Below are 57,671 nucleotides of genomic sequence, written 5' to 3'. Positions count from 1 at the left end.
AGAAGGTCTCTGTCCCGGAAGCGAATGCTGCCGCCGATGATGCGGCCTGGCGGATCGGCGACCAGCCGCAGGATCGAGAGCGCGCTGACGGACTTGCCGCATCCGGACTCGCCCACAATGGCGATCGTCTCGCCCTGATTGATATCAAGGCTGATGCCGTCGACGGCCTTGACCACACCGGCCGCCGAGAAGAAGTAGGTTTGCAAGCTGTCTATCTTGAGAAGCCTGGACACCTCGCGCCTCTCGTCATCGGTACTGTACGGACGGCCTTTCAGCCGCTTGACCTGACCCGCCTCCATTTACGCCTTGATCTTTCGAGTCTCTCGGTCGCAAGTCAAACCCAATCCTGTGGTACTGCGACAATTTAGACTAAGGTCTTGAATGCATCGGCGCGGCTGGCGGACCAGCCGCCATGCATCCTGGCCATCACTGACGCGACGCCGGAAGGCCGTCGATTGCCTGATCAAGGATGCTCTCTTGGCGTCATCCCGGTTGAGAATTGTTGCATTTGCGAACGATCAACCAGGGGGCGACGGCGTCGGATCGCCGGAGTGGTGGTTGTGCACCATTTACCCTGAGACGGCAGGCGGCGCCGATGGCTCAGAACGATCCCGCCACCGAGCCGAGCGCGATGACGGCAACGAGCGCGATGAGTGCGCCGACGATGCCGACCATGACGATGTCGCGATAGCTGTCCCGGTGCGTCGATCCGCAGACGGCGAGCAGCGTGACTACCGCGCCGTTATGCGGCAGGCTGTCGAGCGTACCCGAACTGATCACCGCCACGCGATGCAGCAGCGCGGGATCGAGTCCGATCTCCGCCGCGCGCGTCATATACGTCGCCCCGAGTGCGTCGAGCGCAATGGTCAGCCCGCCCGATGCCGACCCCGTGAGCGCGGCGAGCACGTTGGTCGCCACCGCGAGCGAAACCAGCGGTCCGCCGCCGATCCCGAGCACGGTGTCGCGTACGACATCAAAGGCGGGCATCGCCGCCACCACGGCGCCGAAGCCGACCAGGCTCGCAACGCTCAGGGCCGGCAGTACGGCGGCGTTGGCGCCGGCGTCCATGGTTGCACGCAGGGCCGGCAATCGCCGATGGCTGACGGCGAGAACCGTCACGATCGCACAGGCGAGGGCTGTGATGACAGCCCATACGCCGCCGACGGCTGCGAGCGACGTTTCGCCCCAGCGAGCTTCGGCCAGAAAGCGGGTGTCCAGTGCCGGCAAGATGAGCAGCGACATCGCGAGATTGATGATAATCACCACAGTGAGCGGCAGTGCGGCGAGTACAACTGACGGCGGAACGTCGGTCACCGCACCGTGTACGATCTCCGCCGGATCGAACTCCCGCGCGGTGGTGGCGCGTTCGCGCAGCTTTTCGTCGATGGCAAGACGGGCAGAAGGCATCGGCACGCCGTCGCCGAAGCCTTCGCCGTTTCTTTTTGAGTTGGCCACTTCGCGGTTGAGCCACCACAGGCCGAAGCCGAGCATGATCAACGATGCCAGAATGCCAAGGCCGGGCGCGGCGAATGGGGTGGTGCCGAAGAATGGCATCGGGATCGCGTTCTGGATCGATGGCGTGCCGGGCAACGCCGACATGGTGAAGGTGGAGGTGCCGAGCACGATTGCCGCCGGCATCAGCCGCCGCGGGATGCCGGCATTGCGAAACAGCTCGTGCGCCATCGGTGCGAGCACGAAGAAGGCGACAAACAGGCTGACGCCGCCATATGTGACGAGCGCTCCAGCGAGCACCACTGCGAGCACAGCCCGCCGCGTGCCCAGCCGCTGCGTCATGAAGGTCGCGATCGCGGCGACCGAGCCGCTGTCTTCCATCAGTTTGCCGAACAGGGCGCCGAGCAGGAACAGCGGAAAGAACTGGGCCAGAAAGCCTGCCGCGCTGACCATGAAGGTCTGGGTCCAGTGGGCCAGCAGCGGCTCGCGGGAAAACAGTGCGGCAACCAGCGCGGCAAGCGGCGCGAGCACCAACACGCTCCAGCCCCGATAGGCGAACAAGATCAAGAGGCCAAGGCCGATCAGGATGCCGAGAAGTCCCAACAGGGTCATCGCCCTCAGCACTCCGCAAGCAGTGCATCGAGATCGGCAGTGGAGCGCCGGCCGAGGTCGTCACCATGCGCCTTGAGGAATGCGTCGGCGCTCTTGCGTCCTTCTTCCTTGAGCAGTGAAACAAACTCCCATTCAGCGTTGAGCTTAGATGATGCGCCGAACTCCGTGAGCGCGTCGGTCATGATCCGGTGCGTACGCATTCCGGCCCAGCGCGCGCCCTCGCCGTGTCCGGGGTCCGCCACCTGGCGCAGCAGCGCGATCATGCGCAATTCCTTCATTAGCGGCGAGTTGAAGGAGATTTCGTTGAGGCGGTTGAGAATTTCGTTCGCCGTACGCGGCGGTTTCGGTCGTTCGCGCGGATTGATCTGCACCAGGATGGTGTCGTGAGCGTCGCTTTCGCGCACCAGCGGCGTAAGCGTCGGATTGCCGGCATAGCCGCCATCCCAATAGGGTTCGCCGTCGACCTCGATCGCCTGGAACATGGTCGGCAGACAAGCCGAGGCAAGCAGGACGTCGGCCGTGATCTCCGCATTGCGGAAGATGCGGCCGCGGCCGGTGCGCACGTTGGTCGCGGTGACGAACAGCCTGATTGATGCCCGGGCCAGTCGCTCGAAATCGATGCTTGCGGCGAGGATGGCACGCAGCGGGTTGAGGCCGAGCGGATTGAGATCATAAGGCGAAAGTACACGGGCCATCAGGTCCATGGCGACATAGGCGGGTGAGGTGTCGAGCGTCCAGCGGCCCATCAGCCGGTCGAGCGGCGAGCGCTGCAGCGGGCTGAACGTGGCAGCGCGCGACACGCCTCGCCAGAAGGCCGCGAGCGCCGCCCGCGCTCCATCGGCACCGCCTTGCGTCCACCCGTCGGCCACCAGGGCTGCATTCATTGCGCCCGCCGACGTGCCGGAGATTGCCTCGATCCGCAGCCACGGCTCCTCGATCAGCCGGTCCAGCACGCCCCAGGTGAAAGCGCCGTGGGAGCCTCCGCCTTGCAAAGCAAGATCCACCAGAACGGGTTCGCGCGCTGTTTCGTCCATCGTCACCCTCGTTGATCGGAGATGAAACGACACTCAATTCAGGACGCTCCGATACTTCCTCTCGACCTTTCGTAAGATCGGCGCAGTAGTGCGAACAGACTGCCACCCGTCGCCGCGCCCAGCAGGTAGGCGACGGCGACCAGCACAGCGAGCGGCACTTGGGCATTCAGGCCGAGGAAGGACATGGTGACGATCTCGAAGTTCTGCAGCGCGAAGATGATCGTTGCCGCGACGAACAGGATGATGACGGCAAGGTAGATCCAGCGCATGGGCGCCTCCTTTTCGTCGATCAAGGGACTGTGCTACAGCCCGCTAACCACACCTCAGCGAGCGCGGCGCAGGCCGAAGCCGAGCCCGATCCAACCAGCGCCGGCCATGATGAGATCGATGGCGAGGAACAGGCCGAGGATATAGAGACTCGAAACCGGCCAGCGCACCAGGATCAGCACGCCGAGCAGAAGCGTGATCACGCCGGATAGCGCGACCCAGATCCAGGGCATTTCTCGTTTCATGCTGAAAGCCAGCACGATCCGCGTGATGCCCGAGACCACCAGCGCTGCGCCGAGAACGAGGGTCAGTAGCACTGCCGCGAGCAACGGATTCTGGAACGTGACGAAGCCGGCGATGATGTAGAGCACGCCAAGCAGAGCCCAGAGCAGAAATTTGCCCCAGCTCTTGATCTGGAAGGCGCTAACCACCTCTGCGACGCCGGCGATGATCATCATCACGCCGACCACGAGGACGCTCACGACGGTGGCCATTGCGACGCTGCCGAGCGCGATAAACCCGGCGAGCAGATAGACGACGCCGAGTGCGACGATCCACCCCCACTTGGCGCGTAGCGGTGCCGTATCCGAACCGGCCTGAGGGCTCTTTACGGTGTCTGAAGTGCTGGTCATGACGGTCCTCCGATGCGAAAACCTATCCGACGTTAGTTTGTCGGCCCCTCGACGCTAGAGCGCACGGCGAGGGACGCTCGACAGGTGGATACTAGCGCAACTGCGCGTTGCGATCATCTGATTTCGATATCATCGGTCGTGATTTCGCCGTGCGAGGTCCTGCCGCGGCACGATGCTGGTCGCCTCGTTGGCGATTAGCAATACGCTAGATCAGCCGCATCCCCTTCAGGCTCGCGTGCCCATTCTTGCCGACGATGATGTGGTCGTGCACGGAAATGCCGAGCGGCTTTGCGATCTCGACGATCGCTTTGGTCATGTGGATATCGGCCTGCGACGGCGTCGGATCGCCGGACGGATGGTTGTGCACGAGGATCAGCGCGGTCGCCGATAGTTCGAGCGCCCGCTTGATCACCTCGCGGGGATAGACCGGGGTGTGGTCGACGGTGCCGGTCTGCTGCACCTCGTCGGCGATCAGTTGATTGCGCTTGTCAAGGAACAGCAGGCGAAACTGCTCCTTGTCGGCAAACGCCATGCCGCTCCGGCAATAATCGATCACGTCGTTCCAGGACGAGAGCGCAATCTTGCGCTTGATCTCGCCCTTCGCGACCCGGCTTGCCGCCGCGGCGAGCAGCTTGATCTGGTTCACCGAAGCCTCGCCGATGCCGTCGACCTCGCGCAGGCGCGCCACCGGCGCATGGATGACTTCGGCGAACGAGCCGAATTTTTTCAACAACGCTTTTGCCAGCGGCTTGGTGTCGCGCCGGGGCAGGGCCGGAAACAGCGCCATCTCCAGTAGCTCGTAGTCGCTCAGCGCCTCCGGCCCGGCCGCATAAAAGCGCTCGCGCAGGCGTTCGCGATGGCCGTGATAGTGCGGCGTCTCTGTGGATTGATCCGGGGGATTGCTGGTCCTGGCAGGCATCGGCCGTAACCATGCCGTGCCTGCGAGCTTTTGCAACTCTAAAGTGCGACAGCATCTGAAGAAAAGGCGCCGCACACATAGCGCGGCGCCTTCGTTTCGCTCCTTACCTGCGATCAGGCCTTCACGGCCGCGAATGCGTAGCCATTGCCGTCCTTTGTCAGCGTGCCGACATTCGGGAAGCCGAAGTGATAGCCGGCGATCATGCCCTTTTCCGCGATGACGCGGTCGAAGAACGCGCGCCGCGTGGCTTCCGCCTTCGGCCCGTCGGCGTCGAAGGACGAGAACCAGCCGGGATTGCGCACGAACAACTGGTGCATGCCGGTGACGTCGCTCTGGATGAACAACTGCTGCCCGCCCGAAGCGACCAGGAACGACATGTGGCCGACGGTGTGGCCGGGCGTGGCAATCGCCTTGACGCCGGGCGCGAGGTCGGCACCGTCGTTGTACTGCTTGATGTTCTTCCAGGTCGGGAAAGTTGCCTGGATTCGCTTGACGAGCGGCCGCATGTTCTCGGGCATCTTCTCGACCAGCGCCGGATCGGTCCAGAACTTGTACTCCACCTCGGGCATCAGGATTTCCGCATTCGGGAAAACCTGCGCGTTGGTTTCTTTCACCCACAGCCCGGAGATGTGATCGGGATGGAAATGCGAGATCACGACCGTTGAAACCGTCGCCGGATCAAGGCCAGCCGCCTTCATGTTGTCGGCGAGCTTGCCCACTGTCGCCGGGCCATTGCCGCCAAAACCGGTGTCGAACAGCACGACCTTGCCGCCAGTCCGGATCGCGGTGACAGTGAAGGGATTGTCGAACTTGTCCGGGTTGATGCCGGCAGCCGTCAGCGCCTTCTTGATGTCGTCAAGCGAGGCATTCTTGATCATTCCCTCAGTGGCGGCGCGCTCGACACTGCCCTCATGCAGGCTGAAGGCCTCGATGTCGCCGACCTTGAATTTGAGGCTGTCGGCGGCGCGCTGCGCATGTGCCGCCCCGATGAAAGAAACCGGCCCCCTCAGACCGAAAACCAGGGCCGCCGCTGTGCTCCCGAGAACCAGATCGCGCCGTGAAATCTCGAACATTGCTCTTGCTCCCATTGGTTGATCCCTTGCCTGCCAGAGGCTCTCGCTGCCGGAAGGCGCCCCGTGCCGAGTCCTACACCGGCGCGCCCGGCCTATTCCGCAAAGGTTAGGATTAGTTGACTGGCGGCAGGAAGGCGATGTCGTATTGAGAACGACTTGCAACAGGCCGCTTGGCAGCCTCGTTCAAGCAGTCGCGTCGTGCATCGCAACCAAAAAGTTGAGCCGACTGCGTTCGATGTAGCCGGGTTGGGCCGAAGCGGAATTTAGGCCGCCGCCAGCGGCTTCTCGCCGTTGCGCTCTGACAGCGTAAAAATTTCGACGCCGGTTGCGGTGACGCCGACCGAATGCTCGAATTGCGCCGAGAGCGAGCGATCGCGGGTCACGGCGGTCCAGCCGTCGGACAGGATTTTTACATGCGGCTTGCCGAGATTGATCATCGGCTCGATCGTGAAAAACATGCCGGGCTTGAGCATCACGCCTTCGCCGGGCCGGCCGATATGGATGATGTTGGGCTCGTCGTGGAACATGCGCCCGAGGCCATGGCCGCAGAAATCGCGCACCACGCTCATGCCCTGCGGCTCGACAAAACTCTGGATGGCATGGCCGATGTCGCCGGTGGTCGCGCCGGGTTTCACGGCGGCGATGCCGCGCATCATCGCCTCATAGGTGACTTCGATCAGTCGCTCGGCCTTGCGGGCGATCGGAGCAATCACATACATCCGGCTGGAATCGCCGTACCAGCCGTCGACGATGAAAGTGACATCGATATTGACGATGTCGCCTTCCTTCAGCGCGCGGTCGCCTGGCATGCCGTGGCAGACCACGTGATTGATCGAGGTGCAGGTCGAGTAGCGGTAACCGCGATACATCAGCGTCGCCGGATAGGCGCCCTGGCTGAAGGCGAAGTCGCGGACGAATTCGTCGATCCGCGAGGTCGGAACGCCCGCCTTGACGACGTCGGTGAGCTCGTCGAGGCATTTGGCCACCAGCGCGCCCGCCTTGCGCATGCCGGCGAAGCCGCTGGCGCCGTGCAGCTTGATCTGGCCGGTTTTTCGCAAGGAGGTGTCGGTGGCTTCGATATAGCTCATGGGCGGGTCATACTTCTGGAACGGAAAAAGGGCTGATTTTGAATGCCTAATTTAATGATCCAACCGGTCAGTGCAAGCCGAGGTTGGGCCACGGCGCGGCTTTAAAGGGCTTGCATCTAGCCGGAAACTTCCACCACGGGCTCGACCGGCAGCGCGCCGCCGCGGACGCGGATTTCGCGGACCGGATAGGGAACACGGATCCCCTCTCGCTTGAACGCGTCCCACAGCTCCAGCATCACGTCGCTCTTCACGTTGTCGAGGCCGTCAGGATCGGGCAGCCAGAAGGTCAGGGAGAACTTCATGCCGGCCTCGGCGAATTCGGTCAGGATGCAGTTCGGGGGCTTGTTCTTGATGGCCCGCGGCACGGCGCCGGCAATGTCGATGGCCAGCTTGCACACCGCCCGCGGGTCGGCGTCGTAATTGGTGCTGAACAGCACCTTCACCAGCGTGTTCTTGTCGGTATAGGTCCAGTTCACGACCTTCTGCGTCACCAGGTCCTCGTTCGGGATCAGGAACTCGCGGCCGTCGCCGGCGGCAACCGAGATGTAGCGCGTCTTCATCGTGCTGATGCGCCCGGTGTTGTCGCCAATGGTGACGAGATCGCCCGGCTTCACCGACTTGTCGACCAGGAGGATGATGCCGCTGATGAAGTTGGCGACGATCTTCTGCAGGCCGAGACCGATACCGACGCCAGCCGCGCCGGTAAACACCGCGAGCGCCGCGAGGTTGATACCGACCGCGCTCAGGGCCACCGCAATGGCAAATACCATCAGCGTGAACCGGACGATCTTGACGAGGAGAACCTGGATCGACGGCGTCAGATCGCCGGACCGGGTGATGCGGCCTTCCACGAAGTTGCTGGCGATGTTGGTCAGCCACAGCGCCACGATGAGGAGCGCGCCGAGCTTGATCAGGAGCAGCGGCGTCAACCTGAGATCGCCGAGCACGATCGAGACCGAGTCGAGCGCCTCGACCACCGGCTCGAGCTGGCCCAGAATGCTTAGGGCCACGACCAGCCAGGCCGAGATGGACACCAGCCGGACCACGAAGGTATTGCGGATCACCGAGGTGATGAGGTTGATGACCAGCCACGCGAAGGCGAGCTTGGCGGCAACCGCGAGCAGATAGCTGCGGCTCGGCCAGGTCGACGCGATCATGACCCAGCGCGTCAGCGTCATCAGAAGCGCGAACACCGCCGTCGATGTGCTGCCGACCAGCACGCGGACGAACAGCCGGAACGGCGCCGGCCAGCCCATTGCAACCGACGAAACGTCTATCCTGGAGCGCACGGCGGTGGCGCCGGCCCAGGCGATGCCTGCGGCCGTCAGGATCAGTCCCAGTTGCAGATAGAACCAGGGCGAGGTGACCTCCGCGCCGACCGAACGCGCCGTGTTGTGCAGGATCTCGATGATCTCTTTCAGGTCCATCGGAAAATTCTCGTTCGAGGCTCTGGCCCCATCAGACAAAGGTGATTCGCGAATAGCAGGCAGATTCTCACAGGCGACGTGCGGATGCCATCGACACGCTGCTACGGGGCATGGTCAGACCCGTAAATCGGGCACATTGCCGCGATCGCAGAAATGGGTTGGCGATCAAGTGTGGCAACGATAAGGATGCAATTGCAAGTATTTGCGACGATATCGGAGGTTCATGGCTTCTCTCGACTCGGTCAGCATCGCCATCTTTCTGGGCGCCATTTTGGTGATGGCAGGCATCCTGTCGAGCCTGCTTGCATTGCGCTTCGGGGCGCCGCTGCTGCTGGTGTTCCTCCTGATCGGCATGCTGGCGGGCGATGCCGGGCCGGGCCAGCTCAGCTTCGATGATGTCCGCACCACCTATCTGGTCGGCTCGGTGGCGCTGGCGCTGATCCTGTTCGACGGCGGCCTGCGAACCAAATTTCAGAGCATTCGCACGGTGCTGGCGCCCTCGATGGTGCTGGCGACGATCGGCGTATTGCTCACCGCGCTGATCACAGCGCCCGTCGCCAAATACGCGCTCGACCTGAACTGGACCGAGTCGCTGCTGGTCGGCGCGGTGGTGGCGTCGACCGATGCTGCCGCGGTGTTTCTGCTCGTCCACACCCAGGGCCTGCGCCTGCGTCCGCGTGTCGGGGCGACGCTGGAAGCGGAATCCGGCACCAACGATCCGTTTGCGATCTTCCTCACCTTGATGCTGGTCGAGTTCATCTCCATCGGTCAAAGCTCACCTGGGCATGTCGCATTCGAACTCGCGCGTGAAGGTCTGCTCGGTGCCATCTTCGGTGTGGTCGGCGGTCGCCTGGTGGTGCTGGCGCTCAATCACATGGCGCTGCCGCAGGGCTTGCATGCGCCCTTCGTCACGACCGCTGCATTGGTGGTGTTCGGTGTCGCGCAGACTGCACACGCGTCGGGCTTTCTCGCGGTCTATCTCGCGGGAATCATCGTCGGCAACCGGCCGACGCGCGCCCATAATTCGGTGGTGACGTTTCTCGATGCCGCGACCTGGCTGGCGCAGATCGTGATGTTCGTCCTGCTTGGGCTGCTGGCGTCGCCGCAGCGCCTGCTGGATAGCGTCGGTCCGGCCGTGATCGTGGCGCTGGTGCTGATGTTGGTGGCGCGGCCGCTCGCGGTATTGCTGTGCCTGGTGCCGTTCCGGTTCAACTGGCGGGAAAAGATTTTCATCGCCTGGACCGGGCTGCGTGGCGCGGTCGCGATCTTCCTCGCCTCGATCCCGATGCTGGTCGGATTGCCAAAAGCCTATCTCTATTTCGACGTCGCCTTTGTCGTGGTCATCATCTCGCTATTGCTGCAGGGCTGGACACTGGCGCCGGCGGCGCGGTGGCTGCACGTGGCGCTGCCGCGCGTCGAACGCGGTCCACGGCGCGTCGAGCTCGATCTGCCCGGCCAGCTCGAGCAGCAACTGGTCGGCTATCCGGTACGGGCGAAGAGCCTGTATTTCCGGCGCGGCCTTACGCCATCCTGGTCAAAGCCGACGCTCGTCATCCGCGACGAGCGGATTCTCTCGCCCGCCGAGGCCGATCCGATCGAAGCCGGCGACTACGTCTATTTGCTGGCGCCGCCGGAAAAGGCCGAGGCGCTGGACCGCTTCTTTGTCGATATGCCGCCGAGCACGGCGCCCGACCCGCATCTGCTCGGGGATTTCATGGTGTCGGGCGAGCACACGCTGGGTGAACTGGCGGAGGTCTATGGCGTCACCACCACCGAGGATCAGGCCAAGCTGACGCTGTCGGATTATTTCGATATCCATCTCGACCACGCGCCGAAAGCAGGCGCGGAACTGGCGCTCGATCCCATCGTCCTTGTCGCGCGCAACATCAGTGGCGGCCGCGTCAACGTGGTTGGCCTGCGGCTGCCGGAAGAGGAGGAGAAAGTCGTACCCCTGACAAGCTGGCGGGCCTTCAAGCGCAAGCTTGCGGATATCTGGTCGTCGGTGGCAGGCGTTTGATCGCCACAACACTCTTTCGCTAGCCTTACTGCGTCATAAGTCCCTCATGGTGAGGAGCGCGAAGCGCGTCTCGAACCATGAGGCCCGTCTGTGGCCCGCATCCTTCGAGACGCCCGCTTCTCGCGGGCTCCTCAGGATGAGGGGTGAGCAGCTATGACGTAGTACAACTAGGGTCCGTCGCAGAGCGCGCCGTTTGGATTCGACGCAGGGCGCGCGTTGCGCCAGAGTTACTCCTCCAGCGTAAATCCGACTCGCAAGGTGACCTGGTAGTGGCGAACCGACCCATTTTCGATATGGCCTCTGGTCTGCACGACCTCGAACCATTTCAATTCGCGAATGGTCTTTGATGCGCGGGTAATGGCGTTCTGAATGGCATCCTCGATGCTTTTTTCGGACGATCCGGCGAGATCCAGGATCTTGTAAACGTGATCCGTCGTTCCAGCGGTACTGGGCATTGCAAACCTCCGTTGCGGCGATTGGTGCCTACTTCCTCCTGCTCAACGTTCTGATGCGATCAGGAGCGCGTCCATTCTGAACGAGTTCTCAAGCTCTTCAGTTCCATCGAAAGCCGGTGGCTAATGGGGCGATTGAGCGAACGAAAAAAGGCCCCAGCCGTCGGCTGAGGCCTTCCCGTCATGTACTATGCGCTCTCAATAGATGTAGGGAGCGCAGACGTACACGGTGCGCGGACCATACTTGGTGAAGATGGTCTTGTAGCAGCTTCCGCCGACATAGAACGACGTTCCAAAGTGGCGATGGCCCCAGTGACCATGCGCATGATGGCCATGATGACCGTGGCCGTGATGACCATGGCCATGATGACCGTGACCGTGGCCATGATGGCCACCATGCTTGCCGCCGGCGGACGCCGGTGCGACCGCAGCCGCGGTCATGGCAATGGCGGCGACGGCAGCGAGGGTAATGTTACGAAACATTTACATTCTCCAATCCAGGCGTGATTGCCTGCTATGCCCTTGAGACGCGCCGCGTACGGAGAAAGTTCGAGGGTTTTTTGTGAACGCGCGTTCAGGTGTGACCTACAGCACGCAGCAAGCGTTCAGTGGCATTCCGCCCTTTGCCAATGCGGTCAAGAAGCGCGATCCTGCGCTCCTCTGATGCAATATCCGCAGTTGAGGAATGAACCGAGTGTCATTAGCCTGCGGGGAACGGCCGCTTCACGGCCGCACGGTGGAAACGCAGGAGAGACACAACAATGTCCGGCCCCTCTGACGACCAGCTCGGCTTTGCGCCCGATTATGATTCTCCCGTTCCCTATATGCAGCGGACCCGCGACTACTACGCGGCGATTGGCTACACCACGCCCTACCGCTGGGCGCATTATGTCGACGCGCCGTTCCAGTCGCTGAAAAAGCCGCTCGCGCAATCGCGCGTCACCATCGTCACCACGGCCGCCCAATATGATCCCACCAAGGGCGATCAGGGATCGGGCGCGGCGTACAACGGCAGCGCCAAGTTCTACCAGGTCTATGACGGCGACACTTCGAAAGAGCACGATTTGCGCATCTCGCATATCGGCTACGACCGCAAGCACACCACGGCAACCGACAGCGGCACCTGGTTTCCGCTGCCGCAGCTTCTGAAGGCCGCCGCCGCGGGACGGATCGGCGAGGTCGCGCCGCGCTTCTTCGGAGCGCCGACCAATCGCAGTCACCGCGTCACCATCGAGGTCGACGCGCCCGACATCCTCGCCCGCTGCCTCGCCGACAAGGTCGATGCCGCCGTGATCGTGCCGAACTGCCCGGTCTGCCATCAGACCTCTGCTCTGGTCGCGCGCCACCTCGAGGCCAACGGCATCGCCACCGTGGTGATGGGCTGCGCCAAGGATATCGTCGAACATGCCGCCGCGCCGCGTTTCCTGTTTTCGGATTTCCCGCTCGGCAATTCCGCCGGCAAGCCGCATGATGTGGAGTCGCAGGCGCTGACGCTCGAACTGGCGCTGCGGCTACTCGAGTCCGCGCCCGGCGCGCGCACCACGATGCAGTCGCCGTTGCGCTGGAGCGAGGATGCTTCCTGGAAGCTAGACTACAACAACGTCTCGCAGATGAGCCCGGAAGAACTAGCACGTCGCCGGGCTGAATTCGACAGGCAGAAAGAGATCGCGCGCGGCAACCGCGCGGCGTGACGGGCTACTTCCCTTCTCCCCTTGTGGGAGAAGGTGGCAGCCGAAGGCTGCCGGATGAGGGGTATCTAACCGCGCATTCGGTGTTCGCCGAGACAGACCCCTCACCCGTCCGCGACGCTTCGCATCGCGTCCACCCTCTCCCACAAGGGGAGAGGGAAGAAGAAAACGCAGGAGGATACCCCTTTGACCCGACCGTTCGAAGGCGTGAAGATTCTCGACTTCACGCAAGTGCTGGCTGGCCCCTATGCGAGTTACCAGCTCGCGCTGCTCGGGGCCGACGTCATCAAGGTGGAGCGGCGCGAGGGCGAGGATATGCGCCGCACGCCGCTGAGCCGCGAATGGGCTGAACGCGGGCTCGCGCCGGGCTGGCAGGCGATCAACGGCAACAAGCGCAGCCTCACCCTCGATCTCTCGAGACCGGAAGCGATCACCATCGTCAAGCAGCTCGCCGCCCAGGCCGACGTGGTGATGGAGAATTTCCGCCCCGGCGTGATGGACAAGCTCGGCATCGGCTATGCCGCGCTGTCTGAGATCAATCCGCGGCTGATCTATTGCGCCATTTCCGGCTTCGGCCAGACCGGGCCGGAACGGCTGGGCGCCGGCTATGACGGCAAAATCCAGGCGCTATCAGGCATCATGTCGATCACCGGCCATCCTGAGACCGGGCCGACGCGGGCGGGCTTTGCGGTTTGCGACGTGCTGTCGGGAGCGACCGCAGCCTTTGGTGTGTCGAGCGCACTGTTCCAGCGCATCCATACCGGCAAAGGCCAGTTGGTTGACGTCTCCATGCTGGAGGCGACGCTGGCGTTTCTGTCCGGGCAGGTCGCGGACTATTCGGTCGCCGGCCACCGCCAGCAGCTTTCCGGCAATCAGGCCGTGAGCCGAAGGCCGACCGCCAATTTGTTCAAGGCCGGCGACGGCTATCTGCTGCTCGCCGTCAACAGCGAGAAGCAATACCGCGCCTTGATGACCGCGCTCGGCCGCGCCGATGCGCTTGAGGATTCCCGCTTTGCTGACTGGTTTGCCCGTCAGGAAAACGAGCCGGCGCTGCGGGCCATCATCGAGGAGGCGCTGTCCAGGAAGGACCCACGCGAGTGGGAAAAGCTCCTGGAAGCCGCAGGCGCGCCCTGTGCCAGCATCTGGAAGATCGAGGAGGTGATCAACCACCCGCAGATCGCCGCGCGCGGCGCCATTCAGGAGATCGATACGCCCTATGGCCGCCTGCGCTTTGCCGGCAGCGGCTTTCAGCTCGCCCATGGCGGCGGAAGGCTCGACCACATGGCGCCCGCGCTCGGCGCCCACACCGACGAGGTGCTGGCTTCGCTCGGCTATGACACGAAGGCGATCGCGGAACTGCGCGCGCGCGAGGTCGTCTAGTTCTACTGACCCTCATGGTGAGGAGCGCGAAGCGCGTCTCGAACCATGAGGCCCGGCCTGTGGCCTACATCCTTCGAGACGCCCGCTCCGCGGGCTCCTCAGGATGAGGAGTTTGAGCGGCGAACGCAGTAGAACTAGCGGTAGCCGGGGCAGGGCGGCTGGTCCCTGTCCCGTTTTTAGCATGCCCGCGCATGGCGACCCTGCACCAAGCCGCTTTAAGCGGCCGGGCTTACCGTCTAAAAGACGCCTTTCCCGCTTCCAAAAGGATAGATCATGCCCGCCTATCGCTCCCGAACCACGACTCACGGCCGCAACATGGCGGGCGCCCGCGGCCTCTGGCGCGCCACCGGCATGAAGAACGAGGACTTTGGCAAGCCGATCATTGCGGTGGTCAATTCCTTCACCCAGTTCGTGCCCGGCCACGTGCACCTGAAGGACCTCGGCCAACTCGTCGCGCGCGAGATCGAGAAGGCGGGCGGCGTCGCCAAGGAGTTCAACACCATCGCGGTCGATGACGGCATCGCGATGGGCCATGACGGCATGCTCTACAGCCTGCCGTCGCGCGAAATCATCGCCGACAGCGTCGAGTACATGGTCAATGCGCATTGCGCCGACGCGATGGTCTGTATCTCCAACTGCGACAAGATCACGCCCGGCATGCTGATGGCGGCGCTGCGCATCAACATCCCGACGGTGTTCGTCTCCGGCGGCCCGATGGAATCAGGCAAGGTCAACCTCAAGGGCACGATCCGCGCGGTCGACCTGATCGATGCCATGGTCGCAGCCGCCGACAGCAATGTCAGCGATGCCGACGTGGAGGTGATCGAGCGCTCGGCGTGCCCGACCTGTGGTTCGTGCTCGGGCATGTTCACCGCCAATTCCATGAACTGCCTGACCGAGGCGCTTGGCTTGGCGCTGCCGGGTAACGGCTCGGTGCTGGCGACGCATGCCGATCGCAAGGGTTTGTTCGTCGAGGCCGGGCACCTGATCGTCGATCTGGCGCGGCGATATTACGAGCAGGAGGACGAAACCGCACTGCCGCGGACGATTGCAAACTTCAAGGCGTTCGAGAACGCGATGACGCTCGACATCGCCATGGGCGGCTCGACCAACACGGTGCTGCATCTGCTGGCGGCGGCTTACGAGGGCAAGGTGCCGTTCACGATGCAGGACATCGACCGCTTGTCGCGGCGCGTTCCGGTGCTGTGCAAGGTCGCACCGTCGGTGGCGGACGTGCATCTGGAAGATGTGCACCGCGCCGGCGGCATCATGGCCATCCTCGGCGAACTCGACCGCGCCGGGCTGCTCAACCGTGGTCTGCCGATGGTTCACTCCAAGACGCTGGAGGACGCGCTGAGCCGCTGGGATATCAAGCAGACCAAGAGCGAAAGCGTCCGCAAGTTCTTCACGGCGGCGCCGGGCAATGTGCCGACCCAGGTCGCGTTCAGCCAGGAGCGCCGGTTCGAGGAACTCGATACCGACCGCGCCACCGGCTGCATCCGCGACGCCGCGCACGCTTTCTCCAAGGATGGCGGCCTCGCGGTGCTCTCGGGCAACCTCGCGCTCGACGGCTGTATCGTGAAGACGGCAGGCGTCGACGAGAGCATTTTGAAGTTCGAAGGACCGGCGCGGATTTTTGAAAGCCAGGATGCCGCGGTCGAAGGTATTTTGGGCGGCAAGATCAAGGCCGGCGACGTCGTCGTGGTCCGCTATGAAGGACCCCGCGGCGGCCCCGGCATGCAGGAGATGCTGTATCCGACGAGTTATTTGAAGTCGAAAGGGCTTGGAAAAGTCTGCGCGCTGATCACCGATGGCCGGTTCTCCGGCGGCTCCTCGGGCCTGTCGATCGGACACATTTCGCCGGAAGCGGCTGAAGGTGGCCTGATCGGTCTCGTGGAAGACAGCGATCTGATCAAGATCGACATCCCCGCGCGCTCGATCAGCCTGGCGGTGGATGACGCGACGCTGGCGAAGCGCCGCGAAGCCATGCTGGCCCGCGGGGCGGACGCTTGGAAGCCCGCCAAGAAGCGCAGCCGCAACGTGTCGATGGCGCTGAAAGCCTATGCCGCGCTGACCACGAGCGCCGCCCGCGGTGCGGTGCGCATCGTGCCGGAGTGAAATCTTGCGCGGGCTTTCTTACCTCTCCCGCTTGCGGGGGAGGTCGGATCGCATCGTAGATGCGATCCGGGTGGGGGCTCTCTCCACACGAATAGTGTGACTGGCCACGCGAACAGTGCGACTCGTGGAGACACCCCCACCCCGGCCCTCCCCCGCAAGCGGGAGAGGGGGCGGTCCCGTCGCGGCCGCACTTAATTCACGCTGCCTACGTCAGCACCTTGACGCCGCCGAGCGCGGTGACGCGGCCGCGCTTGAGCATCACGATCTGGGTTGCGAGCTGGCGTAGCTCGGCCGCGTCGTGGCTGACATAGACCATGGGGATGCCTTCGTCGCGCAGCCGCACCAAATAGGGCAGGATTTCCTCCTTGCGGCCTTCGTCGAGCGATCCCAGCGGCTCGTCCAGCAGCAACAGCCGCGGCTTCGATAACAGCGCGCGGCCGAGCGCGACGCGCTGGCGCTCGCCGCCGGAGAGTTTTCCCGGTCGGCGATCGAGCAGATGGCCGATATCGAGCAGGTCGGTGATGCGCGTGAATTGCGCGGGATCCGCCGCGAGGCGGTTCATGCGCCGGCCGTAGTCGAGGTTTTGCCGCACGTCGAGATGCGGAAGCAGCCGGGCGTCCTGAAACACGTAGCCGATCCGGCGCCGGTGCGGCGGCACGTGGACGCCTGCGGAAGTATCGTCGAGCATCTCATCGTCGAGTGCGATGATGCCGCGATCGGGCCGCAAGAGCCCTGCGATCATGTTGATCAGCGAGGTCTTGCCGGCGCCGGATGCGCCGAACAGGCCGGTGACGCGGCCCTGGCTTTCGAAGGAAGCCTCAAGCGAGAATTCGCCGAGTTGCTTGGTGACGTCAACGCGCAGCATCGGTCAATTCCCGTGCAGGCGTTTGGTCGCGCGCCGCGCGAACCATTCGGACGCCATCAGCGCGCCCATCGCGATCACAGTGGAAACGACAACCAGCCGTCCGGCCGCGGCATCGCCGTCCGGCGTTTGGATCAGCGAGTAGATCGCCGATGAAATGGTTTGGGTTTCGCCGGGAATGTTGGAGACGAAGGTGATGGTGGCGCCGAACTCGCCGATGGCCTTGGCAAAACCGAGCACCATGCCGGCCAGCACGCCCGGCAGCGCTAGCGGCAGGGTTACCGTCGCAAACACCTGCCAAGGTGCGGCGCCGAGCGTGCCTGCCGCCTGTTCGAGGCGACGATCGACCACCTCGATCGAGAGCCGGATCGGCCGTACCAGCAGCGGAAACGACATGATGCCGCAGGCAAGCGCGGCGCCGGTCCAGCGAAACGCGAACACGATGCCAAGGTTGTCGGCGAGCCACGCCCCGACCAGGCCACGGCGGCCGAAGGTCAGCAGCAACAAATAGCCGGTGACAACCGGTGGCAGCACCAGCGGTAAATGAACCAGGGCGTCGAGGACCGATTTGCCCCAGAACTCACGCCGCGCCAGCAGCCACGCCAACGCGATGCCGAACGGCGTCGCCACCAGCGTTGCGATGATGGCCACCCGCAGCGACAGCAGGATGGCGGTCCATTCGGCCGGCGAGATCTCGAACATCAGGTTGACGGGCTGACGAGGAATTTGAAGCCATGTTTTTCAAAGATGCCCTTCGCCGCGATCGAGCGTAGGAAGACGAGATAGTCTGAGGCTTCCGGCTTCGCGATCGTCGTCGCCGCGACGGGATAGATGATCGCGGGATGGGAATCGGCCGGAAAGGTGCCGACGATTTTGACCCCGGGCTCGGCCTTGGCGTCGGTGGAATAGACGATGCCAAGCGCGGCCTCGCCGCGCGCCACCAGCGTCAGCGCGGCGCGAACGTCAACGGCCATCGCAAATTTCGGCTCGGCCGCCTGCCATGCGCCGAGTTTCTCCAGCGCTGCCTTGGCGTATTTGCCGGCGGGCACGGATTTCACGTCGCCGGTGGCGATCCGGCCGTCGCCGGCGAGTTTTGCAAGATCGAAGCCGGGGCCGATGTTCACCTGGTCGATTTTGGAATCCTTCGGTGCGATCAGCACGATGCTGTTGCCGAGCAAATTGATCCGGCTCGGTTCGTTGATGGTCTTCTTCCCGATCGCGTAGTCCATCCAGTCGGTATCGGCGGAGATGAATATATCGGCCGGTCCGCCCTGTTCGATCTGTCGGGCGAGCGCAGAACTGGCGGCATAGCTGACGGTGATCTTGACGCCTCTCTTCGCGGCATAGGCGGCGTCGATCTCGTCGAGCGCATTCTTCATCGAGGCCGCGGCGAAGATGGTCAGCGATTTTTCCTGCGCGGCGACGGGCGAGAGGATGGCTGCCAGTGACACGGCGAAGGCCAGGACAAGGCCGGCAAGACGATTCATCGGGCGCTCCATGCATGATTGCGAGCTGCGATTTGCCGCGCGCAAGACAGGCGTTGGTTGGGGTAAGGCGACCATCGGAAGCGCCGTTCCGGTATTCCCCGAAAGACTTGCGGTCGATCGGGATATCGCCAGCCCTGACAATAGTCAGGATGGGAAAGGAGGTAAAGGCGGCTGCACCGGCTTGCAAGGTGCAGCCGGGCTGTCAATGGTGATGGTGTCGTTTGTGCCCGCCACTTCCGTAACCCCGCAACTCCGCATATCTGGTCATCTGCGACGGGGTCAAAATGCTGCCGGTCGACAAGTGATATTTCAGATGGGTCTCGCGCAGCATCCCTTGCGTGGCGGCAACGGCCGCGGTGGACGCCTTCAGGCTTTCGGGCGTGACGGTGCGGGTGGCAAACTGCTTGTCCAGTTCGGCTTCCTGCTCGATCAGCTTGGCGCCCAACGGCATCGCTTCGGCCTTCATGGAATCGAACAGGCGCTGCATGCTGGCGCGTTGCTCGGCGGAGAGTTCGAGCTTGTCGGCAAGCTCGAGAACGTGCAACGGCCCCGGATAGCCGTTCAGTTCGGCCGCGAGCGCCAGGCCCATTCCGCGGCCGGCGCCAAGATCGGAAATCTGCTGCTCGGAGAGCGCCTTGATCGAGCGCGTCTGCATTCCTGCATAAGGGGTCTGTGCGTGTACGCTCGTGACGAATGCGATCGATGCAATCAGGGGCCAAATCTTCATCGTTGTTCTCCGCTGGGTCTGCTTGACACTTCGTGTTTGGCATCCGGCGCGGTCAGCACCGTCTTGCAGGCGGGCGGCAGCGCTGCCATCGTCATCGGCGGCTTCGGCTTCGGCGGCACTTTCGGCGGTTTCGGATGCAGCACCGCGTCGCTGAACCAGTAGGCAAGGTCGGCGGGCTGGCAGCCTTCGCCCTCGTTCGGCTCGGGCTGGCTTTCGCATTCGCTGGCGCCGGGCGGGCATTTCATGCGGATGTGGAAGTGATAGTCGTGGCCGTACATCGGCCGTACCTTGTGGAGCCAGCCGCGGTCGCCCTTGGCCTCGCGGCACAGCGCTTTCTTGATCGCGGCATTGACGAAGATGCGTTGCACGCTGGGCTCCAGCGCCGCGGCGCGGATCACGGCAAGATGCGTCGGCGTCCAGGTCTGCGGATCGATGTCGAGGCGGTCGTTGCGCACCATCATCACCGCCGACATTTCCTCGCGCTCGTTGCGCGACAATTGCCGGTTCGGCATCGGCGTCAGCCAGATGTCGGCATCTAACCCCACCTGATGGCTGGCATGCCCGGTCAACATCGGCCCGCCGCGCGGCTGCGACATGTCGCCGACCAATATGCCGGGCCAGCCGGCGTCCCGGCGCGCTCTTGCGGCCAGCCGCTTGACCAGCGCGACCAGGTCGGGATGGCCCCAATAGCGATTGCGCGACAGCCGCATCACCTGCCAGGTATCGCCGTTGATCGGCAGCCCTTCCGCGCCCGCGATGCAGCCATGGGCATAGAACCCGTGCACGCGCGTCGGCATTGCCGTCGGCAGCACCTTGCGGCCGAACAGTTCCTTGGCGGCGATACTGGGATCATTGGGATTGGCGAGCGGCGGCAACGGTTTCGGGTTGACCGTGCCTCTGTCCTGCGCCCATGCGCTTGCAGCATAGGCGGCGGCTAGCAAGGCTATGAGGGGGATCAGAAACAGGCGAGGGTTCATCGGACCAGAGAGTTCAGTGATCACTCAATTCGCGCAAACGTAGCATGAAATCGGCAACAGGGGAGAGGCGCGGCTAGCACAATTGCGTGGCCCCCACGCCAGCGCAACAATCCGCGCAACATCCGCATCGGGGGCAATTCACGCCTGCCCTCACTGCAACTCGATGTTGGCCGACTTGATCACCGCGGCTCACCGCTCGATTCCTCGCGCACGTAAGCGGATGACTTGATCACGACGTGGTACCGGAAGCGCAAGCCGCGGCATCTTCGCTGTGCTGAACGAGGGTTGCACGTGGTCGTATTAACCGCGCGATAACTCTCTCGGTCGTTGCTGACATTTATGCGCACGTTCGGCGTTTCGCGCATTCCTTGTGCATTCGCCGCGCGAGCAGCTTTGCTTGGTGGCCGCACGTCGATTTTGTCCCCGCGTATCGGCGGTCCGCGCCGAGCTTGTACACGCAAAGCGTGTGCGTGCCATTTTGTCAGGCTACGCATGAGCGCGCGAGGTAGTAGTTTCTGCGACAATAGATACTTTTTTTCAGAGACTTATCTGAAAACTTTGCACGCAGAGTGCGAGTAGAGCGTGGTAATGCGGAAGAAGAAGCCAAAAGCTGCCAGGAAGCCGAAACAGTCGATTGTCCGTTTTCCTGGCCGGCCCGCAAAGCCCGCTGCGGCCAGGGATGGCGGCGTCATAGGACTACGCGTCGACATCACCGAGTTGAAACAGCGCGAGGCCTCGTTCCGGCTGCTGTTCGACAGCAATCCGGTTCCGATGATCGTCTGCGCGCTGGGTGACGAACGAATTCTCGCCGTCAACGACGCTGCGATCCAGCACTACGGTTACAGCCGCAGTGAATTCGAGAAGCTCACGATCCGCAACCTGCAGGCCTTCGACGTCGAGCCACCCTGGGCGGGCGAACACGCCGGCGACGAGCGCGCGGCCCACGCCTGGAAGCATGTCAGGGCCGACGGCGCGCTGATCGATCTGGCGATCTATTCGCGTCAGCTTGTTTACGGCGATCGGCCTGCGGTCCTGCTTGCGCTGATGGACACCACCGAACGCAAGCGCGCCGAGGCGCGGCTGACGTTCATGGCCCAGCATGACGGCCTGACCGGGCTGCCGAACCGTAATTTGCTCCGTCAGCAGATGGACGACATCCTGCTGCGCAGCCGCCGCAACGCCGAGAAAGTAGCGGTGCTCGTGCTCGGCCTCGACCATTTCAAGGCGGTCAACGATACGCTCGGCCACGGCATCGGCGACAAGCTGCTGCGCGGCGTCGCCAAGCGATTGCGGTCGATCCTGCGCGAGGAAGATGCGCTGGCCCGGCTCGACTCCGACGAATTCGCCGTCATCCAGAGCGGGGTAACGCGACCCGAGGATGCCGTGTTCATGGCGAGGCGTCTATTGGATGCGATCGCCGATCCCTATCTTCTGGACGGGCATTCGGTCGTGATCGGTGCCAGCATCGGCATTGCGATGTCGCCCGGCGACGGCGATGAGTCGGAGAAACTGCTGAAGAACGCCGACCTCGCATTGTCGCGCGCCAAGAACGATTCCCGCGGCACGTTCTCGTTCTTCGAGGCCGGGATGGATGCGCGCGCCCAGACCCGCCGCAAGATCGAAACCGAGCTGCGCGAGGCCGTGCACACCGATGCGCTGCGGCCCTATTACCAGCCGCTGGTCGATCTTTCGAGCGGGCGCATCACCGGCTTCGAAGCGCTGGTGCGCTGGCCCCATCCCGAGCGCGGCATGATCTCGCCCGCCGAGTTCATCCCCGTTGCGGAGGAGACCGGGCTGATCAACGCCGTCGGCGGTTTGATGCTGCGCCGCGCCTGCACGGATGCGGCGCAATGGCCCGACGACGTTCGCGTCGCGGTCAATCTGTCGCCGCTGCAGTTCCGTGTCGGCAATTTGCTGTCGCTGGTCGTGGAAACACTAGAGCAGTCCGGCCTGCCGGCGAAGCGCCTGGAGCTTGAGATTACCGAAACGCTGCTATTGGAAAAGAGCAGTGAGGTGCTCGCGACCCTGCATGCGCTGCGCGCGCTCGGCGTTCGCATCTCGATGGACGATTTCGGCACCGGCTATTCCAGCCTGAGTTACCTGCGCAGCTTTCCATTCGACAAGATCAAGATCGATCAGTCCTTCGTGCGCGACCTCGCCGCCAATCCGGACGCGCAGGCGATCGTGCGTTCGATCATCAGCCTCGGCAAGGGCCTCGGCGTCACGATCACGGCGGAAGGCGTCGAGAGCGAGGCCGAGGTAAATTGCCTGCGCAACGAGGGATGCCACGAGGGGCAGGGATTCCTGTTCAGCCGCGCACGGCCCAATGCGGAGATTGTCAGTCTGTTGAAGACGCAAGGCAACTGGAGCGCGCCAGCGGGTGCGGCGCTGGTGGCGTGAGGCGCAGCCGTCATCGGGGTCTGGTGCTAGCTCAAACCCCTCATCCTGAGGAGCCCGCAGGGCGGGCGTCTCGAAGGATGTAGGCCACAGATGGGGCCTCATGGTTCGAGACGCGCTTCGCGCTCCTCACCATGAGGGGCAATGACGCAGTAGAACTAGCGCGCCATCCCGGAATGAGGGTCATCTCTCTTTCCGCTTCCTCGCATGATACGTCAGCGCCAGCGCCACGCAGTGGCGCAGCGCGGCCTCGGGGAGTTTGTCACCGGCGTCGAGCAGAATGCTGCGGTTGCCGCCATAGCGCAGTTCCGGATAGAGCTCGCGAAAGGTCTCGACCAGATCGGTCTGGCAATGAAAATAGACCGCGTAGCGGCCGATTTCCGCCTTCACCTGGTCGATCCGGACCGTGCTGCCGCTCTTGCTCTCGGTCGTGAGATAGCTCGGCTGCCCCCATTTCAGCGTCTCTTCCAGGGAGCCGACGCCCTCGGTGGTCTTTGCGGTGTCAAAAATCAGCCGGCGCAGCGCCAGCAGCCTGGCTTTGACCGGGCTGGGATAGGCTTCGAAGACCGCTTCCACCGCAGTGTCGCGGGTGGCAGCGCGTGGCCGTTTGGCGATGCGCTTTGCAGTTTGCTTCCGTGCCGCCTTCTTCATTGCAATGTCAGCGCATCCTGCCAGCTTCCATTGGAGAACCTAAAGCAGGATGCAAGCCGGCGGAAGTGAAAACGAAGCGCCTAGCTCTCGCGCGCGGTCTTGCGAGCGCCTGATCGCTGTTCGGAGCCGAGTCCCTTGCGTGGCGGCCGCGCCAGCCGCTTCATCGCGTCGTCGGCGGTGCGTCGAGATTGCCCGCGAGGATCGCCCGGCCGGCATCCTCGTAATGGGCGTCACGGCCCTGGATCTGTTGCGCGATGGCGTGCATGTCGCGAAATCGGCGCTCGAACTTGTTGGCATTGAACACGGCCGTTGCGCCCGTCATGTGATAGGCGGTGTCGACCACGGCGGCCGATTGATGGATCGTCCATGTCGAGGCGATGCGCAGCGCCACGCGATGGGCTTCGGTGATAACAGCGCCTTGCGACAGTTCATGCCATACATCCGCTGCAGTGGCATAGAGATAGGCGCGGGTAGCGCGCAGTTGTGCCTCGGTGCGCCCGATCAGCCCCTGCACGGCGTTATTGTCGCGCATCGCCTTTGACGCTTGCGGTGTCTTGCCCCGGGCAAGCTCGATCGCCGCATCGAGCGTGGCGCGGGCGACGCCGAGCGAGGTCGCCGCAAAGCCCATGCCGAAAACCATGTTGGTAGAGAGCTTGTACAGCGGCCCGTTCTCGCGCAGCGCCGCCGGATCGTCGCGCAGCGCCGCGAGCTTTTCCGGGATGAACAGATTGTCGACCGAATAGGAATCGGTGCCGGTGCCGCGCAGGCCGATTACGTCCCAGACGTCGTGCATCGTGGCGCTGGTTACCGGAAACAGTATGGTGCGAATCTCCGGCGAACCGTCCGGCTTGCGCCGCGGCGTGCCGTCGGCTTCGACGACCCGGACATGGGCGCCGAGCCAGCTTGCCTGCCGCGAGCCGGAGGCAAAATCCCAGCGCGCGCTGGCCGTGTAGCCGCCGGGAACCGCCTGCACCTCGTGGTTGATCGCGCCCCAGGCCAGAATCCCGGGTGCGACGTTGAAGATCTCGTTGGCAGCATCGGGATCGAGATAGGCCGCGGTCATGGCGCAGACGCTGCACTGGCCGAGGCACCATGCGGTCGAGGCATCCGCCTTGGCGACTTCCTCCTGCATCTGCATGAACGTTTCAAGCGGCACCTCGGCGCCGCCAAAACTCTTCGGCAGCAGCGCGCGGTAAAGCCCGTTCTCGATCAGCGCCTGTGTCACCACTGAAGTCAGGCGGCGGGTCCGCTCGGTCTCGTCGGCCTCGCGCATGATCAATGGCGCCAGCGCCCGCGCGCGTTCCACGAGGTCGATGCTAGGCTGCCTGTTCATGCGTTTCCTCGCATTCTTTTGTTCTTGCGTACTCGCGATGGTGACCCATCAGCCATCGTGGATCAAGCCGGCGGTGGAATGGTGTGGGTCATGCGGATAATGATAGCTACAACCACAGGTGCGCCAAGTCACGGAACGGGCTATAGTCGAGGTACGGCAGGGGAGTTGTAAATGGCAGATATCAGCCTTTTCGAACCTGAAGATCTCAACAATATCCCGACCTTCCGGGCCGCCTATTCGGATCGTACAGCATTGCTGATGGCCAAGTTGGCCTATCGCGCCTACAACGACTTCGACATCGACGATGCCACGTTCAAGGCGTTCAGCACGGAATTGTGCAAGCAAGGATTTGTCGACTGCCGCGCCCTGATCGACCGCGAAGCCGGCACGGCCGGTTACATCGTCGAAGGCAACGATATCATCGTTGTCGTATTTCGCGGCACCGAGGATGAACTCGACTGGAAAACCAATGTTAATGCCCGGTTCGTTGCGCTGCAGGGCGGCACGCGTGTTCACACAGGGTTTTTCCAGGCCTACTGGCCGATCCGCGACGCCATGTTCGAGATCGTCAAGCGCGTCATCAAGGTGAAGCCGCGTCCGATTTACATTACCGGTCACTCGCTTGGTGGTGCGTTGGCGTTGATGGCTACCGCAGAATTGGCCAACGACGAGGATGCGACAGTTCGCGATTGTGTCGCGGCTTGCTACACTTTTGGCTGTCCTCGAGCGGGTGACGCCTCGTTCGACATGTATGTCAAAGCTCCGCTCTACCGGATTACCAATGGTGTCGACCTTGTGCCGGCGATCCCTCCGGCAATCCTTGGCTACCGCCACGTCGGCGACACCCGGCATTTCGGAAAACTGGGCGTTGCCCCGGTGCGGCGGTCGCCGAATTGGCCGCAGAAGATCTGGCGAACGATTGGGGGAATGGTTGCCTGGGTCAGAACCGGCCAATTTCAGAACATCGCCGACCATGGCATGACAGTCTATATCGAAAAGCTGGATGCCTGGGCGAAGAACAATCTCAAGCAAACGCAGGATAGGCGCGAAGTTACGGCCGACCCCGCAATCGCATCAAAGGCATAGGCAATCGTTCGCCCTCGCGTTGTCACGCCGCCGCGCGACCGACATTGAGCGACGGCTGCGGCGGTCGCTTGGCGGACGGGAAACTCAAGGCTATGGCGACGGCGGCCATGCCGATCGTGAAAGAGCCGACATAGAGCCAGCTATAGCCGTGGAAGGCGTCGAATACCCATCCGCCGGCCAGCGGCCCCAGCGCCATGCCGAGGCTGGCAAAGGCAGAGACGGCGCCGAACATGCTGCCCATGATGCGTACACCGAAATATTCGCGCACCAGCACCGCGTATAACGGCATCACGCCGCCATAGGCGAGGCCGAAGACAACCGACAGGGCATAGAACTCGCCGAGCTGGCCGACCGCGAGATAGGTTGCGATCGCCAAGGCCTGGACGAACAGGCCGCCGACCAGAACGTGCTTGGCGCCGAAGCTATCGGCCAGCAAGCCGAGCAGCAAACGGCCGCCGAGGCCGGAGAAGCCGGCGAGACTGTAGACCGTGACCGCGGTCAGCGGCGCGATGCCGCAGATCATGGCGTAGCTCACCAGATGGAAGATCGGCCCCGAATGCGCCGCGCAGCAGGCGAAATGCGCGGATGCCAGGATGATGAATTGCGGCGTTCGCAGCGCCTGCGCGACCGTCCACTGCCCGTCAGGCGCGCCCGTCCCATGGGCGGCAACAGGCGTTGACGGCTCCGGCGGCCGTCGGACCAGCAATGAGGCCGGGATCAACAGCGCCAAGGCGACGATGCCGATTATCAGCATCGCCGTGCGCCAGTCATAGGACGCGATCAAATAGCTTGCGAATGGCGCGACCGTCATCGGCGAAACGCCCATGCCGGCCGACACCAGCGCCACCGCGAGGCTGCGGCGCTGTTCGACCCAGGCGCTCGCCACCGCGACCATCGGCGCATAGAAACTGCCGGCCGCAATCCCGATCAAGACGCCGAACGCCAACTGGAATTGCCACAGGCTGGTGGCCTGGCTCGCGCCGATCAGCCCGGCGCCGAGCAGCAGTGTGCCAGACAGGACGACGATGCGGGTGCCAAACCGGTCGGACAGCGTGCCCCAGAAGAACGCCGCCAATCCCATCGCGAGAAAGTTGATCGTCGCCGCCGCCGAGACGCCGCTGCGCGACCATCCCATGGCCTCCGAAATCGGTTGCAGAAACACCGCGAGCGCCAACATCGAGCCGAACGCGACGCAGGTCATCAGCGCGCCTACGGCGACGACGACCCAGCCGTAGGATGAACCGGAGGCCTTGCCCATGCGTTTCCTTGCGCGTGTGCTGTTATTTGTATGCGCGGGATAATGGTGGCCTATTTGGCGTCGTCGCGCAATGCGGTGGAAGGCAACCCTCTCATTCGAAGATCATCTGATTGTGCGTTGCATTCGGCGGAGCATCGCGCGCCGAGGACGACGAGCAGCGCACGATCGAGCTGTTTGGAATCGATTTAGCCGATGATGCTCCGGACACGATCGTGTCGCAGCGCGATCATCTTGTCTGTCATAATTTGTGAACGAACACGAAGCCCATTCGAAGGCTTGGCTTCAGTGATGGGCCTGAGCAACAACCCTTCCTGGACGTCAGAAGAGAGTGGACAGACGAACACGGTCGACAAGTCCTTGGTGAATTTGTCGGCCTGTACGACTACGCCGGCCGTGGCCGTCCCAGTTCGCTCGGAACGACCACCAGCACGACTGCCGCGCTTCACTTCCAGCCGCTCCAGTCGTATGCGGCGTCATTTCAGGAATCGATGGCGTCATTTTCCCGATGTCGCGCCATCAGTTTTACCTGCCGGCGCAAATCGGCCCGTACCTTGGGATCCCGCAAATCCGGAACCCAATGCTGCACTGGACGCAAGCCTTGTGCGCGCAACCGCGCGCGGCGCGCGGCCATGCGCTGCTGCGGGGTGCGTGGCTTTGCCTTCTTCGGGGTGGCCATATCTCATGCGTAAAATGCTACGCATCAAAATTCAACGCTTTGGATTGTGGACTTGCTCCACAACGACATGCGGCCATACCACGGCGCGGCGCGAGCGCCGGCGAGCCGGGGCCCATTCTACTTTGCATGGGGTTGTTTTCGCGATTTTTGTGTCCAGGCCCCACGGAGAGGCGCGCCGCGCCCGGCACACGAGATCGTTAGTGCTTCGCGGGCGGCTGTTCAGCTATCCACCTTCAGCGCGGCAATAAACGCTTCCTGCGGGATGTCGACCTTGCCGAACTGCCGCATCTTCTTCTTGCCTTCCTTCTGCTTCTCCAGAAGCTTGCGTTTGCGCGTGATGTCGCCGCCGTAACATTTGGCGGTGACGTCCTTGCGCAGCGCGCGGACGGTTTCGCGGGCGATCACCTTGCCGCCGATCGCAGCCTGGATCGGGATCTGGAACATGTGCGGCGGGATGAGTTCTTTCATTTTTTCGACCATGGCGCGGCCGCGGCCCTCCGCGCGAGTGCGATGCACCAGCATCGACAGCGCATCGACCGGCTCGCCGTTGACGAGGATCTGCATCTTGACGAGGTCGGCCACCTTGTAATCGGTCAGATGATAGTCGAACGAGGCGTAGCCCTTCGAGACGGATTTCAGGCGGTCGTAGAAATCGAACACGACTTCGTTGAGCGGCAAATCGTATTTCACCATCGCGCGGGAGCCGACGTAAGTGAGCTCCTTCTGCGAGCCGCGGCGGTCCTGGCACAGTTTTAGCACGCTGCCGAGATATTCATCCGGCGTGAGGATCGTGGCCTCGATCCACGGCTCCTCGATGTCGGCGATCTTGACGACATCGGGCATGTCGACCGGGTTGTGGATCTCTATCTCTTGTCCATCGGTCAGGTGCATCTTGTAGATCACGCTCGGCGCCGTCGCGATCAGGTTGAGATCGAACTCGCGCGACAGCCGCTCCTGGATGATTTCGAGATGCAGCAGCCCGAGGAAGCCGCAGCGGAAACCGAAGCCCAGCGCGGCCGAAGTCTCCATCTCGTAGGAGAAGCTCGCATCGTTGAGCCGTAGCTTACCCATCGCCGCGCGCAGCGTTTCGAAGTCGTTGGCATCGACCGGGAACAGGCCGCAGAACACCACCGGGATCGCCGGCTTGAAGCCGGGCAGCATCTCGGTGATCGGCTTCTTGTCGTCGGTGATGGTATCGCCGACGCGCGTGTCGGCGACTTCCTTGATCGCCGCGGTAATGAAGCCGATCTCGCCGGGGCCGAGCTCGTCGACCTGCTCCATCTTCGGCGTGAAGAACCCGACGCGCTCGACGTCATAGGCCGCGTTGGTGCCCATCATGCGGATGCGCTGGCCCTTTTTCATCGTGCCGTCGACGACGCGGATCAGCACGACGACGCCGAGATAGACGTCGTACCAGCTATCGACCAATAGCGCCTTCAGCGTCGCGCCGCGGTCGCCCTTCGGTGGCGGCAGGCGGGTCACGATGGCTTCCAGCACGTCGGGAACGCCCAAGCCCGTCTTGGCCGAGATCATCACGGCGTCAGAGGCATCGATGCCGATCACGTCCTCGATCTGCTGCTTGACCTTATCAGGCTCGGCCGCCGGCAGGTCGACCTTGTTCAGGACCGGCACGATCTCGTGATTGTTGTCGAGCGCCTGATAGACGTTGGCGAGCGTCTGTGCTTCGACGCCCTGGCTGGCATCGACCACCAGGAGCGACCCTTCGCAGGCCGCCAGCGACCGCGAGACTTCGTAGGCGAAGTCGACATGGCCGGGCGTGTCCATCAGGTTGAAGATGTAATCCTTGCCGTCCTTGGCGCGGTAGTTCAGCCGTACCGTCTGCGCCTTGATGGTGATGCCGCGCTCGCGCTCGATATCCATGGAATCGAGCACCTGTTCCTTGCCCGCCATTTCGCGGTCCGACAGCCCGCCCGTCATCTGGATCAGGCGGTCGGCCAGCGTCGATTTGCCATGGTCGATGTGAGCGACGATGGAGAAGTTGCGGATGTTGGAAATGGGCGCAGTTGTCATGGGGCGCGGGATAGCATTCGCGTCCCCGTGCGGCAACCATCTTGCTGTATTTTAAGGGGCTTTCTTCACGCCAAGCTAATTCCACTTGAGCCGAAAACACGCTAGGCAATGGCCATGTCGATTGCATCCATTTCGCCCACGGCCGCGCGCTTAAGGCGCATTCCCACGATTCGGCGGCTGGCGGCGTGGCTGGCCTCACGCGCCAGTGATCCCAAGGCCAGCCTGTGGCTGGTGACCGGCTTTGCCGTGGTCCATGCCGTGCTGTGGACGCTGATCCTGGTCAATCTGAAGACCGGGCAGGACGTTCATATGGACGTCGCGGAGGCCTTTGCCTGGGGGCAGAAGTTCCTGCTCGGCTATGGCAAGCACCCGCCGCTGTCGGGATGGGTCGCCGGCGTCTGGTTCATGCTGTTTCCGGTCACGGACTGGGCGACCTATGCATTGGCAATGGCGACGCTCGGCTGCTCCCTCGTGATCTGCTGGCTATTGGCGTTGCGCGTGGTCGATCGCCGCCGCGCGTTCTTCGTCGTGGTGATGCTCGCGCTCTATCCGATCTTCAACTTCAAGGGCTTCAAGTACAATCCGGACCTGCTGCAGCTCGTCACGCTGCCGCTCGTCGTGCTGGCCTATCTCGACGCGTTCGAGAAGCGCAGCATCAAATCGGGCGTGTGGCTCGGGCTCGCCGGCGCGCTGGCGCTGATGACCAAATACTGGGTGCTGACCATGATCGGCGCCGTCGGTCTTGCCGCGTTGATCCATCCGCAGCGTTTGCAGTTCCTGCGTTCGCCGGCGCCATGGGTCGCGATCGCCACGCTCGTGGTCGCAATGCTCCCGCACTTCATGTGGCTGAAGCAGGTGGACTTCGTCCCGCTCACCTATGCCGGCGATACTTACTCTCTCACCGACCGCGCCATGATCGGCGATCTCACGCTGGGCTATGTCGGGCACAATCTCGCGCTGCTGGCCGCACCGGTGATACTCGGCGCGATCGCGCTGATGTGGCGGCCGTTCCGCTTGATGCCGTTTCCAGCCCTAGCGCGCGGCGCCAATACCGGCGTCAACATTTCGCAGGCGATCAATGTCTGGATCGTCCAGGCGGTCGTGGCGATCGGTCCGCCGCTGGGTGCGCTGATATTCCACGTCTACATCAAGACCGATTGGGGCATCCCGCTGTTCTTCCTGGTGCCGCTCGCGCTGGTCGCGATCCCTGCGGCGCGCATCCGGAAAATCGCGCTGTTGAACCTGACCGCGACCTGGCTCGTCATCTCGCTCGTCGTGCTGGCGATATCGCCAAGGATCGTCGCCTACGAACTGGATCAAAAGCGCACCGCAGGCGCGACCTATCGGGCGCGTTCCGAACTCGCCCGCGAACTGACGGAGGCTTGGCACACGCGGTTTTATTCGCACTGGCCGGTGGTCGCCGCCTACACCGATACCGGCCAGCCCATGACCTTCTACAGTCCTGATCGTCCGGCACCGCTGACGCCGAACGAGCCGTGGTCGTCCGGCCTGACCTCGCTCGAGGAGGCGAAGCGATCGGGCTTCATCGGCATCTGTGAACCCGGCCACTGGAAGTTTGAAGAATGCGAGGCGTGGATGAAGACCCATGCCGCCACTGCCGAGCGCATCGTGATGACCACGCGGCGATTCTTCCTCGGCAAGGCCGGCCCCGCGACGGCCTGGAACATCTTCATCGTGCCGCCGGCCAGATAGAAATCACTCGAAGGGGTAACGCATGGATCTCGACCTGACGGATAAGACGGCGCTCGTGACCGGCTCGACCCGCGGCATCGGGCTCGCGACCGCCATCGGGCTTGCGCAAATGGGGGCGGAAGTGATCGTCAACGGCCGCGAGCAGGCGGCGGTCGGCGAGGCCGTGGCAAAAGTTGAACAGGCTGCGCCGTCGGCCAAGGTGCACGCGGCGGCATTCGATCTCGGTCATGCGGCGGGCTGCGCGGCGCTGGTGGCGCAATTTCCCGACGTCGACATTCTCGTCAATAATCTCGGCATCTACGAGCCAAAGGGCTTTTTCGAGATCGAGGATTCCGATTGGTCGAGGATGTTCGAAGTCAACGTCATGAGCGGGGTGCGGCTGACGCGGCACTATTTGAAGCGGATGCTTGATAACAAGGACTGGGGCCGTGTCGTGTTCGTCTCCAGCGAATCCGGTGTCTTTGTTCCGAAGGAGATGGTGCATTACGGCTTCTCGAAATCGGCGCAGCTCGTCATCGCGCGCGGCGCAGCCGAGACGACCAAGGGCACTAACGTGACCGTCAATTCGGTGATGCCGGGCCCGACCTGGGTCGAGATGGCGCCGGTTCGCCTGGCCGCGCGTGCGAAAGCTGCGGGCACGACCGTCGACGACCTCGTCTCGCGCACCTTCAGCGAACGCCGCCCGGCGTCGCTCTTGCAGCGTTACGCCGCGCCGGAAGAGATCGCCAACCTGATCTGCTACGTCTGCTCAAAAGCCTCCAGCGCCACGAACGGCGCCGCGCTGCGCGCCGACGGCGGGATCGTGACGAATCCGTTTTGAGATGTCTGACCTCATCCTGAGGAGGCCGCGCAGCGGCCGTCTCGAAGGATGAATGGCACCAGCGGGGCCTCGTGGTTCGAGACGCCGCTTCGCGGCTCCTCACCAATGAGGGTCTAAAGGTTAAGGGCGCTCGAAGGTAACGCGCCTCACACGCCTTCTTCGTTGAACTTGTCGGCGACCAGCGCTGCGATCGCATCGACCGCTTGCTGCGCCTCGGGGCCGATCGCGGAGACCGTAACCGAGGTTCCAGGTCCCGCTGCCAGCATCATCAACCCCATGATCGAGGTGCCGCCCACGGTCTCGTTGCCGCGCGTCACCCAGACTTCGGCGTTGAAGCGCTCGACCATCTGGACGAATTTGGCCGAGGCCCGCGCGTGCAGGCCGCGCTTGTTGATGATCTGAAGTTCCCGCGAGATGGCGCCAGCGGGCACGCTCGGCCCGAGTTCCTTGTCGGGCGCGGGCTCGTCGCTCATTTGCCGGCGAGCACGCGGCTGGCGATGGTGACGTATTTGCGGCCGGCTTCCTGCGCCATCGCGATGGCATCGGGAAGCGAGCGCTCTTCGCGCACCTTGGCAAGCTTAACCAGCATGGGAAGATTGATGCCGGCGAGCACTTCCACCTTTGGGCGGCTCATGCAGGATATTGCGAGGTTGGAAGGCGTGCCGCCGAACATGTCGGTGAGGATGGCGACACCATCGCCGCTGTCGACGCGATTCACCGCTTCGATGATATCGCTTCGACACAGATCGGAGTCGTCTTCGGCTCCAATCGTGATGGCTTCAATTTGTTTTTGCGGACCCATGACATGTTCGAGCGCCGCCTTGAACTCGTCGGCAAGGCGCCCATGGGTCACAAGCACTAGACCAATCATCGGAAACTCCTCGCGGGTGCTTTTTGGTGCACCGCACGAACGCGCCACTTTGACCATCCAGAGGCCCCGCGCAAGAGGGCATCTTGGCTATTGTTCCGGAATTTGCCGGTAAAGAGTGAGGCCTGCGCCAGCTTATTCGGTGGCGATATTGGGGCTTATATGGTTACCAATCCCCTTCGAACAATCATCCAAAGGTTGGACGGAACCTGAACCGGCGGTTGTCGTGAGGGCCGCTACAATCAGCGGGAGGGGGTCGTAGCCGGTTCCGACGGGAATCCTCGGTAGTAAAACACCGTTCAGGCGGGTGGAGAGCGCTTCTGGCGGCGGCAGCCGCTCGGCATCGCTGGCCGCAAGATCGACGACGAGGCCCACCACCGCCTCCCCAACAAAGTCACAATGGCGAATGCCAAGGCCCCGGATCTCGATCAGCCCGGCCAATTCTCGCGCCGGGCGGACCAACAATTGTCCGGCGACTGTGTCGAGATGGACACGGTCATCGCCGACCAAAACGGCCCGCGGAAGCTGTCCGGCGCGTCCGGCGAGAATCAGATCGAAGGCTAGCCGCGACTTGCCGGCGCCGGATGGCCCGCGGATCAGCACGGCGCGCTCGCCCACCAGCACGGCGGAGGCGTGCGCGCTCGCGCCCGCCGTCATGGCGTGGGCAACCTGACCACGAACCGCGCACCCGCCACCGTCGGCCTGCCGTCGGGGCCGGCCGGGCCATGGCGGTTTTCCGCCCAGATCCGCCCATTATGCGCTTCGATAATCTGCTTGGAGATCGATAGGCCGAGACCTGAGTTCTGACCAAATCCCTGATGGAGACGGTCGGTGTAGAAGCGTTCGAAGATGCGTTCCAGCGCATCCTCGCCGATGCCCGGTCCGTCGTCATCGACGATGATTTCGATCTCCGAGCGCGCGCGGCGGCAGGTGACGCGCACCTTCCCGCCGGGGGTGGAGAAGGATTGCGCATTGGACAGCAAGTTGGAGATCACCTGTCCGAGGCGGGAATCATGGCCCGGCACCGAGAACGTATCGGTGGCGCCGCGGCCGTCGAAGCGCGCCTCGACCGCGACGTCGTGGCCGAGCCGGGTTTCGTTGGCGACCGAGGTCAGCGTCGTCAGCAGCCGGCGCAGATCGACCGGCGCCATGTCCTGGCGCTGCAATTCGGCATCGAGGCGGCTCGCATCTGAAATATCCGAGATCAGCCGGTCGAGCCGCTTGACGTCGTGCTCGATCACCTCGAGCAGGCGCGCGCGGCTGGTGTCGTTGCGTGCCAAAGGCAGCGTTTCCACCGCCGAGCGCAGCGAGGTCAGCGGGTTCTTCAATTCATGGGCGACGTCGGCGGCGAACATTTCGATCGCCTCGATGCGGCTGTAGAGCGCGTTCGTCATGTCGCGCAGCGCGCCGGACAGATGGCCGATCTCGTCGCGGCGGCGGGTGAAATCGGGAATCTCGACGCGGGTCTGAATGCGCCGGCGGACGCGCTCGGCGCCGTCGGCCAGCCGCCGCACCGGACCCGCGATCGTGCTCGCGAGCAAGAGCGACAGCACGATCATGACTGCGGAGGCCACGCCGCCGACCTTCAGGATCGCCAGCCGCTCGGCGGTCACCATCTGGTCGATGTCGTCGCCTTGCGTCGAGAGCATCAGCGCACCGTGTACGGCGCGGAACCGCTGTACGGGGACCGCGACCGAGACGATCACCTCGCCGCGGTCGTTGACGCGCACCATGCTGCTTTTGACGCCGTCGAGCGCCTGCACGATTTCCTGGTAGCCCTTGCCGTTCTCCGGGCCCAACTCGCGATAGAGCGGCAGGTCGCCGCGATTGAGCCACGTGCGGATCGCGATCAGCGCGCGTTCGACGAAGCCCGGCTTCTCCGTCGAAGGTGGCGGCAGTTCGAATCGCAACACGTCGCCGCGGCCATAGAGACTGCGGCTGTCGAGGATCATGCCGCCGTCGCCGCCATAGATGCGGGCGCGGGTCTTGGTCGGCGAGATCAGCCGCCGCAGCACCGGCGCGACCCGCTCCGGATTGATCGGAAAATCCAGCCCGGAAGATTCGTCCGGCGCGCCGTAGCTTTCGCCGGGCTTGAGGTCGAGCAGCCGGTCCGGATCGATCGTGATGGTGTTGGTTTCGACAGTGGCGGAGGCGGCAATCGCGCCCGCGATGATTTCGGCCTGCACCAGAAGGCTCTGCGCCCGCGCATCGATCAGGCCGGCACGGAATTGCGAGAGATAGAGAATGCTCGCCACCAGCGCGACGAGGCCTGCCAGATTGAGCGAGACGATCCGGCGCGTGAGGCTGGAGAAGGAGAGAGCGAAGAAGAACTGCCCGGCCCGGCGCAACCAGCCGAGCGGCCGCCGCCAGCCCTTCTCGCCCGCATTATCCTCGGTCACACGATCCCGATCGAGGAGCTCCAAAGCATCCTCGTCGTTCAGGTTGGGATCGGGCTGCGTTCGATCTAGCAATGGCTGAACTGCCGGTTGTGATGCGCCAATTTCTAGTTCTACGCCTTTACGCCGAACGGGCGGACGTGTCAGTTAACACTTCCGCCCGGAAAACGCAGATCAGGCTTCCTTGAAGCGATAGCCGACGCCATACAGCGTCTCGATCATCTCGAAATCGTCATCGACCACCTTGAACTTCTTGCGCAGCCGCTTGATGTGGCTGTCGATGGTGCGGTCGTCGACATAGACCTGGTCGTCATAGGCCGCATCCATCAGCGCGTTGCGGCTCTTCACCACACCGGGCCGCGTGGCCAGCGCTTGCAGGATCAAGAACTCCGTCACCGTCAGCGTCACCGGCTCGTTCTTCCAGGTGCAAGTGTGGCGCTCAGGGTCCATCCGCAGCAGGCCGCGGTCCAGCGCGCGTGCATCCGGTTCCTTCGGAACGGCGGTCGGATCCTTGGGCTGGCCGCGGCGAAGCACGGCCTTGACCCGCTCGACCAAGAGGCGCTGCGAGAACGGCTTGCGGATGAAATCGTCGGCGCCCATCTTGAGGCCGAACAATTCGTCGATCTCTTCATCTTTGGAAGTTAAGAAGATCACCGGCAGGTCGGACTTCTGCCGCAACCGGCGTAGCGTTTCCATGCCGTCCATGCGCGGCATCTTGATATCGAGGATCGCGAGGTCCGGCGGCGAGGTGCGGAAGCCATCCAGCGCCGAGGCACCATCCGTATAGGTCATGATGCGATAGCCTTCGGCTTCAAGCGCGATCGATACGGAAGTGAGAATGTTGCGGTCATCATCGACCAGGGCGATTGTGGGCATGAGCCTCTGCTTTCGAATAAGAGAGTGGCTTAAACGGCGAGCACTTGAGCCAGACGCCGCATAAATGGGCTTCGTACACAGTCAACGAGCAATGCAAGCTGGGCTGAAATGTGACCGAGTTCCGCAAAACGCTCCCCAAGGAGACGCGCGGCCCCCATATAGCACCCTGACCCGCTGAGAAAAGGCCCTTTTTGCAGTAAGATGGCCGGAAAGGAACCATGCAGCCGACCGCAGATTTTGATGCTTCCAAACTGGCCCGATCGCTGCTGCGTCGCTGTCGACAGGGCGCGTTGGCCACGCTTATGCCCGAAAGTGGCGATCCCTATTGCTCGCTGGTGAACGTCGCCAGCCATGCCGATGCGTCGCCGATTCTGCTGCTTTCGCGGCTGGCGCTGCATACAAAAAACATCCTCGCCGATAGCAGGGTATCGCTGATGCTGGACGAACGCGCCGCCGGCGATCCGCTGGAGGGTGCACGGATCATGCTGGCGGGACAGGCCGAGGAGGCCCAAGGGGAAGCTGTGAAAATCCTGCGCCGGCGCTATCTTAACGCTCATCCATCGGCTGAGGCGTTTGTAGATTTCAAGGATTTCTCGTTCTTCCGGATCGTCCCGTCAGGCCTGCATCTGGTCGCCGGTTTCGGCCGCATCATCGATCTCATGCCCGAGCAGTTCATGACCGAGATCGGCGATGCCACCGATTTGCTGGAAGCCGAGCAAGGCGCTGTCGAGCATATGAATGAGGATCACCGCGAGGCGATGAACCTCTACGCGACCAAACTGCTCGGCGCCGAGTCAGCGGACTGGCGCTGCACTGGTTGCGATCCCGACGGCATGGACATGCAGGCCGGCTCTGCGACGCTGCGGCTGGATTTCCCGGAGCGGGTCACTAGCGCCACGGCGTTGCGCAAGATGCTGGTGCGGCTTGCGGGCAAGGCGCGGGCCAAGGGCTAGCAAGGGTTAGCGCTTGCCGTTACCGAGCAACTACGCCGCGCAGTCGAAGTCATCGCCGATGACAGTGAAGAAGATTCAGGCGCTGTTGCCGTAAAACGAAGCGATGGTGCAGTTCGCGGTCACGGCGGAAAGCCTCGTCATGAAAACACGCTCCGCGCGCTGAAAATGCTCTGATTGTGCGACGCAGCAACTGCCGGCCGAGCTAGCCGACGGCAGATGGTCGCGCAACCAAAAGGGCAAACCAGCGCAAAGCAGTGCAGCAAGCGATTGATGCAAATCAACCTTCCGCGCTGGAATAAACCAAATCGCCTGGATCGGCTTGGCAAGTACGGCGTTCATCAATATAGGTCGCCGGACCGATGCCGGAAGGCTATAATTCAGGGTCACCGCGACAGAGCGCGTCAAGCGACATGCGCGCGATTCGAGTAACGCGGGTTCGAGGAGGACTTTCTTCGTGCAAGAGACGGGTCTACGCAACGGTGCCTTCGGCGCCGACAAATTCGGCTTAAAAAATCTCAAGACGGTGCACTGGAATCTCGGCGCGCCGCAGCTTTATCAACATTCACTCACGGCCGGCGAGGCCGTGTTGTCGGCCGACGGCGCGCTCTGCGCGGACACCGGTGAATTCACCGGCCGCAGTCCCAAGGACAAGTTCACGGTGCGTGATGCGACCACCGACAAGAACATGTGGTGGGCCGGCAACCAGTCGATCACCTCGGAGCAGTTTGCCGCGCTCTATGCCGACTTCCTCAAGCATGCCGAGGGCATGACGCTGTATGCGCAGGATCTTTACGGCGGCGCCGATCCGAGCTTCCAGATCAAGACGCGCGTCTTCACCGAACTTGCCTGGCACTCGCTGTTCATCCGAACGCTCTTGATCCGCCCCGAGGCTCAAGCGCTGAAGGATTTCGTGCCTGAACTCACCATCATCGACCTGCCGAGCTTCCGCGCCGACCCCAAACGTCACGGCGTGCGCTCGGAGAACGTCGTCGCGATCGATTTCGCCCGCAAGATCGTCCTGATCGGCGGGTCTTATTATGCCGGCGAGATGAAGAAGTCGGTCTTCACCACGCTGAACTATTATCTGCCCGCCAAGGGCGTGCTGCCGATGCACTGCTCCGCCAATGTCGGCCCCAAGGGTGACACCGCGATCTTCTTCGGCCTGTCCGGTACCGGAAAGACCACGCTGTCGGCCGATCCCAACCGCACGCTGATCGGCGACGACGAGCATGGCTGGGGCAGCGACGGCGTCTTCAACTTCGAAGGCGGCTGCTACGCCAAGTGCATCAAGCTGTCGAAGGAAGCCGAGCCGCAGATCTTCGCCGCCAGCAGCCGCTTCGGCGCCGTGCTCGAGAACGTGGTGCTCGACGAGAGCACCCGCGTACCCGATTTCGACGACGGCTCGAAGACCGAAAACACCCGTTCGGCCTACCCGCTCGATTTCATCCCGAACGCTTCGCGCAGCGGCCGCGCCGGCCAGCCGAAAAACGTCGTGATGCTGGCCGCCGACGCGTTCGGCGTATTGCCCCCGATTGCAAAACTCTCGCCGGCGCAGGCGATGTATCATTTCCTGTCCGGCTATACCGCCAAGGTCGCCGGCACCGAGCGCGGTCTCGGCAATGAGCCGCAGCCGGAATTCTCCACCTGCTTCGGCTCGCCGTTCCTGCCGCTCGACCCGTCCGTCTACGGCAACATGCTGCGCGAGCTGATCGCCAAGCACAACGTCGATTGCTGGTTGGTCAACACCGGCTGGACCGGCGGCAAATACGGCACCGGCAGCCGGATGCCGATCAAGGTGACGCGCGCGCTGCTGACCGCAGCGCTGGACGGTTCGTTGCGCAATGTCGAATTCCGGACCGACAAATATTTCGGTTTTGCGGTGCCGACCGCGCTGCCGGGCGTGCCCAGCGAGATTCTCAATCCGGTCAACACCTGGAAGGACAAGGCCGAGTTCGACAAGACCGCGCGCGCACTGGTCGGCATGTTCCAGAAGAACTTTGCCAAGTTCGAAGCCCAGGTCGACGCCGAAGTTCGCGCTGCCGCGCCGGATTTGAAGCTCGCGGCCGAGTAAGGCTCAAACGCAGGCAACTGCTCCAAAGGGCGGCTTCATGGGCCGCCCTTTTTGCTTTTCCGACGAATTTGGCTGTTGTCCGGAAAGACCGCGTTGCTGGGCGTGCGACGATCGGTGATCTGCAGGCCGAACAGGCTGCTGATCAACTCGACCGCGACGCGCGCGGTGCGGCCGCGTTCGTCCAGGAACGGGTTGAGCTCGACGATGTCGACTGATCGCACCAGACCGGAATCGTGCAGCAACTCCATGATGAGATGCGCTTCGCGATAGGTCGCGCCACCCGGTACCGTGGTGCCGACGCCGGGAGCGACCGCTGGATCGAGAAAATCGACGTCGAAGCTTAAATGCAGCACCCCGTTGCTCGCCCTGACGCGCTCGATCACGCGCCGGATCAGGACGGCGACGCCGAACTCGTCGATGGCGCGCATGTCAGCGATGGCGACGCGGCGGTCGAACACCAGTTTCTTCTCCAGCGGATCGATCGAGCGGATGCCGAACAGATCGAGCCGCTCGGGACCGATCGAGGCGCGGGGCACGTCGCCGAGCAGGCCCTCGAGACCGTCCTCGCCGCAGAGAAAGGCCGCCGACATGCCGTGCATGTTGCCGGTCTCGCTCGTCTGCGGCGTGTTGTAATCGGCATGCGCATCGAGCCACAGCACGAACAACGGCCGGCCCTGTTCCTGCCAGTGCCGCGCGACGCCGTTCACCGAGCCCATCGAGAGCGAGTGATCGCCGCCCATGAAGATCGGAACGGCGCCGGATTGCGCGAGCAAATACGAGCGCTCGCTGAGCGCGCGGATCCAGGTTTTGATCACGTCGTAATATTTGGCATTCGCCGGCGGCGGCCCCTCGGCGGGAGCAATGGCCGGGGTCAGCATATCGCCATGGTCTTCGACGACAAAACCGAGTTGATCGAGGATGCGGCCGATGCCTGCGGTGCGCAGCGCCGCCGGTCCCATCAGCGTGCCGGCCTGCGAGGCGCCGATCTCGAGGGGGACACCGAGCAGGGCGATGCGGGGAGCATTGGCGTCGGACATGCAGGCAGCCTCGATCAAATTGTAGGGTGGGCAAAGCGAAGCGTGCCCACCATTCAATGCAATGATTGGATCGATGGTGGGCACGGCGCAAGTGCGCCTTTGCCCACCCTACAAGAAAGCCGATCCGCCGATGCTCCGCTCACGCCTTGAAATAGGCGATTTGCGTCGTGGTTGCGAGGAGGCGTCCCGACGGCGACCATAATTCGCCGTGCTGGTCGCCATAACTCCTGTGGAAAGTTCTGGCGTCCGCCACCGCCAATACCCGCGTGATATCCTCGGCCGCGAGATCGTCCGACGCGGTATGGAAATACGTCGTCAGCGATACCGTGCCGAACGGGACCAGTTCCCGCCGCGCCAGAAATACCCGTCCGAAGAACGCATCCGACATCGACATCAGCGACAGCATGTCGACCTTCCGCGGTATGCGGTCGCCGATCCACTGTTTGGAGAACGCATCGAGCGGTGCCGTGGCAGGCGATCCGTACAAACTCGGCTCACCCTCGACGAAGCGGAAATCATACTGGTGCGTCCAGGTCATCGGCGTGTTCGGAAACGAACGTGCCTGCTCGAACGGCGTGGCGCCCGGAAATTTTGCCTGCTGGTGCGACCAGGACGGACGGCGCTCGGCGAACACGGCGGTAGCCAGCGTCGCGACATCGCCGCCGCCTTGCGTCATCTCCACGCACCAATGCTGGCTCGAACGGTTGGCCTTGACCAGGCGGACGTCGAGATCGAAGCCGCCTTCGGCGATCGGCGCGCAGAAATTCACCGTGACCGACAACGGATCGCCTGCGCGCTGCGGATGCTCCATCAGCGCGCGCAGGATGGTGGCGGCTGTGCAGCCGCCGAACGGGCCGACAAAGGCCCAGTAATCCGGGCTGGTCTTGCCCTGCCAGCAACTGTCACCGGCGGTGACTCGCGTCGCGTCGTCGAAGAGGTGTGGGGCTTTGGTCAGCATTCCATATTTTCCGTCATTGCGAGGAGCCAACGGGTCGCGCGAATGCGCGCCCGATGACAGGCTCCGCGGAGTATCGCTGCTATTCAGTCGAATTCAATGACGTCTGAGGTAATGATTCCGTGCCCCGGGATTTATCGCGTCGCCCCGCGTTGCGCCTCCGGCTCCGGCACGGCCGACGCCGCCTGCACCGGCACGTTCCAGATCTCCTCGGCATATTCGCGGATGGTGCGGTCCGAGGAGAACCACGGCATCCGCGCCACGTTGAGGATCGAGGCGCGGGTCCAGGCCGGCACCACCTGCCAGCGCGCGTCGATGCCGCGCTGCGCCGTGTAGTAGGAATCGAAATCGGCCGAGACCATGTAGTGGTCGAGATAGCGCAGAGCGTGGCCGATCGAGGCGAAACGGGCGCGATCGTCGGGCGAGAACGCGCCGCTCTCGATTGCGGTAATGGCGCGCGCCAGCCGCGGCGAGCGGCTGATCACATCGGTCGCATCCAGGCCCTGCTTACGCCGGACCATGACGTCGCCGGCCTCCATGCCGAAGATCGCGATATTCTCCGCGCCGACATGGTCGCGGATTTCGATGTTGGCGCCGTCGAGCGTGCCGATCGTCAGCGCGCCGTTTAGCGCCAGCTTCATGTTACCGGTACCGGAGGCTTCCATGCCGGCGGTCGAAATCTGTTCGGATAGATCGGCGGCCGGAATGATCACTTCGGCGAGGCTGACATTGTAGTCGGCGAGAAAGACGACCTTCAGCCTTCCTGCGACGTCAGGGTCGTTGTTGACGACTTCGGCGACATCGTTGATCAGCTTGATGATCAGCTTGGCGTAGCGATAGCTCGCCGCCGCCTTGCCGGCGAAGATTTTTACGCGCGGCACCCAGTCGCGCTGCGGCTCGTCCTTGATCGCCTGGTACAGCGCAGTGGTCTCGACGACATTGAGCAATTGCCGCTTGTACTCGTGGATGCGCTTGATCTGGATATCGAACAAGGCCGACGGATCGATCTTGACGCCAAGGCGCTCGTTGATGACCCGCGCCAGCGCCACCTTGTTGTGATGCTTGACCTCGCGAAAGCGCTGCTGGAACGCGTTGTCGCTGGCGTGGGCCTCGAGGCGCTCGAACAGCGAGAAGTCGTCGAGCACGGCCTCGCCGCAGACCTCGCGCATAAGCCCGGTGAGCTTCGGATTGGCCAGCATCAGCCAGCGGCGGAAGGTGATGCCGTTGGTCTTGTTGGTGATGCGGCCCGGATAGAGATGATTGAGATCGTGGAACACGGTCTCCTTCATCAGGTCCGAGTGCATTGCCGACACGCCGTTGATGCGGTGCGAGCCGACGAAGGCGAGCTGCCCCATCCGCACGCGACGTCCGGACTTCTCGTCGATCAGCGACACCGACGCACGATACTCGATGTCGCCGGGGCAGCGCTGATCGGCCAGTGCCAGATGCGCAGCGTTGATGCGGTAGATAATTTCGAGATGCCGCGGCAGCAGCCGCTCGAACAGTTCGACCGGCCAGGTCTCCAGCGCTTCCGGCAGCAGGGTGTGATTGGTGTAGGAAAATGTCGCCACCGTGATCTTCCACGCCTCGTCCCAGCGGAAATTGTGCAGATCGACCAGGATGCGCATCAGCTCGGTGACGGCGAGGCTCGGATGGGTGTCGTTGAGCTGCACCGCGGCCTTCATCGCCAAGCTGCGCAACTGCCCGTCCGAGGCGAGGTGCCGCTTGACCAGGTCCTGCAGCGAGGCCGAGACGAAGAAGTATTCCTGCCGTAGCCGCAGCTCGCGCCCCGCGGGGCTCTCGTCGTTCGGGTAGAGGAATTTGCAGATTGATTCCGCGCGCGCTTCCTCGGCGACGGCGCCGAGGTAGTCGCCGGTGTTGAAGACGTCGAGCCGCAAGGGATCGGGCGAGCGCGCCGACCATAGCCGCAGCGCGTTGACATGCTGGCCGCGCCAGCCCACGATCGGCGTGTCATAGGCGACGGCCTGCACGGTTTCCGCCGGCCGCCACGTCGCGCGGTCGCGCCCGTGGTCGTCGACGTGATCAACAAAGCCGCCGAAATGAACGTGATAGACCACCTCCGCCCGCAGGAATTCCCAGGGGTTGCCGAAGCTCAGCCATTCGTCGGGATATTCCTGCTGCCAGCCTTGCGAAATGATCTGGCGGAACAGGCCGAAATCGTAGCGAATGCCGTAGCCGATAGCGGGAACGGCCAGCGTCGCCATGCTTTCCATGAAGCACGCCGCAAGCCGTCCGAGACCGCCATTGCCGAGCGCGGCATCCGGCTCGCATTTGCGCAAATCATCCAGGCCGACGCCGAGATCGCCGAGCGCCGCCTCGAACACCGGCAAGAGGCCCATATTGTTCAGCGCGTCGGTGAACAGCCGGCCGATCAGGAATTCGAGCGAGAGGTAATAGACCCGCTTGCTGCCGGCATCGTAGCTTTCCTTCTCGGCCGTCAGCCAGCGGTGCACGATGCGGTCGCGCAGCGCCAGCGCCGCGGCCTTGTACCAGTCGCGACGCGTCGCCATGCCGGCGTCCTTGCCGATCGCAAGGCGCAGCTTGGCGAGGATGGCGCCCTTGATCTCGGCCAGCGCGAGTTCGTCGACCGGCTGGCCAAGTGCCGGATAGTTCCCTGCGATTTGTTCCTGCAACACGTCGATCCCTGCATTGAAACTCACAACATAGGCGTCTTGTCCGGTAACCGAAACGCCGGAGAACGCCGGAGTATGTTGTGCACTGCGCTGGTATGAATTTATGCAAAGACCGGGCCGATTTCGCGGCACCGGCAGCCGGCTTTTGGTGTTATAATTCAATACCAAAGTACAGGGATCGCTAGGCTAGGTGGCTAGATGCCGATTGGGGTCCAAGGAATCGCGTGCCAGCAAAACGGGGAGGGCCTGTCATGAGATTGACGATCGAGATCGCGGCCACCGCGTTATTGATAGTCTGCATCAGCGCCACTAGCGCCGCCTTTGCCGCGGGCAAGACCGGCAGAAGTGCCGACGGGCTGAGCTGCTCATTCAGCGTCGCAAAGGGCGCTTCACCAGAGGCGCGTTGTGCCGCGATCAAGCGGCAATGCGGCGGAAAATTCTACGCCAATTATTGCGGCGACAAACTGTTGTCGGCGATGTGAAGGATTGAGTTGCCGATGGTTCATCCCATTGCGCGATCTCAAGGCTCGCTTTCCTCGGCAAGCGCGGGATAGCGGAGATAGAGCTTCTGCGGCAGCTCGATCGCGTCGGCCGCTTCCAGCAACAGCATCCGAATCTGGCGGGTTCGCGCCCCATCCATGATTCTCGAGCCTTGCGGCAACCGGATAGGCGAAATTTCGGCCCAGAGCTAGAACAAATTAAGAACATCTTAGCAAGCCTTTGATATATCATTGTGATTCGGCACGTCGCCGACACAACATATAGGCCCATCCGAGTTTGCGAGGACTACATGTCCACCATCGCTTTCGATCAGTTCGCTCTCACCCGCATCGCCGATTTCGCGCGCTCGTTGTCGCGCCTGCACCAGGCCTCGCGCCGCCAACTCGTCGACGACGACGCGATCGACCGCGAGTTCAACGCGGTCTGCATGTCGGTGTGGGGTTACACCACGGACGATTTCAGCGACGAACTGTTTTCGATCGAGGATCACGCCTTTCTCGATTCGCTGGATGAGGCGCAGGCGCGGATTTTTGCCGCCGAGCAAGGCTACGATCTCGTCGACGACCAGGGCATGCTGACGGACTGGTGGGGCTATTGCTGGATGATTCTGGCCGAGAAGCGCGGCCTGCTGACGCCGGAAAATCGCGCCGCGGCACGCGCGGCGATCGAGGAAAAATACCTGTCGGCGCCGAACGTGATTGGCGTCATCGTGGGGCGGTAGTGCTGGCGTCAGCTATGTGAATGCTGCGAGGCCGGGCCCACGCTACTTTGCATGGGGTTGTTTTCGTAATTTTGTGTTTGGGCCCTGCGGCGTACTGCGGGTGCACTATCGCGCTTCCGCCCGCTTCGCCGCTTTCGACGCGGCCGTCTTCGGGATCGAGGCGGTCGGCAGTTCGTCGTCGCGCCGTGCTTCGGGCAGCGGCGCGGTGCCCGCGACCATCTCGGCGCTGACTGGCGCGACCTTCATTTCGCCGAGCCGGGCGCGGACATCTGCTGTGAGGCCGGGATAGGAGGCGACTGGCGTGAACTCCGCCGTGTGGTCGGCGCCAAGACGCACGCCGGTATAGGCCACCAGCCCATCGGTGGTGGCGACGACGTCGCCGGAGCGCAGCGAGGTATCGAGCGTGAGATCGACCGGCGCAAGCCCGGACGGGCTTCGGCCGTTGCAGGTGCAGTCGGCGCTCAGCGCCTTGCGATAGGCGTAGGCGTTCTCGCTGTCGGCATAACGCTCGCCGTTACTGGCGGTCGCATGATCGATGTTGGTGCCGTAAAACACCTTGGTGACGCTGGCCGGGCAGAACGCCTGGCAGGTCTGCACCGGCGAGGCGGTGCCGCGCATGGTCAGCGGAAAATACTTGCCGTCGCAGCTTCGCACGCAAAACGCTGGCCCGGAGCCCGCCACGCGCGGGGCCGGGGCGGGCGCCGATGGCTGCTGATTGAGGCCGAACGGATCGGCGAAGAAATTGGCTTGCGGTGACGCTTGCCGCGTCTGCTGCTTCTGCGCGCCGCCGAACAGGAAATCGAACAGGCCTTCGGCGGAAACGCTGCCGGGCGCGAGCAGGAGAGCGCCCGAAACGATCGCTGCGGCAACAAACGTCGCGCGGCGCCGCACGCGCGAAAAAGCCAACTCTGTACGCAACGTCAACTCCACCCAACGTAACAAACGCGCTGAAGCGCGACGGCTTCAGTTCCGGTAACCTTAACGGCGGATGGTAAATGAGTGATGAGCGGGACGGGGGAAGACCTATTCACCCCTTCAAAAATTCGCCCGCTTTGTACAGCGAACGAAACTCGAGCCCTGCCTCGGCAAAGGCTTCGGTCGCGCCTTCCTCGCGGTCGACCATCGTAAGCACCAGCACGATCTCGCCGCCGGCTTCGCGCACGGCCTCGACCGCCTTCAATGCCGAGCCGCCGGTGGTGGTGACGTCCTCTACGATCACGATGCGCTTGCCCTGCAGGGTCTCCCCCTTGGCAAGGCCCTCCACAGCGAGACGCGCGCCATGCTCCTTTGGCTTCTTGCGCACGAAAAACGCCGCTATCGGGTGCCCCTTCAGCCAGGAGAGCTGCGCGATCGCGCCCGCCAGTGGGACGGCGCCCATCTCCAGCCCGCCGACGAAATCGAGATTGTCGTCCTTCAGCGCCTCATAGGTCAGTTCAGCCAACAGCGCCGCACCTTCGGGGTCGAGCATGGTCGGCTTGAGGTTGAAGTAGAAGTCGCTCTTGCGGCCTGAGGCCAGCGTGATCTCGCCGCGGCCGAACGAGCGCTTGCGGATGATCTCGGCGAGGCGGGCGCGGGAGGCTGATTTGGACAAGACGGTTTCCCCGAAGGTTTCAGGCGGGGCGCAATCTATCGGCGCTGCGGGGCAGATTCCAGCGCCGATCCGACGCCGTCAACAGGGCACCATGTCGGCATCCGCGAAAGCGGATGGCCCCGTATTCCGCGGCGGCGGTTGTAACGCCCGGAAGTTCCGGGGTACTGGATACCGCGCTTTCCGCGGGGATGACAAAAAATGACAATCGAACTGCACACCTGGAACACGCCGAACGGCCGCAAGATCTCGGTTGCGCTGGAGGAAATGGGGCTGCCCTACAAGGTGATCCCGATCAACATCACCAAGGGCGAGCAGATGGCGCCCGCCTTTCTCAAGCTCAGCCCGAACAACAAGATCCCGGCGATCGTCGATCCCGACGGCCCCGGCGGCAAGCCGGTCAGTATCTTCGAATCCGGTGCGATCCTGCTTTATCTCGGCGAGAAGACCGGCAAGTTCCTGCCCAGGCCGCTGGCCGAGCGTATCCCGGTCTATGAATGGCTGATGTGGCAGATGGGCGGATTTGGGCCGATGCCGGGCCAGGTGCACCATTTCATCGCGCTGGAGAACGAGACCGACCGCGCCTACGGCCTCAAGCGCTTCATGGCCGAGACGCGCCGGCTCTACGGCGTCCTCGACCGTCGGCTGGAGGGCCGGGAGTTCGTCGCCGATGCCTTGTCGGTCGCCGACTTCGCCATCCTGGGCTGGGCCTGGCGCCACCCACGTCACAAGGTGGAGCTGAAGGATTTTCCGAACGTCGAGCGCTGGTACAACGCCATGATGGCGCGCCCGGCGACCAAGCGCGGCATGGAAGCCAAGCTGGATTGATACTCGCTGTCCCGACCCACCGCTACGCCAAGGCTTCGCCGAGGCTTTCACAATGCTGGCTCGCCGAAGCTTTAGCGGAGGCGGCAAGCCGGCGATGACAACGGTGGGTTGGAGATAGCGGAGTCTTACGCCCTTTTCGCCTCGAACGCCATCTTCACCGCAAGCCCCGCCAGCACCGTTCCCATCAGCCAGCGCTGCAGCAACAGCCACGTCGGCCGCGAGCCGAGAAACATTGCGATCGATCCGGCAGCGAGCGCGATCATTGCATTGACGGAAACGCTGATCACGATCTGGATCGCGCCGAGCGCCAGCGACTGCGTCAGTACGCTGCCGACCGCGGGATCGATGAACTGCGGCAACAGTGCCAGGTACAGCATCGCGATCTTTGGATTGAGCAGATTGGTGATGAAGCCCATCGCAAACAATTTCCGCGGGCCGTCGACTTGCAGCTTTTTCACCTGAAACGGCGAGCGCCCGTTGGGCTTCAGCGCCTGCCACGCCAGCCACAACAGATAAGCGGCGCCCGCGAAGCGCAACGCGTCGTAAGCATAGGGCACTGCGAACAACAGCGCGGTGATCCCGAACGCCGCGCACAGCATGTAGAACACAAAGCCGAGTGCGACGCCACCCAGCGAGACGATGCCGGCTGCCGGCCCTTGCGTGATCGAGCGCGAGATCAGGTAGATCATGTTCGGCCCCGGCGTCAGCACCATGCCGAGCGAGACCAGGGCGAAGCCGAGCAGCGTGGGGAGATGAGGCATGGCAGACTCGCGGCGAGGAATGCGCACGTTTCTAGCGCGCAGTGCGCGGCGATGTCATTTCGTATATTGCTCCGAGGACATTTCTGTGAAGCCGCATCGGCAGTGCGCTCCCTCTCCCGCGTGCGGGGGAGGGCTGGGGTGGGGGTGCTGCCGCATAAGAGGCATCAGAATTCGCGGAGAGACCCCCNCCCNCCGCGCTTACGCGCGTCGACCTCCCCCGCAAGCGGGAGAGGTAAAGCTAATGCGCCTCGTCCCAATTATTCGCCGCCCGCGCATCCACCTGCAGCGGCACCGAGAGCACGACCGCCGGGAACGGCGCGTCCTGCATGACGCGCTGCACCACCGGCAGCGTCGCCGCCACTTCGTCGTCGGGCACCTCGAAGATCAGCTCGTCATGCACTTGCAACAGCATCTGCGCCGATAGCTTCTTCTCCGCCAGCGCGTCCTCCATCCGGATCATGGCGCGGCGGATGATGTCGGCGGCGGTGCCTTGCAGGCGCGCATTGATTGCGGCGCGCTCGTTGAAGGAGCGGATCGAGGCGTTGGAGGCCTTGATGTCGGGGTAATGGCATTTCCGCCCGAACAGGGTCAGCACATAACCATTGGTGCGACAGAAATCCCGTGTCTCGTCCATGTAAGCGCGGATGCCCGGGAAGCGCTCAAAATACTTCTTGATGTAGGCGGAGGCTTCCTCGCGGGCGATGCCGAGCTGGTTGGCGAGGCCGAATGCCGAGATGCCGTAGATGATACCGAAATTGATCGCTTTCGCGCGCCGCCGCACTTCGCCCGGCATGTCCTTGATCGGCACGCCGAACATTTCGGAGGCGGTCATGGCGTGAATGTCGAGCCCGTCGCGGAACGCCTGCTTCAAAACGGGGATGTCCGCAATCTCGGCTAGCAGCCGCAATTCGATCTGCGAATAATCCGCCGACACCAGCTTGTGGCCCGGCGTTGCAATAAAGGCGCGGCGGATCTTGCGGCCGTCCTCGGTGCGAACCGGAATGTTCTGCAGGTTCGGCTCGTTCGACGACAGCCGCCCCGTGGTGGTCGCGGCCAGCGCATACGTCGTGTGCACGCGGTGGGTCTGCGGATGCACGTAATTCGGCAGCGCGTCAGTATAGGTCGATTTTAGTTTCGAGACCTGCCGCCACTCCAGAATTTTCTTCGGGAATTCATGACCCTGCTCGGCGAGCTCGTCGAGAATCTGCGCCGAGGTCGACCACGCCCCGGTCTTGGTCTTCGTACCGCCGGGGATGCCCATCTTGCCGAAGATGATGTCGCCGATCTGCTTGGGGCTACCGACATTGATCGGCTCGCCGGCGATCTCTTGCAACTCGGCCTCGACGCGCGCTGCGGTCTGGGCGAAATCACCCGACAGCCGCGACAGCACCTGGCGGTCAATCGAAATGCCGCGCCGCTCCATCCGCGCCAGCACGGTGGCCAGCGGCCGCTCCAGGGTCTCGTAGACCGTCATCATGTGCTCCGCGGCGAGCCGTGGTCTGAGCACGCGGTGCAGCCGCAGGATTACGTCGGCGCTTTCGGCTGAATAGACGGCCGCCTTGTCGATCGCGACCTGATCGAAGGTCAGCTTGTTCTTGCCGTTGCCGATTAGCTCGCTTTCGCTCGTGACGGCATGGCCAAACCAACGTTCGGCGAGCGACCCCAGCGCATGTGAATTGCGTCCGGCGTCGAGCGCGTACGACATCAATTGCGCGTCGTCGACGTTGCGCAGGGTGACGCCGTGCTGCGCCAGCATCACGGCGCTGAACTTGATATCGAAGCCGATCTTGAGAATGCCCTGTGATTCCAACAGCGGCTGCAGCCCCGCCAGCGCCTCGGCAGCCGTGATCTGGTCCGGCGCGAGGCCGGCGTCGAACAGGCCGGCGCCGCCGCCGGATTGCTTGTGCGTGAGTGGAATATAGCAGGCGTCGTTTGGCGCCAGCGCCAGCGCAATGCCGCAGATGTCGGCCTGCATTGGATCGTCCGAGCTCGCCTTGGCGACGATCGCAAACGTGCCGGCGTCATAGGCCCGCGCAACCCAGGCATTGAGCTCATCGATCGTGCGGATGGTCTGGTACTTGGTCCGATCGACCGGCAGTTTTCGCGCGGTTTCCGCGCGGACCGCGGCCAGCGATATCGGCGTACCCTTGTGGCTCGCCGCCTTGTCCTGCTTGTCGCCGCCGGTCTTGCCCGGCGAGGTGCCAGCTTTGCCGGCGGGAGGACTATCCAACGTCGCGCCTTCATAGCCCTCCGGCTTCTTGCCCGATGGCGGCACCGCGAAGACACTGGCGCCGCTCTTGTTGCCGGCATCCGGCTCGATATCGGCGGGGTCTACTTGCGAATATTCAGCGACGCGGCGGGTAAGGGTGGAGAATTCCATCGCTTTTAGGAAGGCGATCAGCTTGCGCGCATCCGGCTCGTGCACGGCAAGGTCGTCGAGCGGCACTTCGAGATCGACCTTGTCGTCGAGCAGCACCAGTTGCCGCGAGATCCGCGCCTTCTCGGCGTTCTCGAGCAGAGCCTCGCGCCGTTTCGGCTGCTTGATCTCACCGGCGCGCTGCAGCAGCGTTTCCAGGTCGCCATATTCGACGATCAGTTGTGCTGCGGTCTTGACGCCGATGCCAGGAACGCCCGGCACGTTGTCGGTGGAATCGCCGGCCAACGCCTGCACCTCGACGACCTTTTCCGGCGGAACGCCGAATTTCTCGATCACCTCGGCGACCCCGAGGCGCCGGTCCTTCATGGTGTCGTACATGGTGACGCAGTCGGTCACGAGTTGCATCAGATCCTTGTCCGAGGACACGATGGTGGCGGTGGCGCCGCGCTCGCAGGCAATGCGGACATAGGTCGCGATCAGGTCGTCGGCCTCGAAGCCGACCTGTTCCAGGCAGGGCAGGTCGAACGCGCGCACCGCCTCGCGGATCAGCGCGAATTGCGGGATCAGATCGTCCGGCGCTGCTGTCCGGTGCGCCTTGTAATCGGGATAGAGCTTGTTGCGGAACGTGATCTCCGATTTATCGAACACGACCGCCAGATGCGTCGGCTTATTATCCTCGGGCATCTCGCGCAACAGCTTCCACAGCATATTGCAGAACCCGAGCACGGCATTGACCTGCAGCCCGTCGGATTTGCGGTTCAAGGGCGGCAGCGCGTGGTAGGCGCGGAAAATGTAGCCGGAACCGTCGACCAGGAACACATGGTCGCCCTTGGCAGGGGCTTTGGCGGGCGCCCTGGCAGGCGCTTTGGCGGGAGCGGGTTTCGCGGCGGCTTTGGGGGCTGATTTCGGCATGGCCGAAATTTAGGGATTTTTGCGCGGATTGACAGCCTCGAGGGGCGGTAATTTGGGATTGCCGCACAGCCAATTTTCGTCATCCCTGCGTGCGCAGGGACGACGATAGAGATTACTCCGCCGGCTGCAGCGCCGGCGCGGCCTTTTTCGGCACGATCCAGAACGCGGCCGGGCGCTCGAACAGGAAGTTTGCCCGCAGCGCCACTGCCAGGCGCCAGATCACTACCGCCCCCGCGACGCCCGCAACCGTCACGATCAGCGAGACCAGCCCGATATCGGCGATCAGGCCGGTCTTCAAAAGCAGCGTTCGGGTCACCGCCATCGGCAGGAAGAAGGCGAGATAGATGACGATGGAATGCTCGCCGCAATAGCGCAGGAAATTCAGCCACTGCATGCGCTCCAGCAGCGTGCCCATGACGATGATGGCGCCGGCGCCCGCAAAGCCGAGCGCCAGCGACACGAGCGGCCATTCGTCAAAGCCGGATACGACCAGCGCGCCGTTGACGAGCGTCCACATCGCGACGCCCACGAGTGCGAGGGCCGGGCGCGCCCGCGCGCGGTCCGACAACGCGAACACGTAATTGGCAAACAGGTAGCCGGAATAGAAATAGACGAAACGCCCGCAGAACTCGTCGATCACGGTCCAGCCGGTCGTGATATGCGCCATCTCGAGCGCCGCGGCCGCGAGCCAGATCGCAAGCGGCGCGGCGCCACGCAACAGTTTTGTGACAACGAAGAACACCGGCAACAAATAAATGAACCACAGCGTGCCGAACGGCTCGATGAAGGATTCCAGATACATGAATCCGACATGCCGCCAACCCGATTCAGCGGCGAAGCCAGGAGCCTTGAAGCCGAACTGGATCGTCACCCACAGCACATAAAAATAAGCGAAGTGCAGGACCTTGCGATCGAGATAGGTGCGCCAGTCACGGTCGATGACAACGGCAAGAAACAGGCCCGAAATCAGGAAGAAATCCGGCATCCGGAACGGTTTTGCGAACATCACGAACGCATGCATGAAGCCGGTCTGGCCGGCCGCCGCTTCCACTCCCAGCACCGAATGCATCATCACCACCATGACGATGCAGATGCCCTTGGCGTAGTCCACCCAGTCGATGCGGGTGGAGCGTTCCGTGACGGCGGATGTACCGTTTGAAGTCATCGGTGTCCCTTTTCGGCGCGAGGCGGCCGCATCTTCGGCCCGATCCGTTGCTTTCTTCTTTATCCATACAAATCACATGCCGGGATCGGGCGCTTTTTCCGGTTTCCCCTTTGATGAAAAATGCTCTAAGACGCCTGCGAAATCGGGATTGGCGTTAACCATCAAATACGGATTGTTTTCATGCGAATCGCCATGATTGGCACGGGCTATGTGGGGCTGGTATCCGGCGCCTGCTTTGCCGATTTCGGCCACCAGGTCACCTGCGTGGACAAGGACGCCGGCAAGATCGAAGCCCTGCGCCGAGGAGAGATCCCGATTTTCGAGCCCGGGCTCGACGCGCTGGTGGCCTCCAATGTCAAGGCCAAGCGGCTGGATTTCACCACCGACCTGACCGCGCCGGTGGCGGAAGCGGACGCCGTGTTCATTGCGGTCGGAACGCCCTCGCGGCGTGGCGACGGCCATGCCGACCTCACTTACGTCTACAGCGCCGCGCGCGAGATTGCGGCGGTGCTGTCGGGCTTCACGGTGGTGGTAACCAAGTCGACCGTGCCGGTCGGCACTGGCGATGAGGTCGAGCGATTGATCCGCGAGGCCAATCCCACTGCCGACGTGGTGGTCGCCTCCAATCCGGAATTTTTGCGCGAGGGCGCCGCAATCCGCGACTTCAAATTCCCTGACCGTATCGTGGTCGGGACCGATGACGAACGCGGGCGCAAGGTGCTCGGCGACGTCTACCGGCCGCTGTCGCTCAACCAGGCGCCGTTGATGTTCACGGCGCGGCGCACCGCTGAACTGATCAAATACGCGGCCAACGCGTTCCTCGCCACCAAGATCACCTTCATCAACGAGATTGCCGATCTCTCGGAAAAAGTCGGCGCCGATGTGCAGCAAGTCGCGCGCGGCATCGGGCTCGACAACCGCATCGGCTCAAAATTCCTGCATGCCGGCCCGGGCTTCGGCGGCTCCTGCTTTCCGAAGGATACCCGCGCGCTGGTCAAGATCGCCCAGGACCATGACGTGCAACTGCGCATCGTCGAGGCCGTGCTCGGCGTCAATGACATTCGCAAGCGCGCGATGGCACGCAAGGTATCGAGCGCCGCCGGCAATCTGCGCGGCAAGACGGTGGCGGTGCTCGGCCTCACCTTCAAACCCGATACCGACGACATGCGCGAGGCGCCGTCGATTCCGCTCGTCACCGGCCTGCTCGACATGGGTGCGAAAGTGCGCGCGCACGATCCGGTCGGCATGGAGCAGGCGAAGAAGGAACTGCCCGAGATCGAATATTGCAGCGATCCTTACGAATGCGCGCGCGGCGCCGATGCGCTGGTGATCGTTACCGAGTGGGTCCAGTTCCGGGCGCTTGATCTGGAGCGCTTGAAGAATGAAATGGCGCAGCCTGTCGTGGTCGATCTGCGCAACATCTATCGCCCCGAGGACATGGCCGCGCAGGGCTTCACGTACGAGAGTGTCGGACGGGCGCCTGAGCCGAAGGTGTAGCCGCAACCATAGTTGTCATACCCCGCGCAGGCGCGGTATCCAGTACGCACGGTCTTCGTAGTCAGTAGCGGCTGCGTTTACTGGATCGCTCGCTTTCGCGGGTGATGACGGATGAGAGATATTGCCTCTTACCTTCGACACCCCTCTCCCGATCGACGCGGTGCTCGATGAGCTCGACCGCACGCTCGCGGCCAACAACACCGCGGTGTTAGTGGCGCCTCCCGGGGCCGGCAAAACCACGCGGGTGCCGCTGGCGCTGCTCGATGTGCCGTGGCTGAAGGACAAGAAGATCATCATGCTGGAGCCGCGGCGGATCGCGGCGCGGGCCAGCGTCGAACGAATGGCGCGTACGCTCGGCGAGCGGGCAGGGGAGACCGTCGGCTATCGCGTCCGCTTCGGCTCCAAGATCTCGCGCGCGACCCGGATCGAGGTGGTCACCGAGGGCATCTTTTCACGCCAGATTCTCGATGATCCCGAGTTGAACGGCGTTGCAGCTGTGCTGTTCGATGAATTTCACGAGCGGTCGCTCGATGCCGATCTGGGGCTCGCGCTCGCCCGCGATGCGCAGACCGGCCTGCGCGAGGACCTGCGCATCCTCGTGATGTCGGCGACACTCGACGGCGCAAGGGTCGGCAAGTTGCTCGGCGATGCACCAGTGATTGCCAGCGAAGGCCGCGCTTTTCCGGTGGAGACGCGTTATCTCGGCCGCAAGACGGACGCACCCATCGAGCGGCAGATGGCGGATGCGATCGCGACCGCGCTGCGCGCCGATCCCGGCTCGGTGCTGGCGTTTCTGCCGGGCGCCGCCGAAATCCGCCGCACGCAGAATTTTCTTGGTGAGCGGATTCATGATGCAAGCGTCGAGATCGTGCCGCTTTTTGGCGCGCTGGAGGCCACCGTGCAGGACCGCGCCATCGCGCCGGCACCGAAGGGGCAACGCAAGGTCGTGTTGGCGACTTCGATCGCCGAGACCTCGCTCACCATCGAGGGCGTCCGCATCGTCGTCGATTCCGGCCTGGCGCGGGTGCCGCGCTACGAGCCCGATATCGGCCTGACGCGGCTGGAGACCGTGCGCGCCTCGCGCGCCGCGGTCGACCAGCGCCGCGGCCGCGCCGGCCGCACCGAGCCCGGCGTGTGCTACCGGCTATGGGACGAGCCGCAAACGGCGTCGCTCGCCGCCTATACCCAGCCCGAAATTCTCTCGGCCGATCTATCTTCGCTGGTGCTCGACCTCGCGCAATGGGGCGTCCGCGATCCGGCGACGCTGGCGTTTCTCGATCCCCCGCCGGCGCCGGCGCTGAAGGAAGCGGACAGCCTGCTTCTCGAACTCGGCGCTCTCGATAGCGACGGCCGCATCACCGCAGAGGGCAAGAGCCTTCGGGCTCTGGCGCTGCCGCCGCGGCTGGCGCGCATGATCGTGGATTCGCACCGGCTAGGTGCCGGCGAAGAGGCCGCCGAAATCGCCGCGATCCTGACCGAGCGCGGCCTTGGCGGCGACAGTGTCGATCTCGATGTCAGGCTCGATCAGTTCCGCCGCGACCGCTCGCCGCGCGCCAGTAGCGCGCGCAGTCTTGCGCAGCGCTGGGCGCGGCAGGTGTCATCGAGCGAGCGTGCTCTTTCTTCTCCCTCCCCCCTTGCGGGGGAGGGCCGGGGAGAGGGGGCCACACGGGCAGTCTTTCCTGCGGCCACCCCCTTCCCCAGCCCCTCCCCGCAAGGGGGAGGGGAGCCCGCGCAGTCTCGCGTCCCTAACGCAGAACTCTCCACTGGCGTCATGCTCGCGCTTGCTTTTCCCGATCGCGTCGCCCGCAACCGCGGCAATGGCAGTTTCGTGCTCGCCAACGGCCGTGGTGCCGCCGTCGAGCAAGCCTCGTCGCTGGCGCGCGCGCCCTATATCGCGGTCGCCGAATTGACCGGCACCGCAGCCCAAGGACGCATTCTGCTGGCAGCACCGATCGCGCAAGGAGATATCGAATCGCATTTCGCCGATCAGATCGAAAGCACCGAAGAGATTTCGTTCGATCGCGGCGCGATGGCGCTGCGCGCGCGCCGCAAGCGGACGCTGCACGCAATTACGCTGTCGGAAGCGCCGATGGCGCTGTCGCCGTCGGCAGAGACCGCACGCATCTTCGCTACGGGCCTGGTCGCCGCCGGGCTCGATAAGCTGCCATGGTCGAAATCCCTGAAGCAATGGCGCGACCGCGTGATGTTTCTGCGCAAGGCGGAAGGCGAGAACTGGCCCGATCTGTCGGATGCAGCGCTGGTAGCCGAAGCCGAGAACTGGCTGGTGCCCGCGCTCTACGACAAGACCTCGCTGAAGGATTTTTCCCCCGGCGATCTCTCGGATGCGCTGATGACGCTGTTGCCATGGGAATTGCGCGCGCGACTGGAGCGCGAGGCGCCGACGCATTTCGAAGCTCCGACCGGCACCATGCTCGCGATCGACTACGAGGCCGAGCAGGGCCCGACCATTGCTGTGCGCCTGCAGGAGCTGTTCGGGCTCAACACCCATCCTTCGATCGCCAAAGGCAAGGTGCCGCTGGTTCTGGAATTGCTGTCCCCGGCGCAACGCCCGGTGCAGGTGACGCGCGACCTTCCAGGTTTTTGGCGCGGCAGCTATGCCGCGGTGCGTTCCGACCTCCGCGGCCGGTATCCCCGCCACCCCTGGCCGGAAGACCCGGCAAATGCGCTGCCGACCCGCCGGGTCAAGCCGCGCGGGACGTGAGAAAAATTAACTCCCTCTCCCCGCTCTTCGCGGGGAGAGGGTTGGGGTGAGGGGCTCCATCCGCGAATTCGGTAGATGACGTTTGCGCGGAGACGTCCTGCCTTGCCCCTCACCCGGAAACCTGGCTTTGCCAAGTTTCCGACCTCTCCCCGCAAAGAGCGCAGGGCTGTCCGGGGAAGATCAGCCATAGCAGAACTCCATCTGGTTTGGGGAGGTTGGAGGTTTGCGAATGCTGGGATTGATGGGTGGGGGCTTGTCGATGGTGGCGATGGATCGACGGGTGAACAGGAACTGGCTGACGAGTTCGGCCAGCCTGAGCGGCAGCATGGTGATGCAGTTGGCGTGCGCGGCCATGCGCAGCAGCAGGTAAGCGATCATCGCGGCGAGGACTTGCAGGCGGATCGCATTGTCGCTGGTGCCGAGGAACTTGCGGATGTCGAGGTGCTGCTTGATCCAGCGGAACAGCAGTTCGATTTGCCAACGGCTCTTGTAGAGGGCNGCGATCTCGACGGCCGTTCGGGTAAGATCGTTGGTCAGCAGCGTAATCGTGCCGCCTCTCTCGCGCCGGACCTTGATCCGCCGCAGTGGAATGGGCAGTCGGGAGTCACCCTT

Annotated in this window: 52 protein-coding genes (1 of these 52 running past the window's edge); 15 read left to right on the top strand and 37 right to left on the bottom strand. The window is 63.4% G+C overall.

The genetic code is table 11. The features are described from left to right. From YUO_RS0132630 to YUO_RS0132590, 9 genes are all read right to left on the bottom strand, one after another. On the bottom strand, positions 1–299 hold the 5' portion of the coding sequence (locus YUO_RS0132630; protein ID WP_198028132.1) for an ABC transporter ATP-binding protein. It extends 769 nt beyond the left edge of the window; 299 of the gene's 1,068 nt are visible here — the first part of the coding sequence; the start codon lies at positions 297–299; its stop codon lies beyond the left edge, outside the window. A gap of 301 nt (positions 300–600) precedes the next feature. Beyond that, positions 601–2,055: a GntP family permease gene (locus YUO_RS0132625; RefSeq protein WP_028351003.1), complete on the bottom strand. Its 1,455-nt coding sequence runs from the start codon at positions 2,053–2,055 to the stop codon at positions 601–603. Between the two features lie 14 nt (positions 2,056–2,069). Further along, on the bottom strand, positions 2,070–3,098 hold the full coding sequence (locus YUO_RS0132620; RefSeq protein WP_028351002.1) for a patatin-like phospholipase family protein: 1,029 nt from the start codon (positions 3,096–3,098) through the stop codon (positions 2,070–2,072). Between the two features lie 38 nt (positions 3,099–3,136). Beyond that, positions 3,137–3,367 carry a LapA family protein gene (locus tag YUO_RS0132615; protein ID WP_028351001.1) on the bottom strand — a complete coding sequence of 77 codons (231 nt, stop codon included), beginning with the start codon at positions 3,365–3,367 and terminating at the stop codon, positions 3,137–3,139. Positions 3,368–3,421: 54 nt separating this feature from the next. Further along, the gene (locus YUO_RS0132610) at positions 3,422–3,997 is read right to left on the bottom strand and encodes an HdeD family acid-resistance protein (protein ID WP_028351000.1); all 576 of its coding nucleotides are present in this window, start codon (positions 3,995–3,997) and stop codon (positions 3,422–3,424) included. A 205-nt stretch (positions 3,998–4,202) separates the two neighbouring features. Further along, positions 4,203–4,916, bottom strand: coding sequence for a RadC family protein (gene radC, locus YUO_RS0132605; protein WP_028350999.1), 714 nt, complete (start codon positions 4,914–4,916; stop codon positions 4,203–4,205). Positions 4,917–5,029: 113 nt separating this feature from the next. After that, on the bottom strand, positions 5,030–5,989 hold the full coding sequence (locus YUO_RS0132600) for an MBL fold metallo-hydrolase (RefSeq protein ID WP_028350998.1): 960 nt from the start codon (positions 5,987–5,989) through the stop codon (positions 5,030–5,032). Between the two features lie 263 nt (positions 5,990–6,252). Further along, on the bottom strand, positions 6,253–7,077 hold the full coding sequence (gene map, locus YUO_RS0132595; RefSeq protein WP_028350997.1) for a type I methionyl aminopeptidase: 825 nt from the start codon (positions 7,075–7,077) through the stop codon (positions 6,253–6,255). 116 nt (positions 7,078–7,193) lie between these two features. Continuing rightward, the gene (locus YUO_RS0132590; protein ID WP_028350996.1) at positions 7,194–8,504 is read right to left on the bottom strand and encodes a mechanosensitive ion channel family protein; all 1,311 of its coding nucleotides are present in this window, start codon (positions 8,502–8,504) and stop codon (positions 7,194–7,196) included. 223 nt (positions 8,505–8,727) lie between these two features. On the opposite strand from YUO_RS0132590, the gene YUO_RS0132585 reads away from it, so the two are divergent. Then, positions 8,728–10,521 carry a potassium/proton antiporter gene (locus tag YUO_RS0132585; RefSeq protein ID WP_028350995.1) on the top strand — a complete coding sequence of 598 codons (1,794 nt, stop codon included), beginning with the start codon at positions 8,728–8,730 and terminating at the stop codon, positions 10,519–10,521. A 227-nt stretch (positions 10,522–10,748) separates the two neighbouring features. Here the strand turns inward: YUO_RS0132585 and YUO_RS0132580 are convergent, their stop codons facing one another. Next, complete coding sequence (locus tag YUO_RS0132580) at positions 10,749–10,976, bottom strand: dodecin (protein WP_028350994.1); 228 nt, start codon at positions 10,974–10,976, stop codon at positions 10,749–10,751. Positions 10,977–11,171: 195 nt separating this feature from the next. Then, the gene (locus tag YUO_RS45360) at positions 11,172–11,456 is read right to left on the bottom strand and encodes a hypothetical protein (protein ID WP_083754800.1); all 285 of its coding nucleotides are present in this window, start codon (positions 11,454–11,456) and stop codon (positions 11,172–11,174) included. 278 nt (positions 11,457–11,734) lie between these two features. On the opposite strand from YUO_RS45360, the gene YUO_RS0132565 reads away from it, so the two are divergent. From YUO_RS0132565 to ilvD, 3 genes are all read left to right on the top strand, one after another. Then, the gene (locus YUO_RS0132565; RefSeq protein ID WP_028350992.1) at positions 11,735–12,664 is read left to right on the top strand and encodes a glycine/sarcosine/betaine reductase selenoprotein B family protein; all 930 of its coding nucleotides are present in this window, start codon (positions 11,735–11,737) and stop codon (positions 12,662–12,664) included. A 183-nt stretch (positions 12,665–12,847) separates the two neighbouring features. Beyond that, positions 12,848–14,041 (top strand): CaiB/BaiF CoA transferase family protein, encoded by a 1,194-nt coding sequence (locus tag YUO_RS0132560; protein ID WP_028350991.1) that lies wholly within the window; start codon positions 12,848–12,850, stop codon positions 14,039–14,041. A gap of 273 nt (positions 14,042–14,314) precedes the next feature. Beyond that, the gene (gene ilvD, locus YUO_RS0132555) at positions 14,315–16,159 is read left to right on the top strand and encodes a dihydroxy-acid dehydratase (RefSeq protein WP_028350990.1); all 1,845 of its coding nucleotides are present in this window, start codon (positions 14,315–14,317) and stop codon (positions 16,157–16,159) included. Between the two features lie 205 nt (positions 16,160–16,364). Here ilvD and modC read toward each other — a convergent pair whose 3' ends face one another. From modC to mepA, 5 genes are all read right to left on the bottom strand, one after another. Continuing rightward, positions 16,365–17,024 carry a molybdenum ABC transporter ATP-binding protein gene (gene modC, locus YUO_RS0132550; RefSeq protein WP_028350989.1) on the bottom strand — a complete coding sequence of 220 codons (660 nt, stop codon included), beginning with the start codon at positions 17,022–17,024 and terminating at the stop codon, positions 16,365–16,367. Positions 17,025–17,027: 3 nt separating this feature from the next. After that, entirely contained in the window at positions 17,028–17,723 is a 696-nt protein-coding gene (gene modB, locus YUO_RS0132545) for a molybdate ABC transporter permease subunit (protein ID WP_028350988.1), read from the bottom strand. Beyond that, positions 17,723–18,508, bottom strand: a complete 786-nt coding sequence (gene modA, locus YUO_RS0132540) for a molybdate ABC transporter substrate-binding protein (RefSeq protein WP_028350987.1) — start codon at positions 18,506–18,508, stop codon at positions 17,723–17,725. Before modA ends, modB begins: the two co-directional genes overlap by 1 nt. A gap of 202 nt (positions 18,509–18,710) precedes the next feature. Then, entirely contained in the window at positions 18,711–19,235 is a 525-nt protein-coding gene (locus YUO_RS42425; RefSeq protein ID WP_051379750.1) for a Spy/CpxP family protein refolding chaperone, read from the bottom strand. Further along, positions 19,232–20,212 (bottom strand): penicillin-insensitive murein endopeptidase, encoded by a 981-nt coding sequence (mepA, locus tag YUO_RS0132530; RefSeq protein ID WP_028350986.1) that lies wholly within the window; start codon positions 20,210–20,212, stop codon positions 19,232–19,234. The genes YUO_RS42425 and mepA overlap by 4 nt, the downstream gene beginning before the upstream one ends. Positions 20,213–20,800: 588 nt before the next feature. On the opposite strand from mepA, the gene YUO_RS42420 reads away from it, so the two are divergent. Then, positions 20,801–22,612 (top strand): putative bifunctional diguanylate cyclase/phosphodiesterase, encoded by a 1,812-nt coding sequence (locus tag YUO_RS42420; protein WP_235782907.1) that lies wholly within the window; start codon positions 20,801–20,803, stop codon positions 22,610–22,612. 180 nt (positions 22,613–22,792) lie between these two features. Here the strand turns inward: YUO_RS42420 and YUO_RS0132520 are convergent, their stop codons facing one another. Then, entirely contained in the window at positions 22,793–23,260 is a 468-nt protein-coding gene (locus YUO_RS0132520; RefSeq protein ID WP_156908862.1) for a DUF1801 domain-containing protein, read from the bottom strand. Between the two features lie 160 nt (positions 23,261–23,420). Next, positions 23,421–24,593, bottom strand: a complete 1,173-nt coding sequence (locus YUO_RS0132510; protein WP_028350984.1) for an acyl-CoA dehydrogenase family protein — start codon at positions 24,591–24,593, stop codon at positions 23,421–23,423. Positions 24,594–24,764: 171 nt separating this feature from the next. Between YUO_RS0132510 and YUO_RS0132505 the strand changes: the two genes are divergently transcribed. Continuing rightward, on the top strand, positions 24,765–25,679 hold the full coding sequence (locus YUO_RS0132505; protein ID WP_028350983.1) for a lipase family protein: 915 nt from the start codon (positions 24,765–24,767) through the stop codon (positions 25,677–25,679). A 22-nt stretch (positions 25,680–25,701) separates the two neighbouring features. Here the strand turns inward: YUO_RS0132505 and YUO_RS0132500 are convergent, their stop codons facing one another. The 4 genes from YUO_RS0132500 to lepA form a co-directional block, all read right to left on the bottom strand. Further along, positions 25,702–26,937 (bottom strand): MFS transporter, encoded by a 1,236-nt coding sequence (locus tag YUO_RS0132500; RefSeq protein ID WP_028350982.1) that lies wholly within the window; start codon positions 26,935–26,937, stop codon positions 25,702–25,704. A gap of 185 nt (positions 26,938–27,122) precedes the next feature. Beyond that, a complete protein-coding gene (locus YUO_RS48545; protein WP_283806434.1) occupies positions 27,123–27,383 on the bottom strand; it encodes a type II toxin-antitoxin system PemK/MazF family toxin in 261 nt (86 codons plus the stop codon). A gap of 32 nt (positions 27,384–27,415) precedes the next feature. After that, positions 27,416–27,568, bottom strand: coding sequence for an antitoxin MazE-like protein (locus YUO_RS42415; RefSeq protein ID WP_235782906.1), 153 nt, complete (start codon positions 27,566–27,568; stop codon positions 27,416–27,418). A gap of 264 nt (positions 27,569–27,832) precedes the next feature. After that, positions 27,833–29,644 carry a translation elongation factor 4 gene (lepA, locus tag YUO_RS0132485; RefSeq protein WP_028350981.1) on the bottom strand — a complete coding sequence of 604 codons (1,812 nt, stop codon included), beginning with the start codon at positions 29,642–29,644 and terminating at the stop codon, positions 27,833–27,835. Positions 29,645–29,758: 114 nt separating this feature from the next. Here lepA and YUO_RS0132480 point away from each other — a divergent pair, with 114 nt between their 5' ends. Together YUO_RS0132480 and YUO_RS0132475 are read left to right on the top strand one after the other, a co-directional pair. Beyond that, a complete protein-coding gene (locus YUO_RS0132480) occupies positions 29,759–31,357 on the top strand; it encodes a glycosyltransferase family 39 protein (protein ID WP_028350980.1) in 1,599 nt (532 codons plus the stop codon). A gap of 22 nt (positions 31,358–31,379) precedes the next feature. Then, entirely contained in the window at positions 31,380–32,177 is a 798-nt protein-coding gene (locus tag YUO_RS0132475) for an SDR family NAD(P)-dependent oxidoreductase (RefSeq protein WP_028350979.1), read from the top strand. Between the two features lie 146 nt (positions 32,178–32,323). On the opposite strand, the gene YUO_RS0132470 is transcribed toward YUO_RS0132475, so the two are convergent. From YUO_RS0132470 to YUO_RS0132450, 5 genes are all read right to left on the bottom strand, one after another. Beyond that, on the bottom strand, positions 32,324–32,650 hold the full coding sequence (locus YUO_RS0132470; RefSeq protein ID WP_028350978.1) for an HPr family phosphocarrier protein: 327 nt from the start codon (positions 32,648–32,650) through the stop codon (positions 32,324–32,326). Continuing rightward, positions 32,647–33,048, bottom strand: coding sequence for a PTS sugar transporter subunit IIA (locus YUO_RS0132465; RefSeq protein ID WP_024339151.1), 402 nt, complete (start codon positions 33,046–33,048; stop codon positions 32,647–32,649). Before YUO_RS0132465 ends, YUO_RS0132470 begins: the two co-directional genes overlap by 4 nt. Before the next feature lie 132 nt (positions 33,049–33,180). Continuing rightward, positions 33,181–33,702 carry an HPr kinase/phosphorylase gene (locus YUO_RS0132460; protein WP_028350977.1) on the bottom strand — a complete coding sequence of 174 codons (522 nt, stop codon included), beginning with the start codon at positions 33,700–33,702 and terminating at the stop codon, positions 33,181–33,183. Then, complete coding sequence (locus YUO_RS0132455; RefSeq protein ID WP_028350976.1) at positions 33,699–35,516, bottom strand: sensor histidine kinase; 1,818 nt, start codon at positions 35,514–35,516, stop codon at positions 33,699–33,701. Before YUO_RS0132455 ends, YUO_RS0132460 begins: the two co-directional genes overlap by 4 nt. 99 nt (positions 35,517–35,615) lie before the next feature. Further along, on the bottom strand, positions 35,616–36,317 hold the full coding sequence (locus tag YUO_RS0132450; RefSeq protein ID WP_027541437.1) for a response regulator transcription factor: 702 nt from the start codon (positions 36,315–36,317) through the stop codon (positions 35,616–35,618). 218 nt (positions 36,318–36,535) lie between these two features. On the opposite strand from YUO_RS0132450, the gene YUO_RS0132445 reads away from it, so the two are divergent. Further along, on the top strand, positions 36,536–37,270 hold the full coding sequence (locus tag YUO_RS0132445) for a HugZ family pyridoxamine 5'-phosphate oxidase (RefSeq protein WP_028350975.1): 735 nt from the start codon (positions 36,536–36,538) through the stop codon (positions 37,268–37,270). A 75-nt stretch (positions 37,271–37,345) separates the two neighbouring features. Here the strand turns inward: YUO_RS0132445 and YUO_RS0132440 are convergent, their stop codons facing one another. Then, entirely contained in the window at positions 37,346–37,609 is a 264-nt protein-coding gene (locus YUO_RS0132440; RefSeq protein WP_028350974.1) for a hypothetical protein, read from the bottom strand. Positions 37,610–37,724: 115 nt separating this feature from the next. Here YUO_RS0132440 and YUO_RS0132435 point away from each other — a divergent pair, with 115 nt between their 5' ends. Further along, entirely contained in the window at positions 37,725–39,341 is a 1,617-nt protein-coding gene (locus YUO_RS0132435) for a phosphoenolpyruvate carboxykinase (protein ID WP_028350973.1), read from the top strand. Positions 39,342–39,376: 35 nt separating this feature from the next. Here YUO_RS0132435 and rocF read toward each other — a convergent pair whose 3' ends face one another. From rocF to YUO_RS0132420, 3 genes are all read right to left on the bottom strand, one after another. Continuing rightward, a complete protein-coding gene (rocF, locus tag YUO_RS0132430) occupies positions 39,377–40,378 on the bottom strand; it encodes an arginase (RefSeq protein WP_028350972.1) in 1,002 nt (333 codons plus the stop codon). A 139-nt stretch (positions 40,379–40,517) separates the two neighbouring features. Beyond that, a complete protein-coding gene (locus tag YUO_RS0132425; protein ID WP_028350971.1) occupies positions 40,518–41,336 on the bottom strand; it encodes an acyl-CoA thioesterase in 819 nt (272 codons plus the stop codon). Between the two features lie 131 nt (positions 41,337–41,467). Next, complete coding sequence (locus YUO_RS0132420) at positions 41,468–43,996, bottom strand: glycogen/starch/alpha-glucan phosphorylase (RefSeq protein WP_430649576.1); 2,529 nt, start codon at positions 43,994–43,996, stop codon at positions 41,468–41,470. Positions 43,997–44,238: 242 nt separating this feature from the next. Between YUO_RS0132420 and YUO_RS0132415 the strand changes: the two genes are divergently transcribed. Both YUO_RS0132415 and YUO_RS0132405 read left to right on the top strand, forming a co-directional pair. Then, complete coding sequence (locus YUO_RS0132415) at positions 44,239–44,469, top strand: hypothetical protein (protein ID WP_028350969.1); 231 nt, start codon at positions 44,239–44,241, stop codon at positions 44,467–44,469. Positions 44,470–44,777: 308 nt separating this feature from the next. After that, a complete protein-coding gene (locus YUO_RS0132405) occupies positions 44,778–45,209 on the top strand; it encodes a hypothetical protein (RefSeq protein ID WP_028350968.1) in 432 nt (143 codons plus the stop codon). Between the two features lie 105 nt (positions 45,210–45,314). Here YUO_RS0132405 and YUO_RS0132400 read toward each other — a convergent pair whose 3' ends face one another. Both YUO_RS0132400 and pyrE read right to left on the bottom strand, forming a co-directional pair. Next, the gene (locus YUO_RS0132400) at positions 45,315–46,127 is read right to left on the bottom strand and encodes a DUF2865 domain-containing protein (protein WP_028350967.1); all 813 of its coding nucleotides are present in this window, start codon (positions 46,125–46,127) and stop codon (positions 45,315–45,317) included. Positions 46,128–46,236: 109 nt separating this feature from the next. Further along, the gene (gene pyrE, locus YUO_RS0132395; protein WP_028350966.1) at positions 46,237–46,800 is read right to left on the bottom strand and encodes an orotate phosphoribosyltransferase; all 564 of its coding nucleotides are present in this window, start codon (positions 46,798–46,800) and stop codon (positions 46,237–46,239) included. 198 nt (positions 46,801–46,998) lie between these two features. Between pyrE and YUO_RS0132390 the strand changes: the two genes are divergently transcribed. Continuing rightward, positions 46,999–47,625 (top strand): glutathione S-transferase family protein, encoded by a 627-nt coding sequence (locus tag YUO_RS0132390; RefSeq protein ID WP_028350965.1) that lies wholly within the window; start codon positions 46,999–47,001, stop codon positions 47,623–47,625. Between the two features lie 125 nt (positions 47,626–47,750). On the opposite strand, the gene YUO_RS0132385 is transcribed toward YUO_RS0132390, so the two are convergent. From YUO_RS0132385 to YUO_RS0132375, 3 genes are all read right to left on the bottom strand, one after another. Continuing rightward, positions 47,751–48,386: a LysE family translocator gene (locus tag YUO_RS0132385; protein ID WP_028350964.1), complete on the bottom strand. Its 636-nt coding sequence runs from the start codon at positions 48,384–48,386 to the stop codon at positions 47,751–47,753. 238 nt (positions 48,387–48,624) lie between these two features. Further along, positions 48,625–51,675 (bottom strand): DNA polymerase I, encoded by a 3,051-nt coding sequence (polA, locus tag YUO_RS0132380; protein WP_028350963.1) that lies wholly within the window; start codon positions 51,673–51,675, stop codon positions 48,625–48,627. 112 nt (positions 51,676–51,787) lie between these two features. After that, positions 51,788–52,840, bottom strand: coding sequence for an acyltransferase family protein (locus YUO_RS0132375; protein WP_028350962.1), 1,053 nt, complete (start codon positions 52,838–52,840; stop codon positions 51,788–51,790). 180 nt (positions 52,841–53,020) lie between these two features. On the opposite strand from YUO_RS0132375, the gene YUO_RS0132370 reads away from it, so the two are divergent. Then, entirely contained in the window at positions 53,021–54,337 is a 1,317-nt protein-coding gene (locus tag YUO_RS0132370; RefSeq protein WP_028350961.1) for a UDP-glucose dehydrogenase family protein, read from the top strand. A 121-nt stretch (positions 54,338–54,458) separates the two neighbouring features. Next, the gene (hrpB, locus tag YUO_RS0132365) at positions 54,459–57,059 is read left to right on the top strand and encodes an ATP-dependent helicase HrpB (protein WP_035728137.1); all 2,601 of its coding nucleotides are present in this window, start codon (positions 54,459–54,461) and stop codon (positions 57,057–57,059) included. A gap of 180 nt (positions 57,060–57,239) precedes the next feature. On the opposite strand, the gene YUO_RS0132360 is transcribed toward hrpB, so the two are convergent. Next, positions 57,240–57,671: IS4 family transposase (locus YUO_RS0132360; RefSeq protein ID WP_028350959.1), on the bottom strand; the 432-nt coding region annotated here is incomplete at its 5' end.

It is taken from the genome of Bradyrhizobium murdochi, assembly GCF_000472965.1.
Lineage (GTDB): Bacteria > Pseudomonadota > Alphaproteobacteria > Rhizobiales > Xanthobacteraceae > Bradyrhizobium > Bradyrhizobium murdochi.
The sequence above is the reverse complement of the archived record's forward strand: the minus strand, read 5'-3'. Positions and strand labels throughout refer to the sequence as shown.

Bases quoted from the DNA above. Each gene is read 5' to 3' on its own strand.
- YUO_RS0132620 (WP_028351002.1), bottom strand. From the start codon at position 3,098: ATGGACGAAACAGCGCGCGAACCCGTTCTGGTGGATCTTGCTTTGCAA.
- YUO_RS0132615 (WP_028351001.1), bottom strand. From the start codon at position 3,367: ATGCGCTGGATCTACCTTGCCGTCATCATCCTGTTCGTCGCGGCAACG.
- YUO_RS0132610 (WP_028351000.1), bottom strand. From the start codon at position 3,997: ATGACCAGCACTTCAGACACCGTAAAGAGCCCTCAGGCCGGTTCGGAT.
- radC (WP_028350999.1), bottom strand. From the start codon at position 4,916: ATGCCTGCCAGGACCAGCAATCCCCCGGATCAATCCACAGAGACGCCG.
- YUO_RS0132600 (WP_028350998.1), bottom strand. From the start codon at position 5,989: ATGTTCGAGATTTCACGGCGCGATCTGGTTCTCGGGAGCACAGCGGCG.
- map (WP_028350997.1), bottom strand. From the start codon at position 7,077: ATGAGCTATATCGAAGCCACCGACACCTCCTTGCGAAAAACCGGCCAG.
- YUO_RS0132590 (WP_028350996.1), bottom strand. From the start codon at position 8,504: ATGGACCTGAAAGAGATCATCGAGATCCTGCACAACACGGCGCGTTCG.
- YUO_RS0132585 (WP_028350995.1), top strand. From the start codon at position 8,728: ATGGCTTCTCTCGACTCGGTCAGCATCGCCATCTTTCTGGGCGCCATT.
- YUO_RS0132580 (WP_028350994.1), bottom strand. From the start codon at position 10,976: ATGCCCAGTACCGCTGGAACGACGGATCACGTTTACAAGATCCTGGAT.
- YUO_RS45360 (WP_083754800.1), bottom strand. From the start codon at position 11,456: ATGTTTCGTAACATTACCCTCGCTGCCGTCGCCGCCATTGCCATGACC.
- YUO_RS0132565 (WP_028350992.1), top strand. From the start codon at position 11,735: ATGTCCGGCCCCTCTGACGACCAGCTCGGCTTTGCGCCCGATTATGAT.
- ilvD (WP_028350990.1), top strand. From the start codon at position 14,315: ATGCCCGCCTATCGCTCCCGAACCACGACTCACGGCCGCAACATGGCG.
- modC (WP_028350989.1), bottom strand. From the start codon at position 17,024: ATGCTGCGCGTTGACGTCACCAAGCAACTCGGCGAATTCTCGCTTGAG.
- modB (WP_028350988.1), bottom strand. From the start codon at position 17,723: ATGTTCGAGATCTCGCCGGCCGAATGGACCGCCATCCTGCTGTCGCTG.
- modA (WP_028350987.1), bottom strand. From the start codon at position 18,508: ATGAATCGTCTTGCCGGCCTTGTCCTGGCCTTCGCCGTGTCACTGGCA.
- YUO_RS42425 (WP_051379750.1), bottom strand. From the start codon at position 19,235: ATGAAGATTTGGCCCCTGATTGCATCGATCGCATTCGTCACGAGCGTA.
- mepA (WP_028350986.1), bottom strand. From the start codon at position 20,212: ATGAACCCTCGCCTGTTTCTGATCCCCCTCATAGCCTTGCTAGCCGCC.
- YUO_RS42420 (WP_235782907.1), top strand. From the start codon at position 20,801: ATGCGGAAGAAGAAGCCAAAAGCTGCCAGGAAGCCGAAACAGTCGATT.
- YUO_RS0132520 (WP_156908862.1), bottom strand. From the start codon at position 23,260: ATGAAGAAGGCGGCACGGAAGCAAACTGCAAAGCGCATCGCCAAACGG.
- YUO_RS0132510 (WP_028350984.1), bottom strand. From the start codon at position 24,593: ATGAACAGGCAGCCTAGCATCGACCTCGTGGAACGCGCGCGGGCGCTG.
- YUO_RS0132505 (WP_028350983.1), top strand. From the start codon at position 24,765: ATGGCAGATATCAGCCTTTTCGAACCTGAAGATCTCAACAATATCCCG.
- YUO_RS0132500 (WP_028350982.1), bottom strand. From the start codon at position 26,937: ATGGGCAAGGCCTCCGGTTCATCCTACGGCTGGGTCGTCGTCGCCGTA.
- YUO_RS42415 (WP_235782906.1), bottom strand. From the start codon at position 27,568: ATGGCCGCGCGCCGCGCGCGGTTGCGCGCACAAGGCTTGCGTCCAGTG.
- lepA (WP_028350981.1), bottom strand. From the start codon at position 29,644: ATGACAACTGCGCCCATTTCCAACATCCGCAACTTCTCCATCGTCGCT.
- YUO_RS0132480 (WP_028350980.1), top strand. From the start codon at position 29,759: ATGTCGATTGCATCCATTTCGCCCACGGCCGCGCGCTTAAGGCGCATT.
- YUO_RS0132475 (WP_028350979.1), top strand. From the start codon at position 31,380: ATGGATCTCGACCTGACGGATAAGACGGCGCTCGTGACCGGCTCGACC.
- YUO_RS0132470 (WP_028350978.1), bottom strand. From the start codon at position 32,650: ATGAGCGACGAGCCCGCGCCCGACAAGGAACTCGGGCCGAGCGTGCCC.
- YUO_RS0132465 (WP_024339151.1), bottom strand. From the start codon at position 33,048: ATGATTGGTCTAGTGCTTGTGACCCATGGGCGCCTTGCCGACGAGTTC.
- YUO_RS0132460 (WP_028350977.1), bottom strand. From the start codon at position 33,702: ATGACGGCGGGCGCGAGCGCGCACGCCTCCGCCGTGCTGGTGGGCGAG.
- YUO_RS0132450 (WP_027541437.1), bottom strand. From the start codon at position 36,317: ATGCCCACAATCGCCCTGGTCGATGATGACCGCAACATTCTCACTTCC.
- YUO_RS0132445 (WP_028350975.1), top strand. From the start codon at position 36,536: ATGCAGCCGACCGCAGATTTTGATGCTTCCAAACTGGCCCGATCGCTG.
- YUO_RS0132440 (WP_028350974.1), bottom strand. From the start codon at position 37,609: ATGAACGCCGTACTTGCCAAGCCGATCCAGGCGATTTGGTTTATTCCA.
- rocF (WP_028350972.1), bottom strand. From the start codon at position 40,378: ATGTCCGACGCCAATGCTCCCCGCATCGCCCTGCTCGGTGTCCCCCTC.
- YUO_RS0132425 (WP_028350971.1), bottom strand. From the start codon at position 41,336: ATGCTGACCAAAGCCCCACACCTCTTCGACGACGCGACGCGAGTCACC.
- YUO_RS0132415 (WP_028350969.1), top strand. From the start codon at position 44,239: ATGAGATTGACGATCGAGATCGCGGCCACCGCGTTATTGATAGTCTGC.
- YUO_RS0132405 (WP_028350968.1), top strand. From the start codon at position 44,778: ATGTCCACCATCGCTTTCGATCAGTTCGCTCTCACCCGCATCGCCGAT.
- YUO_RS0132390 (WP_028350965.1), top strand. From the start codon at position 46,999: ATGACAATCGAACTGCACACCTGGAACACGCCGAACGGCCGCAAGATC.
- YUO_RS0132385 (WP_028350964.1), bottom strand. From the start codon at position 48,386: ATGCCTCATCTCCCCACGCTGCTCGGCTTCGCCCTGGTCTCGCTCGGC.
- polA (WP_028350963.1), bottom strand. From the start codon at position 51,675: ATGCCGAAATCAGCCCCCAAAGCCGCCGCGAAACCCGCTCCCGCCAAA.
- YUO_RS0132375 (WP_028350962.1), bottom strand. From the start codon at position 52,840: ATGACTTCAAACGGTACATCCGCCGTCACGGAACGCTCCACCCGCATC.
- YUO_RS0132370 (WP_028350961.1), top strand. From the start codon at position 53,021: ATGCGAATCGCCATGATTGGCACGGGCTATGTGGGGCTGGTATCCGGC.